Raw genomic sequence first — 57,671 nt, 5'->3', positions numbered from 1 at the left:
AAAATAGACCTTGTAGCTCCTGGGTCAAATATATTAACTACTAATTATAATAACGACTATACAACAGTTAATGGCACTTCTTTTTCAACAGCTTACATTACAGGGGCTGCAGCAGAGATTTGGTCCGCTCATCCTGATTGGACTGCTGAACAAGTAAAGTTATCGCTATTACGTTCTTCAAAAATTATTGGTGAAAAAGAGAAGTACGGATATGGTTTAGTTAACCTTGTAGCTGCTTATGAGCAAAAGTATCTACGTGATGTTTCCATAGATACTACGGGAACGATTACGGGTGATGTATATGGGAACGAGTATGTAAGAATAACTTCCTATGGGAAAAGTCCAAGCCCAGTTACGTATAGCATTGGAAATCTTGTGACGACCTCAATTAATATTGAGCAACAAATTTCAGAAGTATACATAGGTGTGTTTAAGCCAAATAGATATGGCGAGAAGCTAGATCAATTTAGTAGACATCTAGTTCATGGTGAAAATGGTGTGAATTTATCTGCGTATTCTCGAATTCCATTTGAATGGGATACTTCTTCTCAAGAGCCAGGAGAATACGAGATAAAATATGCTTTCTGTTACATGGACCCTATTATGGGACAAGGATGTCATAAAAGCGAATATTGGACAGTAAATCTTATTGATCCAAGTATGATAGACACGCAGAAACCGTTTGCAGTAATCAATATTCCTGCAAATAATCAACCCTTTGAAAAGGGTAAACCAATAAACGTCAATATCTCTGGTTATGATAATAAGTCAATAAAATCACTTAAACTAACAGTTGAAGAACTTAGTGATGACGGTACTGTACTTGGAGAATTAGACTCATGGGAAAGATTGGCTGCCAGTTCAACAATTACGTGGACGCCAAATAAAGCCCTAACCCGATATAAATTTAAATTAATTGCTTGGGATACAGCTGGCAATGTATCTGATCCAACATCTGAATTTTTTCATACTGTAGCTGCTCCGCAACTTGGTATAGTCTTTCAGGATCATGTAAAAGCAGGTCAAGTTACTTCAATTAGATACTATGCTGACAATATTAGTGTGAAAAGTATGAAGCTGACTTGTAATCAGTTAGCTTTTGTTAGGACAAGTGACAGATCAGATGATGAAATTTATACAAGGATCGATAAGCCTAATAATTATACGTTTACTTTAGAAGTAGAAGATATCTACGAGAAAAAATATGAACTTCAAGAAGATGTGCTTGTGTTACCAAAAGGTAATATTATTTTTCTGCCAGGGATTATGGGAAGTAATTTAAAAGAATATGATGATGATGTGTTTAAGATTGATGGGGTTGCCAGTCTTGATTTTTCGCTCAAATTAGATAAGCTTGCTTTGGATGAGGCAGGGCATTCAGTTAGGAATATTCAACCAGGAGTTCCGGGTAAACAGTACTATGGAAAGGCTATAGAAACTTTGCAAAATGAAGGCTACAATGTCATCCCAATGGGATATGATTGGAGATTGGACATTGACACAGCCGCTGATAAGCTTGCTTCCTATGTTGAATATTTATCTGAATCAGATGATGTATCTATTGTGGCCCATAGTATGGGGGGGCTAGTTGCTACAAGATTTATTCAAAAAACGGGTGGTACCAAGATAAAAAAAGCGATCTTTTTGGGAACGCCATTTCTCGGTACTCCTGTAGGATTAGGGGCATTGGAAAATTATAATTCAATTTTTGGATATGCAGGCGATCTTTTTAGATCTAATTACTTCCCTAGAAGTACTAAGGAAGCTGTTCAGTCATTACTTTCGAATGCAATGTCAAGTTATCAACTATTTCCTAGTGAAAGATATTTTGAAGCTATCAAACAATCATCATCAGGGAATCAACCGCTCCCATATGTAACTAGAGAAATGTATCAAGAGGTTGGTGTAGGAACTAACGGAAGATCTATAGTAGATATCAAAAAAGATAACTTTAATACTTTTGATGAAACAATAGATTTCTTAAAGAGGGAACGACCATTTGTAAATAGCAGATTAATTAATCAAATAAAACAGTTTCATAATACTATACAATTTCCTCATCAACTTGTTGACTCCTATTATATAGTAGGGGATCAGAATAAGACTGCTGGTATTGTAAAATATAAAGGCGATCATAGTAATATGTCTGTAAATGATGTTAGTAATATTAATGGTGATGGAACTGTTCCTGTTATTAGTGCTGATATTAGTAGGGGTAATCCAGATAAAACATATTATGTAGACGAAATGCATAGACAGTTGCAAAGTAATAATGATGTTCTAAATCAAGTGCTGAATATTTTAAATGGTCACCCGGAAATTCTGGCTAGCGATAAAATTAGAAGACAACGTAAGGATACTCCAACACTTAAATTAATATATGAATGCCCAGTTGATGTTCATATTTATAGTCAAAGTGGAGCCCATGCAGGACCAAACACGGATGGTACTATTGATAGTAATATTAAAAACGGTGCTTACTATTTGTTAGGGGATAAGAAAGTTGTTCTTCTTAACAAAGACGTTTATGATATGAAGTTAATAGGAACTGATAACGGTTTGATGAATTTTACTATGATTGAATATGATAACGCAAATAATCCTATAAAAACAGTTCGGTTTGAGAATGTACCCCTAAGTCCAACTACTATAATAAAGTCAAATACGGATATTGATCATGCTATAATATTAGACTTAGATGTAAATGGTGATGGCACTACTGATAGCAAAATATTCCCGATATCTATCTTGGACGCGCGGAGTTCCCAAGATGGAGTTCTACCGACGGTTTCTATCGGTATTCATGGGAGTACTGGGGTAAATGATTGGTACTCTACAGATACTTTAGTCGCGATAAATGCAGAAGACATAGATTCCGGCGTGAAAGAAGTAGTTTTTCAATTAGATGGTAATGATATTAATGAATACTTGCAACCGTTTACTGTAAGTTCAGAAGGTCATCACGAGTTAATTGTGCAGGCTATTGATAAGAATGGCAATTTCTCAAAACCAATTAAAAGACAAATAAATATTGATAAGCATGTACCTACTGAACCGACTATTAACTACTCACCATCTACATGGACTAGTGGTGATGCGACGTTTACTATTCTTAGCGGAATGGATGGCATAAGTGGCGTACAAAAAAGCCAGTACAAATTTGGGGCTACCGGAGTATGGACTGATTACAATGCTGAAGTAACCATTTCAAACGAGGGAAAAACCTCAATATTTGCAAGAACTATTGATAACGCAGGTAATATAAGTGCTGAAACAAGTGCTACTGTTTTTATTGATAAAACAAGTCCCACCCAACCCATTATTAATCTAAGCAACAGTAATTGGTCAAATGCTGATGTTTCCTTTAACATTAATGAGGGTACGGATAGCGGTAGTACAGTTGAAAAAACGCAATACAAATACGGTGCCAATGGGACGTGGATTAATTATCCTTCTAATTCTACAATAACAGTTACTACAGAAGGATCAACGGATGTCTTTGCGCGTACAATTGACAAAGTTGGTAACATTAGCAATGATGCTCACGCTATAATTTTAATTGACCGAACCGCTCCAACCAATCCAACAGTAACGGCAAGTGCTGTTGAATGGACAAATTCAAATGTGTCATTAACAGTTTCCCCAGGCATAGATAGTCTTAGTGGTATACAAAGGACTCAGTATATAATTGAACCTAATGGGACTTGGACGGATTACGTGGATCAGTTTACTATTACAAATGAAGGACAAAGAGATGTAAAGGCAAGATCGATTGATAATGCAGGAAATATCAGCAACGAGGTAAAAACAACAGTTAAAATTGATAAGACAGCGCCAGTGTCGCCAACTATAGTTCCAAGGACAAGCAATTGGACAAACCAAACAGTTACAGTAGCTATTTATAGTGGAGTTGATGCTCTGAGTGGTGTGCAGAAGAGCCAGTATCAAGTTGGAAGTAATGGACAATGGGTTGATTATCATGACTCTTACGTAATCAGTAATGAAGGTATAACCCAAATATTTGCACGAACAATTGACAATGTCGGGAACATAAGTAGTATTGCTAGTACCGAAATTAAAATTGATAAAACACCACCTTCCAAACCTCAAAACTTAACGTACGACGCTAAAAATAGCACAAGTATTACTTTAACTTGGGATGCGGCAAGTGATAATTTTGGAGTAGCTGATTACACAATTTACGACGGTACAACGCTGATGACGGTCACTTCATCAACGGCTATTAAGTTATCGAATCTTAAGGAAAATAAAATCTATAAATTTACAGTTAAAGCTAATGATTATGCTAGAAATTCTTCCGAATCAAGTAGTGAAATAAATGTGTTAATTAATGAACCCATTGCTACTGCAGATAGTCATACTTTGGTTCTTAAAAAGGACGGAACCGTGTGGGCATGGGGAGCTAATGATTCCGGACAATTGGGTAATGGCTTTATAAACGGGTTTCAGTCAACATTTATTACAGTACCTAGTTTAAACAACGTGGTCGCAGTTTCGGCTAATGGGAAACATAATTTAGCAATGAAAGCTGACGGTACAGTTTGGGAATGGGGGAATGGTATTAAATCCCCGACACAAATAGTAAACCTAGATTCGGTAATAGCAGTATCTGCAGGATATTACCATAGTGTGGTTTTAAAAAGTGATGGCACTGTATGGGGATGGGGAAATAATGTTGCCTTTCAACTGGGGCAACATAATACTGACTACATCCCCCAACCAACGCAAATACCTCAATTGGATTCGATTGTGGCCATCTCAGCAAACAATAGTAAAACCGTAGCTTTAAAAAACGATGGAACCGTTTGGCTAGTCGGATACGATGGTGCTACTCAAATAACTAGCTTAGGAAATTCAATAAAAGCAATATCAGCTAGTTATAGTTCAAATCTGGTTCTTAAAAATGATGGGACAGTTTGGTTTTGTGAAAGAGACTGTAAAGGAAAGTATGTTCCATACCAGATTTCGATTGATGATGTAGTGTCTATTTCTGCAGGTAATTCAGATCACAATCTTGCGATAAAAAGTGATGGAACAGCTTGGGCATGGGGTACGAATACGCATGGAGAGCTTGGGAACGGAAATAACGTTTATAGCGCTACACCTGTGCAAGTATCAGGGTTGACATCTGTAATAGCGGTATCGGCAAGTAGTGAAGCGCCAACCTCACAACTGTATCCTAATATTTCAAGCTTTAGCGTAGGAATGAAGAACGATGGAAGTATATGGACATGGGGACGTAACGATGTAGGACAACTCGGGGATGGAACGGTTAGCAGTAGGTTCGTACCTGTAACGTTAAAAGCGAATACGGCGCCTCTTGCAACGCTAACTGTACCTTCGGGAACATCCACATCACCCACTTTACTTTCAAGTAAGACTCCATCAATTTCTTGGAGTCTAAGCGATAATGTTGGAACATTGTTCACTGAATACCAGGTGCAAGTGTTAAATGGCTCAACCATTGTGTATGACTCTGGCAATCTAAGTCTGAATAACACAGCTACAGAGGGTGGATGGAGAATCCCAGTGGATATGCCAACGGGGGTCCCCCTTAAGACTAAGATACGAGTATCCGACGGATATATCTGGTCAGGTTGGTCTGAGAGTTGGATGATTATAAAAGCAACTCTGCCAATTATACCGGGAGTATCAACTGGAAATAACCACAGCCTTGCATTAAAAAATGATGGGACAATATTAGCATGGGGATCTAACGACTTGGGGCAATTGGGTACTGGCGTTTCAGGAGGGTTTCAATCAACATATACTAAAGTGCCTGGATTAGATAATATGGTCGCTATTTCTGCGAATGGAAGCCATAGTTTAGCATTAAAGAGCGACGGCACAGCGTGGGAATGGGGGAACGGTATTAAGTCCCCGACACAGATAGTAAACCTAGATTCGGTAATAGCTGTATCTGCAGGATATTATCACAGTGTGGTTTTAAAAAGTGATGGCACTGTATGGGGCTGGGGGAATAATGTTGCCTTTCAACTGGGTCGACATAATACAAACTACATCTCCCAACCAACGCAAATACCTCAATTAGATTCGATTGTTGCTATCTCAGCAAACAATAGTAAAACTGTAGCTTTAAAAAATGATGGCACCGTTTGGCTAGTGGGATACGATGGTGCTACTCAAATAGCGAGCTTTGGATCTTCGATAAAAGCAATATCAGCTGGTTATAGTTTTAATCTGGTTCTTAAAAATGATGGGACAGTTTTGACCTGCGAAAGCGACTGTAAAGGAAGATATGTTCCATACCAGATTCCGATAAGTAATGTGGTGTCTATCTCGGCAGGCAATTCAGATCACAATCTTGCGATAAAAAGTGATGGAACAGCTTGGGCATGGGGTACGAATACGCATGGCGAGCTTGGGAATGGAAGTAACGTTTATAGCGCCACACCGGTGCAAGTATCAGGGTTAACATCTGTAATTGGAGTATCGGCAAGTAGTGAAGCGCCAACCTCACAACTGTATCCTAATATTTCAAGCTTTAGCGTAGGGATGAAGAACGATGGAAGTATATGGACATGGGGACGAAACAATGTAGGACAATTGGGGGACGGAACGGTTAACAGTAGGTCTATACCTGTAACGCTAAAAGCCAATATAGCGCCTCTAGCGACACTAACCGTACCTTCGGGAACATCCACATCACCCACTTTATTTTCAAGTAAGACTCCATCAATTTCTTGGAATCTAAGCGATAATATTGGAACATTGTTCACTGAGTATCAGGTACAAGTCTTAAATGGTTCAACCATTGTGTATGACTCTGGCAATCTAAGTCTGTATAACACAGCTACAGAGGGTGGATGGAGAATTCCAGTGGATATGCCAACGGAGGTCCCCCTTAAGACTAAGATACGAGTATCCGACGGATATATCTGGTCAGGTTGGTCTGAGAGTTGGATGATTATAAAAGCAACTCTGCCAATTATACCGGGAGTATCAACTGGAAATAACCACAGCCTTGCATTAAAAAATGATGGGACAATATTAGCATGGGGATCTAACGACTTGGGGCAATTGGGTACTGGCGTTTCAGGAGGGTTTCAATCAACATATACTAAAGTGCCTGGATTAGATAATATGGTCGCTATTTCTGCGAATGGAAGCCATAGTTTAGCATTAAAGAGCGACGGCACAGCGTGGGAATGGGGGAACGGTATTAAGTCCCCGACACAGATAGTAAACCTAGATTCGGTAATAGCTGTATCTGCAGGATATTATCACAGTGTGGTTTTAAAAAGTGATGGCACTGTATGGGGCTGGGGGAATAATGTTGCCTTTCAACTGGGTCGACATAATACAAACTACATCTCCCAACCAACGCAAATACCTCAATTAGATTCGATTGTTGCTATCTCAGCAAACAATAGTAAAACTGTAGCTTTAAAAAATGATGGCACCGTTTGGCTAGTGGGATACGATGGTGCTACTCAAATAGCGAGCTTTGGATCTTCGATAAAAGCAATATCAGCTGGTTATAGTTTTAATCTGGTTCTTAAAAATGATGGGACAGTTTTGACCTGCGAAAGCGACTGTAAAGGAAGATATGTTCCATACCAGATTCCGATAAGTAATGTGGTGTCTATCTCGGCAGGCAATTCAGATCACAATCTTGCGATAAAAAGTGATGGAACAGCTTGGGCATGGGGTACGAATACGCATGGCGAGCTTGGGAATGGAAGTAACGTTTATAGCGCCACACCGGTGCAAGTATCAGGGTTAACATCTGTAATTGGAGTATCGGCAAGTAGTGAAGCGCCAACCTCACAACTGTATCCTAATATTTCAAGCTTTAGCGTAGGGATGAAGAACGATGGAAGTATATGGACATGGGGACGAAACAATGTAGGACAATTGGGGGATGGAACGCTTATAAACAAGGCAGTTCCAGTGAGAATACAACCAATGCAAGGTCAACAATGATACCCTCCCAATAACAATTAACAGTACATGTCTGAAATAGTCTCACTACAGTAGACAATGTGACTAATGAATTAACATGTTTTAAAAACCAATAAAGGGAACTTACACGTTATATGTGAAGTTCTCTTTATTTTTATGCAAATCTTTTATAGGGGAGCTAGTTTTGATATTCTAGTGTATGCGATAATAACGCTCGAGGGATGGGCTAGAGATAACAACGGCAGAAGGAGGAACAACGATGATCAACATCGGCCTATCCGGCTGGGGCGACCACGAACTAGGCGGCAGCAGAGGCAAGCTGCGCGAGTACGGCGCTCATTTCCCAATCGTGGAGCTAGATAGTTCATTCTACGCGATACAGCCAGAACGAAACTATCTCAAATGGCTGCAGGAAACACCCGATAATTTCAGCTTCATTATCAAAGCCTACCAAGGCATGACGGGGCATCTGCGGGGCGAGAACCCTTTTGAAGGCGGGATCGATCAGATGTTTGAGGTGTTCATGCAGTCTATTCGGCCGGTTCAAGAAGCGGGCAAGCTCAAGGCTGTGCTGTTTCAGTACCCGCCTTGGTTCGATTGCACGAAACCGAATGTGGCTGTTCTGCGCGATGCCAAAGCGAGAATGGGCGATGTTCCTTTAGCACTCGAATTTAGACATCAGAGTTGGTTCACGGATGATATGCGGGAGAAGACTCTGAGCTTTATGCGCAGTGAGGGTTGGATGCACAGCATCTGCGATGAGCCGCAGGCAGGGATTGGCTCGGTGCCGACGGTGCTTGAGGTGACGCATCCGGAGATGACGATGGTTCGTTTCCATGGCCGCAATGTCGGCGGCTGGGTGCAAAATAGCGAGACGAATTGGCGTGAGGTCAGGTATTTGTATAACTACAATCAGCGGGAATTGCAGGAGTGGAAGGGGTGGCTGCTGGAGCTGCACAAGCAAACGCGGGAGGTTTGTGTGATCTTCAATAACAATTCCGGAGGACATGCGGCAGGGAACGCGAAGGAACTCATGGAGATGCTGGGGATTGATTACGAGGGCTTAGCGCCGAGGCAGCTGGATTTGTTTTAAAAGCAGACGACTTACGGGATGAGCTAATTTCCCGCAAGGAGAGCAGCAGAGAGTGCTGCTCCCATTACAGGCTTGATAGTTACCACTCGGCAACGGTGCCATCCGCTTGACGCCAAACGGGATTTTTCCAGTTATGTCCGATTGCGGCCATTTCGCGGACTTTCTCCTCGTTGATTTCGATGCCCAAGCCCGGTGCAGTCAGATTCTTCACGAAGCCTTCTTCATACTGGAACACGGAAGGGTCTTTCAGGTAATCCAGCAAGTCGCTGCCCTGATTATAGTGAATGCCCAGACTTTGCTCCTGAATGAAGGCGTTAGGGGAGCAAATGTCGAGCTGCAAACACGAAGCCAATGCGATAGGACCAAGCGGGCAGTGCGGAGCAATCGCGATATCGTAAGCTTCGGCCATGGCTGCGATTTTACGTGTTTCCAGGATACCTCCGGCATGGGAGAGGTCGGGCTGGATAATGTCGACGATGCCTTGCGCGAGCAGCTCTTTGAAGCCCCAGCGCGTGTACATGCGCTCGCCGGTTGCTATAGGGCATGAGGTATAGCGGGCGATTTCTTTGAGCGCTTCATTATTCTCAGGAAGCACAGGTTCTTCAATAAACATCGGGCGGAAAGGCTCCAACTCTTTGACGATGATTTTGGCCATCGACTTATGGACACGCCCGTGGAAATCAATGCCAATGCCGACATCTTTGCCGACGGCCTCGCGTACGGCTGCGATGCGGGCGATAGCTTCATCGACTTTGCTGATGGAATCGATGTAGTGCATCTCTTCGGTGGCGTTCATTTTCACCGCGGTGAAACCGGCCTCAACCTGCAGCTTAGCGGCTTGCCCGACATCGCTCGGACGATCCCCGCCGATCCAAGAGTAGACACGCGTGCGATCGCGGCACGCCCCGCCTAACAAATCATATACAGGGGCATTGTAGAACTTGCCCTTAATGTCCCACAGCGCCTGCTCGATGCCGGAGATGGCACTCGACAGAATCGGTCCGCCGCGGTAGAATCCCCCGCGGTATAGCACTTGAAACATATCCTCGATCCGCATCGGATCTGTGCCTATGAGATAGTCGCTCATTTCTCTCACGGCAGCAGCTACGGTATCGGCTTTGCCCTCGACGACAGGCTCTCCCCAGCCCGTAATCCCTTCATCGGTTTCGATTTTCAGAAACAACCAACGAGGCGGTACTTTAAACAATTCCAGTTTGGTGATTTTCATCAGATTCTTCCTCTCCTTGTTACGAATAGTGGTCACGATACTCCTGAGGGGTCATTCCATAATGCTTTTTGAAGGCATGGTTAAAAGAGTGCGGTCGCTGATAGCCAAGTTGTGTAGCGATTTCGTATATTTTCTCTTGACCGTTTTTCAGCAGATAAGCTGCTTTGTCCATGCGCACACGACTCACGTAATCGCTTAGATTATCGCCGGTTTCCAGTTTGTAAATCTTCGATACATAGACCGGATGCAGGTAAACATGATCGGCTATGGATTGCAAAGAAACATCACTGGCAAGATGCTGTTCGATAAAGGAACGGATGTCGTTGATCAGGGTAGTCCGGCTGTCCTGCCTTTCTTGATCCATGTCCTCTCGCATGCGCTGCAAGGAGCGGAGAGACCAGTCACGAAGCTGGTTGACGGTGCGAAAAGGGATACCCTCTGTCATTTTCTCGTAGTCGCTGCCGATAAGCTGATGCAGCTGCCGGCCGTTTTTGTGGGCGATATAGGCGAAAGCTGAAGCAATGGAGAAGTAAACCTCCAGCAGATGCTCCTGGGATTCAGAGAACTTCGTACCCATCTCATCGAAAATCTGCGTAAGCTTATCCGCGGTATCCTCCCAACGAGCGGCCTCCAGGAGATGATTGAGCGTAGGGGGTTCGTACAGCCTTTGCAAAGCGGACAGTTCCGTCTGGACAGCCTCGTCACCCAGCCGCATCAACAGTTCATGCTCACTGCCGATCCGTTTGCGGAAGGCGCTCAGAGACGCATGATAAAGGGTTGTAAGATCAGAAGGGAATTCCCCCCAACTGCTTAGCAAAATGGAGATTTTACCCTTCAAATAATTGTTCACGGCCGATTGCAGAACGGCTGCGGTTCGTTCCAACCAGACAGGTTCCTCTTTCTCGGAGATAGCGAGCTTTCGTTTCATAATAAAAACTAAGTAATCATGCGCATCTTTCGTTGACCAGGTGTCGAATTTCTCCGCGAATAATTCCTCCACCATGTTGCTGATAGCATATTCCATTAAGGACAGCCGTCTCATATCGTAGTCGAGGAAGTCGGATTCTAGCCGAATCATCATGCATACACAGGCTTGGCCATGAAAATCAGGGAGCTCAAGCATTTGCATTTTCTCCTGCAAGGAGGTCTCGGTCAGGTTGCGTCCCTGAAGTAAATCATTGAGCAAATTTCCCCGCAGCAGCGGCAGATTTTCCTTGAATGTATAGGCGAGCCGCCGTGTGGAAAAGACTTCCTGCCATTCTTTTTGCAGCTTATCCATCACGCGTTTGACGGTAGCCAGCAGATCCTGCTGTGTTACTGGTTTCAGTAAATAGTCTTCTGTCCCCTGAAGAATCGCTTCTTTGGCATAGTTGAAATCCGAGTAGCCTGACAGAAGGATGCATTTGGTTTTGGGCCACCTGCGGTTGATTTCGGCAATTAATTGCAAGCCTGTTATTCCTGGCATTTGGATATCCGTCAGGACGATATCTATGGAGAATTGCTCGAGCAGCTCCAGTGCCTCTTGGCCAGAGTAAGCCTTGAAAATCTGTTCAATCCCCAGAGACGCCCAGTCGATCGTAGCGTGAAGTCGATCCACGACGTGCGCTTCATCATCGACAATCAGAAGTTGGATCATGGTCTATTCTCCTTTGCCGCCGGGAGGGCTTCCTGCCGAGTTTCCCGTTTCCAAGTCAGATCTGCCCGCAAGCCCCCTTGTTTACTCAAATGGAACGTGAGGCCGGAGCCTTCACCAAATTGATAGAGCAGTCGATGATGCACATTCCACGTCCCGCAGCCAATATCGTCAGACATGGGCGATTGCAACTGCTTTGTTAATTTGGCTAACCCTTCGGGCGTTAAACCTGGGCCGCTATCCTCGACGATAACCCGGTTCCAGCCGTCCTCTTGCTCACCTGTGATGGTGATTCTATTGCTTGTTATGCTGCGTTCGATGCCATGAACGATGGCGTTCTCCACCAAAGGCTGCAGAATGAGCCGGGGAACCTGTTCGTTCAGCATATCATCCGGAATGGCAATATCATACGTCAACCGATGAATGCGAAGCTGCTGAATGTTCAAATAATGCGTGACCAGGTGCAATTCCTCCTGCAAGCGGACGGTCTGCTTTTCGACTCTTGTCGTATACCGGTAAAACTCGGCCAAATTTTGCGCCATCGCCACAACGGATTCCTTATCTTCCATTTCGGCGGAATTGATGATGAAAAACAAAGAATTATACAGAAAATGCGGATGAATCTGCGACTGCAATTGTTTCAGTGTAGCTTCGCGGGAACGTATTTTCTCGACATATACATCCTCGACCAGCACTTGGATTTGCGTCGCCATTTCATTGAAGCGTTGGATAAGGAAATCGAATTCATTCTTGGCTTTGTAGTCGATGCGTGCTGAGAGATCGCCTCTTTTCACTTTCTGTACGCTCTGGATCATTTTGCCGATAGGAATTTGTACATTTCTGTACAACAAAAAAGCTGCCAGCACACTGAGCATGAGCAGAAGCGCAATAGATCCGTAAAATAAGTTGCGTGTCATCGTTATGGGCGCCAATATTTTCTGAACAGGCACATAATCGACCAAATACCAGCCCAGCTGCTCCGATTTCACATAACTAACCAAGTACTCCTGCTTCTGAATGTCGATCTGCAGTTGACCGGATTCCGGCAAGCCCTTCTTCTCGAATTCGGCCCTGATGATGCCCGCGATAGAAGCATTGGACGAACTGTTTAAAATAATGGCCTGCTGTTCACCAAGCAGAAAAGGGTCGCTGCGTTTATCTTTTTTGTATACATCCAGCAGTTGGATCATATTTTGCACGCTAAATCTCACTTGATAAAGCACATTTGCCTGCTCAACGGTTTGCGCGCGAATCGGCTCGCTAATTTCCCGTATAAACGATCCCACGCCTTTGTCGCCTTCGCGCTGCTCATAGGTCCATGTTCGCTGAATCGCTCTTTGCCAAGGCCAAGAATCGGTCCCATTGACGAAAATGCTGGAGGACAGCACTTGCTTCTCCTTGGGTGTCGCTATCGTAAGCTCGTTCACCCAACCGCTGGAAACACTTTGCAAGCTAAGCTTCTGGATGATGCGCGATTGTTCTTTCAGCATGTCATAATCCGGCGCATTGTACCGGTCGATATATTCCCTGACATAAGGATCGCTGCCCAGAATGACAGGGGACATCGCGAGCCGCTCCACATCCGCATCCAGTTGGTGCATGAAGAAAGACAGTTGATTTAAATTGGACGATTGAATCTGGTCCTGGACGACACGATTCGTAATGCGGTTTGTGAAACTATACAGAAGCACAATAGGAATCAGAAGCAGGACCAGCAGAATTAAAATTTTGCTGAAAATATTCAGTTTATACGGCATGCCCAATCACCTTCCACTATCTGCTAAGCTAACCAACTTAGAACTTAATATACGAGAGATGCCCGCCAAAGGAAAGGCAGCAGCTCTCGTAGACAGGAGTTCTGTTATTAACCTTTGACAGCACCGGCGGAAAGTCCGCTAACGACGTAGCGCTGGGAAACCAGAGCGATAATGAGGACTGGAAGCGTGATGATACATGCCGCTGCCATTAATGCGCCCCAGTTGATTTCAGAATAGGACATGAAATTAAATACGGCAATCGGCAGTGTCTTCGTTTTGTCACCGGCCAGAATCACGGAGAACATGAAGTTGTTCCACGAGAAGATGAACGAGAGCAGGGAGGCTGTGATGACACCCGGGCCGGAGATCGGCAGGATGATCCGCAGGAATACTTGATGATGTGTACAGCCGTCGATGAGGCCGGATTCCTCAATCTCTGTTGGCAGCGCCTCGAAGAAGGAGATCATAATCCAGATGATGAAGGGCAGTCCGACAAGCATATGACTGAGAATAAGGGCGGTATACGTATCGACCAAATGAATTTTGGAAAACAGGATGAACCATGGAATCAAGAATGTAATGCCTGGGATAATACGAGCAACCAAGATGAGCAGTCCGAGCTTCTGCAGATGATGGCGAGCGATTGCATAAGCAGCTGGCAGACCCAGCAGAAGTGACATCAGCGTTGAACCGGCAGCGACCAGAAAGCTATTCCAGATGAATTTCATGAAGTCGTATTCTTTGAATACGCTGACATAGTTATGGAACGTCGGCTTGAAGATGAACAGCTGGCCGGTCGACAAGATTTGCGATTGTGTCTTGAAGGAAGCGAGCAGCATCCAGACGAAAGGAAAAGCAAACACGATCAGCACAAGGAAAGTAAGCAGTGTTTGGGCAATTCTTGGACCTTTCTTTTTCCTCATGATGAAGCTCCCTCCAATCTTTTGCGCATCCAAATCATGAATAAGGTCAGGCCCATCACAAGCGCGAAGAAGATCACGAGAAGCGAGGACGCCATGCCCAGTTTGAAGTATTGGAAGCCAAGCACATAGCCGTACAGGTTCAGCGTTTCCGAAGCGAAGTTCGGTCCGCCTTGGGTTGTTGCATAGATGATGTCGAAGGTTTTCAGAACGTCGATCAAGCGCAGCATAGCTGCAACGATAATCGTTGGACGAAGCAAAGGAAGCGTGATAGAGACGAACTTTCTCCAAGTGCTTGCCCCATCTACGTCGGCTGCCTCATAAGGGTCTGACGGCAGCGTGGCTAAACCAGCCATAATAATGAGGGCAATCATGGGCGTCCATTCCCACACATCGACGATGACGAGGGATGGAATAACCTGATTGGGGGAGGCCAGCCAAAGCAGCGGCTGCAAGCCGAGTGATTTCAACATCATGTTGGCAACACCAATCGTAGGCTCATAAATCAACATCCAGACTAAACCCATAGCGACTGGGGTTGCTACCATCGGCAGCAGGAAAACGGTCTTAACGAGATTTTTGCCGCGGAATTCTCTGGACAGCAGCAAAGCGATGGCGATACCGAGAATAACCTCTAGGGTAAGGGCAGCGAAGGTGAAGTAGAACGTAGAACCTGCCGCATGCCAGAAACGTTCGTCTTTGAGTAATGCGATATAGTTGGACAGCCCGACCCACGCGGGCGGCGTAGTGGCGGACATGCTCCACTCATAAAAGCTGATTCGAACGGTATAGATGATTGGAAAGAGCATCATAAGCATAACGAAGATGACGGCTGGCAGCGTGTAGATCCATTTCAAGTTGCGGTTAAACCAACTGTACTGCATGGTGCATACATCCTTTCTGAAGGCGGTAACAGGCTTTGATGAAAGATGAAAGGGGTCATAAGATGACCCCTTCATCGGAACTAACGGTTTATCTGGATTTGTCTTTATCGATGATCGTTTGCAGGGCTTGGTTGGCTTTGTCGGCGACAGGCTGGAGATTCGTCTCGCCCGTCATGATTTTCTGGACGATTTCACCGACAGCATCGCGGGCTTCGCCTACGCTGATGACGGTCGGACGGTCATGATCGACACCGGTTTTGGCGCTTTCTTTGATAACCGGAACGAGTTCTGCCGGGAATCCTGTGGTACCCTCGGCTTTATCCCACACGGAAATACGGGCGCCTGGGTTGCCTTTTTGCTGCGTTTTCAAGACGACATCTTTGCTGGTTGCCCACTGAATGAACGCCCATGTCGCCTCTTTGTTGGCGGATTTGGCATTCATAGCAAGTCCCCAAGAGGTGATGCTGTAAGGCTTGGAACCTGCTTTGCCGCCAGGGAATACAGCGAATCCGACTTGATCAGAAATTTTGGATTTCGTCGGGTCCGTCGCATTCTGGTACAGCGAGTTCGCATCCGTTAGGAAGGCAACCTTGCCTTGGGCGAAGATGGCGAAAGCTTGCGGCCACGACATGTTCAGAACGCCTGGAGGCGCATAATCTTTGAGCAGCGTACCATAGGTGGTGAAAGCTTTCAGCGCTTCAGGCGTATTGATGCTCGCCTTGTCGCCAGTTGTGAAATCAGCGCCCTCTGAGTATAGGAAGGAAGATACCTGGGTCACCAAAGGTGAGCGCTGACCTCTGGCTACGAAGCCGTACATCTCATTTTTGGGATCATGCAATTTCTTCACGGCTGCCGTCAGTTCATCCAGTGTTTTCGGTACAGCAATGCCGGCTTTTTGCAGCAAGTCTTTGCGGTAGTAAAGGATTTCTTGCTCGGTAATAATCGGGATGCCAGCTAACTTGGCGTCAACCGTCGTGGAGCCGATAGCGGATTTGGTGAAATCGCTAAAATCGTAATCTTTGGCTTTTTGCGCAAAATCATCAAGGGGCTGTACCCAGCCGTTTTTGTAGAAAAGCTTGCCTTCCTGAAGTGGACGGTACATGAAGACGTCAGGTGTAGCAGATCCGGATGTGAATTGCACGGTCAGCTTTTGGGTGAGCTGGTCCTCGAAGAAGCTTTCTACATTCACTTTGATGCCGGTTTCTTTTTCGAAATCAGGCAGTAAAGGTTTAATGGCTTCGGCCCAAGGGTGATTGGCTGTGACTAACGAGATCGTTTTGCCTGCATAAGGTTTGGCATTGGCTGTTGCAGATGTGCCTGCCTGCGCAGATGGCTGTGGGGTCTCGCTCGCTGTATTTCCGCATCCTGTTGCCACGGTGGCTGCCATGACGACTGTTGTTCCAACGCCAACCCATTGTTTGAATGATTTTCTCATCTACTATGTGACCTCCCAAGTACTTTGAAATGGTTGTGCTTACATCTCTAAGAGTACCTGATTTCTGTATTGGGTTTATATAACTAAGATTCAACATGGATAACTACGATTGAAGGAAAACGATGCATTGATTGCATTATGTTTCAAATAAACAGGCTTTATGCAAAATAAGGAAAAGGGCTGATTCCTGCCTTGACCCTAACGTTAATGGTATAGCTTATCATTGGAAAGAAGCCAAATTGAAAGGAACGTTGGATGATGAACATATTAGCTATCTCAGGTAGTTTGCGAACCGTGTCGTCGAATACCAAATTAATTCAGGTCTTATCAGCGTTAGCTCCTGTCGGTATTGAGATCAACATCTATGAAGGTATCGGTGAGCTGCCGCATTTCAACCCCGATTTGGACGGAGACGAGCCGCCTCAAGCCGTTCAGGAGTGGCGTAAAGTTCTGCAAGCCGCGGACGGAGTTATCCTGAGTACGCCGGAATACGCGCATGGCGTGCCTGGTGTGCTCAAAAATGCCCTGGACTGGATTGTCTCCTCCGGTGAATTTGTTGATAAGCCAACAGCGGTTATTAGTGCATCGCCGTTAGCTACAGGTGGAGAGAAGGCGCATGATTCGCTGCTGTTGACACTGGGGCTTATGACGGCGTCCCTTATTGGTTCCAGTAAGGTTGCCAATGTGAATATGAAACTAGCTGCGGGTAATTTGGCGGCCAATGAAGAGTTGAAGCGGGAGCTGCAGCGCATTTTAAGCCTCTTCGCTTAGCCAATGCGAACCGAAATTTTTGCGCATTTCTATAGAATTCAGCTATAGTAGAAGTAATAAACAAGACTAACGTGCAGGTTTGTCATAGAGGAGAGTGCGGAATCATGCTAGCTGCCATCATTTTGGGGATTATTGCTCTTGTCATCATTATAGGCGCAACATTCTGGGTGACGAAGAAGGCATACTCCCGGAGATGGGACGAAGAGGATCACGATTAAAAATGCGACCGATATTCGGTTGTCAGGTATATGCTTTCTTGCTATGATTGAAGCAGTTCATTCAAAGGTGGCTGGCCGATGAAACGCATGGAGGCCGAATTCAGTAATCTGGTTAAGGCATATCGCAAGAAGCATATGGGCAAAGGGCCGGAGCGTGTGACAACGACCTTCTGCAAATGTTGGGCGATCTGCGAAATGGCAGGCAACTTGTCCCCGGTGGAGAAGTTTATGGCGAAGACGGGCGATGGCAGACAGATGCTCCGCACGGCGCGCACGGAAATGGTGAAAGAGATTTACAAGGAGCATCCGCCTGTAGAAATGGAAGAGCTGCTGGGCGCGAAGTTCGTCCAGTTGTTCGTAGATATCGATATTGAACAGGATATCGGGATGTCGATCTTCGTTTTCGATCAGGATTTGGAAAAGAAATATAAATCGATATAGCAAGGTGCTTGGCACTTGGTAGCGAACCTGCCTAAGACTAACCACTGTGAAACATGACTTGAGGATTCTTCTTTTGGGAAGAGGGCTGAGGACTGTTTTACGGTGGTTTTTTGCATCAATAAGCCGAAATTTTCAATATAAGGAGCTAATCGTTCATGGGGAAAACAAAGCATACCGGGCCCATCAAGCTGCCCGCCAAGCCGGATCCCAAGTTGTGGGTCAGCAAGGTGCCATTCGGCATGGGTAAAATCAAACCTAAGCATATTCGCGAAACAGCGAAAATTGCTTGGCAGAATCGCGACAATCTGCCGTACGCGTACCGGATTCTAACGCAAGGCGTATGCGATGGCTGTGCCTTGGGGGTGTCTGGACTCTACGACCAAACCCTGGCAGGACCGCATCTGTGCACGACCCGACTGAACGTGCTGAGATTAAACACGATGCCGGCGATTCGCGAGGATATCCTGCATGCGGATATCGAGGAGTTGAGCCGACTGGGCAGCACCGAGCTTAGGCAGCTCGGCCGTATTCCTTATCCGCTCATTCGACGTCAGGGGGAGCGGAGATTTAGCCGAGCGACATGGGACGAGGCGCTCGATCTGGTTGCCGCGAAGATGAGGGCAACGAATCCTAAGCAGACGGCTTTCTATCTCACGGCGCGGGGGATTACGAACGAGTCGTATTATGTGGCAGCGAAGGTGGCCAGGCTGCTCGGCACGAACAACATCGACAACGCCTCGCGCATCTGCCACTCGCCGTCGAAGACGGCCCTCAAGCGCTCCGTGGGTGTCGGCGCTTCGACTTGCAATTACAAGGACTGGATCGGCACGGACGTCCTTGTGTTCTGGGGCAGTGTGGCGGCGAATAATCAGCCCGTCTCCACGAAGTATATGTACGCGGCGAAGCGCAAAGGGACGAAGATCATTGTCATTAACCCGTACTACGAGCCGTCTATGGAGAAGTACTGGATTCCTTCGATTGCCGAATCGGCGCTATTCGGCACGAAGCTGTGCGACGATGTGTACCAAGTGAACATCGGCGGAGACATTGCCTTCATGAACGGCGTCATGAAGGTATGGTTTGAGATGGAGGAGCGGGAGCCGGGCTCCGCCATTGACCATGCGTTCGTGCAGGCGCACACGCACGGACTGGAGCAGCTGCGCGCTCACGTGGCGCAGCAGGACTGGACGACGCTGGAGCAGTCGTCCGGTCTCACCCGCGAACGCATGCGCGAGTTCGCGGAGCTGCTGGCGCGTGCCGCCAGCGCGGTCTTCGTGTGGAGCATGGGGCTCACACAGCACCGCTTCGGCACGGACAACATCTCGCAGGTGGCGAATCTCGCCCTCCTGCGGGGCTTCCTGGGCCGCGAGCACTGCGGGCTGATGCCCATCCGCGGCCATAGCGGCGTGCAGGGCTCCGGCGAGATGGGCGCGGATCCCTTCAGCCTGCCCGGCGGCGAGATCAGCAGCGCCGCCGACCGCAGCCGCATCGAGCAGCTCTGGGGCTTCGAGCTGCCGCGCTGGCAGGGTGACATCGTCGGTGTCACCCTCGAGAACGCGCTCCTGCCCGAGGAGCAGGAGCGCAAGCTCCGGATGTTCTACACATCCGGCGGCAACTTCCTCGAGACGATGCCGGACCCGGCATTCGTCCGAGAAGCCCTGACGAGCATCGATGTCCGTGTTCACCAGGACATCATCCTGAACACCTCCACGCTGCTGGACGCGCGGGAGGCTGTGGTTGTGCTGCCCGCGATGACGCGCTACGAGCAGCCTGGAGGCGGGACGTCCACCTCGACGGAGCGGATGGTGTACTTCTCGCCCGAGATCGCCGGCCCCCGGATCGGCGAAGCGCGCGCGGAATGGGCGATCTATGCCGATCTCGCCCGCCGCGTGAAGCCCGAGGCCGCCGGGCAGCTTGGCTGCGGCAGCGCAGAAGCCATTCGCGCGGAGATCGCCTTGGCCGCGCCAAGCTACAACGGCATTCAGCACCTGCGTGAGCGCGGCGATGTGTTTCAATACGGGGGCGCGTGGCTGTGCGAAGACGGTGTCTGTCCGACACCGGATGGCCGCGCCGCGCTGCTGCCTATCGAGCTTCCGGAACTGCGGAAGCCGGAGGGGCATTTCGCGGTGACGACGCGCCGCGGCAAGCAGTTCAATTCGATGATCTACAGCGACACCGATCCGTTCAATGATGCGGATCGCTACGATGTGCTGATTCATCCTGGCGACGCAGGTGCTCTATCGCTGCACGATGGCGACGCGATTGTCGTCTACAACAGCTACGGGAGTATGCACGGCAGGGTAAAGCGGGCTGATGTCAAATCAGGCAATATCGAGGTGCATTGGCCCGAAGGCAATTCCCTGATTCCCAAGGGGGTTTATGAGCAGTATGCCGGGATTCCGGAATATAACACAGCAGTGATCGTGGAGAAAGCGGAGACTTACCACGCCTACAAGGATACACGCTACATCGAGAAACGGATTGAAGAACTGGAAACAGAAGTGGAGTGATGAGCGAGCATGCAAGACGATCCGCATAGACCATTAGAGGAGCCCTCGCTTACCTCTACGACCACATGGACGGTACACCGCTATAAGAACGCCGCGATCATTCCGGATGAAGATACCATCGCCACAGAAGCTCCCCTCACCATCAAAATCGATGGCGAAGAGTTCGCGACCCTTGTGTATACGCCGACCCACACAGAGGAGCTGGTGACGGGCTTTCTGGCTTCCGAGGGTCTGATTCGCTTCGTGGACCAAATCGAGTCGCTTGCGCTGGAGGAGGAGCGAGGCTTCGCCCATGTGAAGCTGCGCCACCTGCACCAGTTAAGCCAGAAGATGGTGTCCAAGCGCTTCATCGGCTCCTGCTGCGGGAAAAGTCGGCAGTTCTACTTCCATAATGATGCCCGCACAGCCAAGACGGTCCGTACACCACTGCAACTCACGGTCGAGCAATGTTTCCGTCTTATGAATCAGCTGCAGGAGCAATCCATCGACTTTCAAGCCACAGGCGGATTGCATAATGCTGGGTTATGCACAGCAGATGAACTTCTGCTTAGCAGAGCTGATATTGGACGACATAACGCGCTTGATAAAATATATGGCTACCTGCTGAGACAGCGCGTACCGGTCCGGGATAAAGTGATCGCTTTCAGCGGTAGAGTGTCTTCCGAAGTCGCCCTCAAAGCGGCAAAAATCGGCGTGGGCATTCTTTTGTCCAAATCAGCTCCTACCGACTTGGCCCTTCGCTTGGCGCAGGATCTGGGAATTACGGTGGTCGGCTTCATTCGTAAGGAGCAATTGACCGTATACACACATCCTGAGCGAATAATAGGGTGCAATTAGGCAGAATTTTGCGCTATCTCTCTTATATGAAAACTTTATATTGTCTCTCATTCTCAAATATGCTAGATTCTAGCTACTGTCATATTTTGTTAAGAGAGGGAGAACGGCATGGGGAATTGGAATACATATAAGAAAAAAGGGTTCATTGCGCTGCTGTCAGCGTTCTTGCTTGTTTCCCTACTAGGTCCTGCACCTTCTTATGCAGCTGAAGTGAACACGGAAGTTCCTAAGGTTATTGAGAAAACATCGCCTTCGGTCGTTGCCATTATTGGCAAGCCTTCCGACTCGGATAAGTCGCTGGAGAAGAATCGATTTAATCTTGCGCACGGTACCGGTGTCATCGTGGAATCGAACGGAGTTATTGTAACGAACGCGCACGTTGTCAAAGGGATGAGAAATATCGTCGTCGTGACATCCAACGGAACAACCTACAATGGTCGTGCCACGAATATCGATGAGGAAAGCGATTTGGCTTTGGTCAAAATCGACGCAACCGGCTTATCGCCCGCCACATTTGCTTCTTCCTCGGATATTAAAGTCGGCGAAACGGTTGCGGCCATTGGCACGCCGATTTCGTTCGCCCTGAGAAATTCGGTTACGGTGGGCATTGTCAGCGGACTTGACCGCTCGGTGAGCTCGCAATATCAACTGATTCAAACCGATGCCGCGATCAACCCGGGCAACAGCGGGGGCGCCTTAATTAACATGAAAGGCGAAGTCATCGGCATTAACACGATGAAATATGCGGATATCGGTGTGGAGAATCTCGGTTTTGCCATCCCGGTGGATACCGTTAAATATGTATTGAAGCATTTTCAACTGTATGGCAAAGTCAAACGGCCTTATCTGGGCCTTGAACTGGAAGAAAGCTGGGAAGCCGTAGTTGGTTTACCAAGCTCCACGGGACTGCGGGTCGCTTATGTGGATCCGGATTCACCAGCAGCGAGCGCAGGCATTCAGCAGGATGATTTCCTAGTCTCGATCGGCACCAGCAAAGTGAAAACGCTGGTCGATTACAATGAGGCGATCAAGCATTATTTGCCAGGCGAGAAGGTGGATATCACCATTCAATCTGGCAGTTCCCCAGTGACCAAGTCCGTCACCCTGGGCGAAGCGAAGCAGCAAGAGACGAAGTGGAAGCAGGACGCGGAAGGCACTTATCTGGACGCGGATCGCGGTAAAACGAAGATCGGTGACAGCCACTTCGGCTGGTCGATGAAATATCCCGCAGGACTGGTCAAAGGACGGCAGTCCGATGACGGAGATGCGGTTAGCTTCATAGATGCCAAGGGCGAATTCTCTTTATCTATTTCGGTAGAGAGCAAGCTGAGCGACGAACTCTCGCCTACAGCCTTGCTGAATCGCTTGGCGAGTGACGATGAGGATGATTATTCCGGCATGTCGTCAGCCACAATTCTGGAGCGCCAGTATGTGAAGCGCGACACCAATCCGTTTGGTAAAATTGTCAGCCGCTCTGGGGATAGGGGTTATGTCCAAACCCGCGGCTATCTGCACCAAGGCAAGCTGTACAAAGTGCAACTGTTTGTAACGAAAGAGCACTACAACAATGATTTCAAACAAAACAGTTATAACGATCTGCTGGACAGCTTTAAGCTTTCCTTTAATGAGAAGGATGACTCCCTTCGTGATATCTCGGTATTTTCCAATGGGAATACAACCTACACGAATGAGTACGGCTTGTCCTTCGCCCTCCCATCCAGTTGGCAGCAAGGCGGCTATACAGGCGGATCTTCCTTCTTTAATGATGATTACACGCAAGCGATTCATGTTCGGGTTACTTCAGCTTCTTCCGGTGATACACTGGCCGCTTGGGCAGAGCGTCAAACCAAACAGTTCGAAGCCTTATATGCGCCTAAGTACCGCACGGTTGACGAACCCAAAGAGATTACGCTGGCAGGTGTGCCTGCCTTGCAAGTAGGCTATGCCGACACGCTCGGCAATAAGTGGAATGCGGGTTACTCTCTCTTTTTCATTAAGGATAAGTACAAATATGAGGTGGAAGTGAGTTATCCGCGAGATGACAAAGGCAAGGAACTGGACGAACTTCTGGAAACCTTGACTTCAACGATCAAAGTGGATAAAGATAGCATGGACCAAGAGCTTGGTTATATTCAAGATCTGGACGAGCTGATGGACCCGGATCGGACGATTACTTACAAGAATGAGAAATACAAATATACTGTGCATGTTCCTGAGAATTGGACAAGTGCTAATTCCTATGACAACAAGGATCAAGCGAACAAAATCTTCAGTTTCACCGGTGGGGATTTAACCATAGGGGCAGACACCAAATCGTCTTATGAAGACGCAATTAAGAAGGAAGAAGCCGCTCAGAAGAAAAGCCGCGATAACGATAGTGAGTATGTGTACACCAGCTCGGATGTGACCTTGTTTGACGATATCAAAGCGAAAAAGTTCGATATTAGCTATGATAAAGCTAAGGTCCCGTATAAGGAAACCGTCTATATTTTCGTGCAAAATCAGATCACTTATCATGTGTCGCTGAGCATTGACGAGGCGGTTCGTACAGAAGCAAATGAAAATCGATTAATCAAGGCTTTCGAGTCCCTTACCTTTCTAAAATAGGTGCAAAAGCAGGAGACGGTAATGAGTAGGAAAAGGGCCCGGACATTGGCTTGGCTGATTTTTATCGGCTATACAAGCTGTTTGCTGTATTGGATGTTTCTAGGTTTTGGCCGCGGTCTGTATCAGCGAGAAGAATTTGCCTATAATGTGGTGCCTTTTCGGACGATTGGCATGTATGTACTGCATATTCATGCCTTTCCGCTGCGGACGTGGATCATTAATTTATTTGGCAATATTGGCGTATTTATGCCATTTGGTTTCCTGCTGCCCTATCTATTTCCACTTGCGAGGCGGTACAGCTGGTTTCTCTTGTTGTTTGGTTGTCCGCTTGCAGGCTTGGAAGTGCTCCAAATGCTGCTGCGTGTTGGCAGTCTGGATGTGGATGACGTGATATTGAATGTGCTGGGTGCGAGTCTTGCTTTTATGGTATTCAGAGGCTTGTGGCGGGTATTGGAACGAAGGAAAGCGAATCCGATGTATAAAATGTGAGGAAAAACCTCAACATAGCGGTTGTACTACATTCAACGCTAGGAGGTTTTGACGATCATGACTAAGACAGATACGAGTCTTCAAACGCAAAATCCAATTTCTTCCGCGCAAAATGCGGTGGAGAATGTTCATCGGGCTGTTTCCAGTGCGCTGTCACACCCGACATCCCAAACGTTAGATCAGGCGCAGAATGCCATCAACAAAGCGGAGAAAGCCGTAGACCAAGCAACCATGCATTCGGATGCACAACCTGCCCAAGAGGTGGCACAAGCATTAAGCGATGAAGAAGCCAGACTGCAGGATCTTCAGTAGCAGAAAAAGGACTTTCCCAGAATTGAAGAAAACCCAGCCGTATGGTCATACCCCTGTCAAGTAGACAGATGAAAAAAGCTATGCTGCCAATGCGCATCGATACTCAATCGGTGCGCGTTTTTTCAGTTTAGACTGAAAGCGCTGGTAGTTGCAGGGCTCTCCATTTGTAATAACTGGCCGGCTACCGACTTGTTATCCAAGTGGATTGAAGAAGAACACCGCAGGGATGTTTTTTTGTTTCAAATCGAAGTTGTTGGTTCATGGGACCTCCTACCAATGGTTTGTAATGTACTCAATAAAATCTGTTTTAATTGATTGAATAGCATCTTCACGAGGCATTTTTATATATCTAGACATATTTTCAATCTCTTCATCAAAGTAAAATAAGAGCATTTCAATAAACTTTTCTTTATTGTCCTTATCGTGATACTTCATTAATTCAAGTACAAATTGTTCTTCCTGCTCTTTTTCCATTCGCAATCGTCCCCCACTCTTTGATGATGAATAAGTCATCGCATCATTAGCATTTTCTAACTTTATTTCTATTGATCATCATCCAACTTTTACAACTTATAGTAATTAAATAAGAACATAAGTTCGTATTATTAATTCATTTTGTTATTTTATACTAAAAACCCTTGAAATTCAAATCACTGATAAATGCAAATGTTCTTTGGTTTAAAAGTGCATTCACATCTATTCAATTATCGATTAGGTTGTAAGACTGAATACTTTTACTCCTTACATATTGAGAGGTTCGAACCAGGCTCTCAAAAAAAGGAGGAATTATTGATGGCATATCCGTATACATTCACATTACGGGAATTCAATGAATTTGGAGCGATTTATAAGTACGCAGTAATTAAAACAGAGATTGGGAAGGCAAAGCCTGAAATTATCAATACTCAGATGCAGCAAAAGCCGCATATTGGAATTAACGGGGGATTTTTCGCTGCAGATAATGGCTATAGTAGCCCTCCTACCGGAATAAGATCTATCAGTTACTGGAATGGTGATACCACTTCTTATGCCTACAATGGTACCTCTAGTGCTCAATACTCCAGAAAGACCTTTGTTTCGTATAAAGATGGTACGGGCGTCATGAGAGCGACTCATATTTATGCGAGTAATTTAAATGAGGTTCTTGCAAATTATCCAACCGCTCAAGCAGTTATTGGTGGAACAGACTATAATGAGGATAGTTGGACGGGAGGGTTACCAGGACTACCTAGTTACAGTATAGCCAATTGGCGTACTGTGCTTGCATGGGACAGCACCTCTGCCTATATGATTGTAACCGCTAATAGATCAGTAAATATTCCTACCTTGAAACGCCATATGGAAACACTCGGTTACAATCCTACAAATTCAGTTATTCTTGATGGATCTGGATCTACCAGTATGAGGGTTGCTCAAAATGATGTCATCAATTGGTACGGTTCGCCTACACATGACCGATACATTGGAAACATGGTCCGTGTATATGGCATTGACTTCTTCGGCTAAGATTCCCAAGACGACCATTCCCTTGGTCGTCTTTTGATTATTAAAACTTGGTCTGGGGTTCTAAGGAACAATTGAGAAAGTTGACATATCGATTACCAAAAAAGATAATAAAAGGTAAATAAGCCTTAATTAAAGGAGAAGAGATACAATGACATCAAATCGAGCAAGAGAACTATTTTTAAATACAATAATTATTTCATTTTTCGTAAGTGTAATACTTTCTGTCGTTGCCGCTACGATAGATTATCGAACTTCTCTACATAAGGATATGGGGCAGTGGTTCTTTTATTTCTTGTACACTCTACTGATTGCTTACATCTTCAACCTTATTGTAGGTCTAATCAATTACTGGACAGAAAATATAAAAAGCACCCTTTTACTAAAGATATTGGTATTCAATCTAATAGGAGTCGTTATTGTTGTCTTAATATATTTATTTTTTGATAATTTTGCTTTTTATTTTTTATTCTTTTCCTTTCCACTTTTTTCAGTGTTGAAACTTTTATTTAAAAATTCGATCACGACGCGTTAAATAGTCTTTGACTCAACAGCGGTGATCACGGATCGGGAAGGCAGAAACTGAACAGAAAAGAAAAGCCTTCAAGTGTCAGGGAATTGAGTTTCCCTGTTACTTGAAGGCTTGCTTTTGGTTATAGGGTTAAGGGGATATTACCAGCAGGCTGGTTTATATGATGTTAGCCTTATTTGCGATACAGCGTGTAGCCGGGATCTTGGGGCACATCAATAGCAATGATGCGCATGCCTTGCCCGTCATCAGCTTGCAGCTGCAGGGTGTCCCCTTGCTGCTCTGCTTGAGCCACGACGAAGTCCTTGTGAGTCAAGGTCTGCAGCTCGCCTAAGCCCGCGGCGCCCTGCCCGCGAATAACGAGGAACGCCAGCTGACGGCTGGGGTCAAGCGGATAGCTGAATGCAGCGCCTGGCTCCAGCTGCCAGTCGTACATGTTAGCCTGTGTATCCAGTTGAATGGGCGCAGCGCCTCCAATTACGGCTTTCACAGTAACGCCATCGCCGTGGTGGCTTGGGAATGCCTCATGATTGTATTGATGATAAGCCGCTGGTTTTTTCACGGTTTCACTCAGATGAGGCTCGAACCAGATTTGCATGGCTTCGCTGCCCGCTGTGCGGAATGCCTCAGCGTGATAGACGCCGGAACCGGCTTGAATGACCTGGGCGCCACCGTTCGTAACGGTTTCGAGGGAACCGAGAGAGTCGCGGTGTTCGACGAGTCCTTCGATGACATAAGTGACAATTTCGAACGCTTTATGTGGATGCATGCCGATCTCTGCAACATCGGCAGCTTTGCCCCAAGCCCAGTAGAAGAGAGGGCCGACACGATCAAGGGCTGTTTTTTCGCCAGGGAAGCTGATCGCCCGCTGCTCGAGGAATTTACCGCCATCAAATGCGCCAACACCTTGCTGTTCAGCCGAAAAGATTTGAATGCTCATGTGTAACTCCTCCTCAACTAAATAATGTTTAATAACTTACTTTATGTAAGTATTATAATTCTTTTTTTGCTCTTTGTCAAAAGCTTAATGTGCATATAGCCGTTTATTTCTTGACTTCGCAGGCACCCCCTACTACAATTTGTAGTGTAAGGAGTGAGCGCAAATGAAAATGCATAATTTTAAATATGAAGGCAGCGGGTTGAACCGCTTTTTTGGCCCTTTGGAAGCGAAAATCATGGAGATCCTGTGGACGACCACAGCCGCGCTAACGATTAAAGAGGTCCAAGCGAAGCTGGATCAGGATAAAGTGATGAATTTCAATACGGTGATGACCGTGATGAATCGCTTGGTCGACAAAGGGATTCTGCAGAAGAATTCGGTAGCCCGTTCCTTTATGTACAAGCCCGTTGTGACCCGAGATGTATTCATGGAAACGCAATCCAAAGAGCTTACGTTTGATCTTATTGAAGAGTTCGGTTCTTTGGCCGTTACTCATATGGTGGATGCGCTTGATAAAGTAGATCCGGATCTGCTCGACAAGCTGGAGCTCAAAATCAAAGAACTCAAAAAGGATCGATAATGATGAAGGAATCCCGAATACAATGGGTTTATGTCGCTTCTCTCGTCGTCTCAGGAGCTATTTTGGTGCAAATGCTGCTCTATGCCTTCCAACATCTTTTCAGATGGAAACCTTTGTTTACAATCTTTGATCTTTGTATGATCTTATTTAAACATCTGCATGTGCCTCCACCTGTTGCTTTTTTGGTCATCAATGTTCTTATTCTCTATACCTTAGGTACCTTGATCTGGCTGACAATACGTCATACCCTCGATACGTGGAAAGCGCAGAAGATCGTGGAAATGTCGGAAGAGTCATCCCTTACCCAGCAGTACCGCGAACAATTTCAGCTTGCTCCCAGAGACTTGAAGATTATCGCTTACGACGCTCCGATTGCGATGACAGTGGGGTTATGGAAGCCGCGGATTCTTCTTTCTACCGGATTAATTGAGATGCTGGAGCCGAATGAGCTGAAGGCCGTGATTGAACATGAAAAATGCCATATGCAGCACAGAGATCCGCTCGCCAGCTTACTGATTTCCGGGATTTCCAAGGCAATGTGGTATATTCCTATCTTTGCTTGGCTGGCAGAGAAATATCCGATTATGATCGAACTAAGAGCGGACAAATATGCCGTGACCCAGATGAAGCAATCGCTGGACTTGGGCAGTGCTCTTCTCAAATTACTCAAACAAGTACCGAAACCGCATCTGATTTCCTTATCTCATGCCTCCTTCGCAGAAACATCTATGAATGTCAGAATTCAACACATTCTTGATCCTCACATGCAGTTGTCGTTACACTGGCCCCACATTCGGATAGTCGCTTCACTAGTTATTATTATTCTGCTCATGGGTCTGATTTAACAGGTATTCGAATTGTTTTTGTCAGCATTTTCGCAGTTTGATGGTAGTCATGTCAGATAAATAGACAGGATTTGCTATCAGAAAGGGAAAAGGGTTGACATTTTTTACCTTGAAAACTACACTATGTAGTGTTGATTATATCAGATAGATAGAGGAGAGAAGCCAAGTGGATTATATTTTGAAAAACATGCATTTCATCGTGACCCATGTCCCTATCGCCTTGCTTATCTTTAGTTTTATTTTTGATCTGATTGCACTTATTTTCAAAAAACGGGACTGGCACTCTGCGGGGATGCTTTGCATGGTCGTAGGTGCGCTCGGCGCAATTGCAGCGGTCATGACGGGGCCGTCGCCTTGGCGTAATCCGCTAGTGGTTCCGCATGAGATGTATGCGCGAATTACGATGTTCCTCACCATCTTGTTAGCTATCATTCGGGTTGGTTTGTTAATTTGGAAAAAGCTTGAATTAGGCCGCAATCCTATTTACTTGGTCGGAGCGTTAGCCGCGGTGATTCTTGTCAGCTACACGGGTCATCTAGGCGGGCAAATGGTTCATAGACCGATGACCGGTGCTCCGCTGAACGGTGCGGGCCCTGGTGCCGGGCAAGGATCGGGTCAAGGAGCAGGCCAGGGAGCAGGGCAAGGAGCAGGTCAAGGTGCAGGTCCTGGGGCTGGCGCACCATCGGCCGCACCGGCGAAATGAGAAATATCGACCTAAAAGGCATCAAATTGCTTTGTCTCTAGAAATCATATTATTTACCCTGAAATATAGCTTTCAGGAATACTTCCTATTTGCAGACTTTGAATAAATGGGGATCCTTAGATGGATCCCCATTACTTATTTCATATGGAGGACTGTCTTCGTTTGCCTCTGATATTAGCCCTGCGGAAACTATAATACAGATAATCGCTGTACCTAAAATGCTTTTTTTGGCTTTAGTAAGTATCTAATTCCCACCTTTTTAATTCAAATATTAATTTATTGATTTAACTTCTCTATTTCTACGGATACTCCCATTTTAACGGCGATAGCTTGCATAACTTCACCTCCCTCTACCAATTCTCTGAAATATATTCAATAAAATCTGTTTTAATAGATTGAATAGCATCCTCGCGAGGCATCTTTATATATTTAGACATGTTTTTAATTTCTTCATCAAAATAGAATAAGAGCATTTCAATAAATTCTTCTTTATTGTTCCTATTTTGATGCTGCATTAAGCCTTTAATAAATAATTCATCTGTCTTCATTCACAGTCAGTCCCCCACTCTTCCAAACATCCTTTTCCAATTCCATTGTACTCTTCATGTAATCCAAGCTTTTCTTTTTCCATTTACTTACTGCTTGCTGTGAGATTTGGAGTTCATCCGCAACCTCTTTTTCTTTTAACCCGTCTATGTAAATTCTTTGAATAATATAGCGTCCTTTTTCCGAATTAATGCTCTGAATTAATTCATGGAGTTGGATGTCTTTTAACCGTTCTGACACATTATTTTGGTAATTATGGTGATTATGGTAATTATCAAAATCTATTGATAAAACCTCACGATTTATCTGTTTACGAGCATGATACTGAATACGCCATGCAAATCGTTGTAAAACCTGACGGTACTCATCCAAACCTGAAAATTCACTATTTATAATCATCCAATACTCACCCATACCTTTCTTTAATCTTCTACTTAAAAAAGTAAAATAAAACATACATTTACAACCAATATGAACAAAAAATAAGAACATAAGTTCTTGTTTTAAATAGTTTTGGTAATTTTATAATAAAAACCCTGTAATTTCAAATATTAGAAATTAAGAGCCCATGTTATTGGTCAGCAAAGAGTGCTAAACACGTGCCAATTCCCGGTAGATGAGTTAAGTGAAGAAGAGGCCCGAAGTAACGGAGGTTTTTCCATGCACCACAAAAGAGGGCCGTCCGGCGTAGATTCACTACGCTAGGACAGCCCTCTTATTTGTTTTAAACAGGATCATCTGGTTCCAGCTCCAGTTCTTTGCGTGTAAAACGGTACTCCCAGAGAAACTCCATATCATACTGCGTGGAGTCACGACTTACGAAGCGGGCAATGGCATAAATAACACCCCCGATGACAGTCCCAAAGGCAGCAATCCATCCCAGTAAAGCAAAGACTTGATCGACCATGCACACTCACTCCCCTATGCGCTAAGAACTCATATGCTATGGATATGCCGGGGAATTATGAAACATGTGTGACAGTTGGGATGCGCTAAAGGCAAGTAATTTGATGCGAAATAGGTTGTTCAGATAGTTCAATTATAGTTTTTCTCTCCGATTGACAGAGGCTTGAAAAGGGTGGTAAGATCACCTCTGTAAGCTTGAATATACAACTTTTGGAAGGAGGGTTACAGGATGATTGATATGGCTGGAGTGCGATTTATTCATCTAAGCAAGAAGCATGATACCTATATAATTTCATATGATGTAACCCGCTTATCAGTCCGTACGCACGCCTAGTGTCGTATGTGCTGCCACCTCAACATAAACGCTGATCCCAAAGCGCAGGTTACGAGAAGTTCGTGACGTGCGCTTTTCTGGTTCTAGAAGGCATATCGCTGCGTGCGGTGTGTCTTTTTGCGTGGAAAAGTACGTATTCGTTTGCACCATTTGAGAGGAGTGACAAGATAGATGTTTACGGTATTGAAGAAATTAGCTTGGTTTTTCCGAATGAACTGGAAGCGATACACGTTAGCCATCGGGCTATTGATCATCGTGGGAATCATTGATGTCATCCCGCCTAAGCTGATTGGCTATGCGATTGACGGGATTCACATGGGAACTTTGACAGGAAGCAAGTTGGTCCAATTGCTCGCCTTTTGGGGCGTGCTCATCGTTGCGGGCTACGGTTTATCTTACGTCTGGCTGTATCAGTTGTTTGGGGGAGCCTTCGTCCTGGAACGCATACTCCGTTCGCGATTAATGAGACATTTGCTGCGTATGACACCTACATTCTATGAGCGGAACCGTACTGGCGATCTGATGGCGAGAGCTACGAATGATCTGCAAGCGGTGTCCACGACAGCGGGTTTCGGTATTTTGACTTTTGTAGATTCGACGTTGTTTATGTTGACGATTCTGGCTATGATGGGTTTCTTCATTAGCTGGAAGCTCACTTTGGCCGCGATTCTCCCGCTGCCGATTATGGCGATCGCCATCACCGTCTATGGCGGGCGCATTCACGAGAGGTTCATCCGCGCACAAGATGCTTTCGGACAAATGAATGATCGTGTCCTGGAGACGATTGCCGGCGTGCGGGTCATCCGCGCTTTTGTGCAAGAGAAGGCAAGTGAAAGAAGCTTCAAAACTATGACAGACGACGTTTTCCAAAAAAATATCGCAGTGGCTGTCATTGATGCCCTTTTTGAACCAACGGTCAAAATTCTTGTCGGCATTTCCTATCTAATCGGGCTTTGCTACGGCGGTTATATGGTCTTTCATAGCGAGTTGACACTCGGTGAACTGGTATCTTTCAATACGTTCCTGGGGATGCTCATCTGGCCGATGTTCGCCATTGGCGAGTTGATGAACATCATGCAGCGCGGGAATGCGTCCCTCGATCGGGTGAATGAGACACTGGGCTACAAGCCTGATGTGAAAGAGGATCCGCAGGCGACGACACTGCTTTTGCCGAATACGATCAGCTTTCAAAACGTTACATTTCGTTACCCGACTTCATCCATCGATAATTTGGTGAATATTTCGTTCCAGTTGCAGCGCGGACAGACGCTTGGGATTGTAGGCCGTACCGGCAGTGGCAAAACAACACTGCTGAAGCAGTTGTTGAGAGAATATCCAACAGGTCAGGGAGCGATTACGTTGTCGGATACTCCGATTGAGAAGCTGACCATGGATACGGTTCACGGATGGATCGGTTACGTGCCGCAGGAGCCGATACTCTTTTCCAAAACTGTCAAAGAGAACATTATGTTCGGCAAGGGCAAAGGCACGGAGGAACAGCTCGAACAAGCCTTAGAGCTTGCCGCTTTCCGTAAGGACGTGGAATTCCTGCCAGAAGGCTTGCAAACCTTGGTTGGCGAGCGAGGTGTGGCCTTGTCCGGCGGTCAGAAGCAGCGCGTTTCGATTGCCCGGGCGCTTTATGTAGATCCGGAAATCTTGATACTCGATGATGCTCTTTCGGCTGTAGATGCCAAAACAGAAGCGGAGATCATCCGCGGCATTCGCTCGGAACGTGCTGGCAAAACAACGCTCATTACGACGCACCGCCTTTCTGCGGTTCAGCATGCCGATTGGATCCTTGTCCTCGACGAGGGGTATATCGTGGAAGAAGGCACCCATGAGGAGCTTCTTGCCCGCGGCGGATGGTACAAAGAGCAGTATGACAGGCAGCAATTAGAAGAGCAGACGCAGGTTTAGCGTGAAGATAGAAACACAGTGAAGAACAAGGAAAAGAAGGTGAAACCTCTCATGAAACAAACAGGCAAGCGATTATTTCAATACGCGGCTATTTTCAAAAAGCCCCTGCTCATCGCGCTGCTCTTCTTAGCAATCGCGGTGGCAACCGAGTTGGCGGGACCTTTTATCGCGCGGCAGATGATCGATACACATATTCTCGGCATTGAAAAACCGTGGTACCAGACGTTGTCGGCCACACAAACAAACAAAGCGGTTCCCTATGAGGGAACGTATTACCTGCGCGGGGATAATTTCCCGGAAGGGGAAACGAAGGGCAAGGAAGTTCGCATTTTGCAGGTCGGCAGCCAGTTCGTATGGGTCGATCAAGCGATTGCTTTTGATGGTGTGCGTAAGCTTGCAGACAGCGGTATGCTGACAATTACACAAGGCACGGAGAAGGCAGAGTATGCGGTGAAAAAGCTAGGCGCTGGGCAGCTGTACACGTTCTATAAGCCTGAATTTGTAAGCTTGATGAAGCTGGCAGGACTATATTTGGTGTTGATTTTCATAGGGGCCGCCTTCACTTATGGGCAGCGATACTTGCTGCAGTCCGCAGCCAATCGGATCATACAGCGGATGCGAAGCGATGTTTTCGCGCAAATTCAACGGCTGCCGATCAACTATTTCGATAATCAGCCAGCAGGTAAAATTGTCTCCCGAATTACGAATGATACGGAGTCCGTAAAAGATCTGTACATTCAAGTGTTGGCAAACTTTTTTACAGGAACGATCTATATCATTGGTATTATTGCGGCCTTATTCATTCTGGATTATCGCTTAGCGCTGTTCACGCTGCCAGTCATTCCTTTGCTTTACGTGTGGATTGTGGTTTATCGGAAGTATGCGTCCTATTTCAATCACGAGATTCGTGAACGAATTGGCTCCATCAATGGGATTATTAATGAATCCATCCAAGGGATGCCGATCATTCAAGCTTTTCGCCGGCAAAAGGAAACCATTGAAGAGTTCGAACAATTGAATGACGAATATACCTCCTATCAAAACAAATTGCTCAGTCTAAACTCATTCACTTCTCACAATCTGATGAATGTCGTGCGGAATCTCTTCTTTTTCGGACTCATCTGGTATGTAGGGGGAAGTACCTTGAATACGCTGATTACGGTCGGCGTTTTGTATGCTTTCGTCGACTATTTGAATCGGATGTTCCATCCCATGGTCGGGATTGTGAATCAATTGCCGAATCTGGAACGGGCGCTTGTATCGGCTGATCGTGTCTTTGAACTTCTGGATGAGCGAGGCATCGATGTCGTTGATGGGAAAGCGGACCGCTATCTGGGTAACGTGAAGTTCGAGCAGGTACGCTTTGCTTATAAAGAAGGCGAGGATGTGCTCAAGGACATCAACTTTGAAGCGAAACAAGGTCAGACAGTTGCGCTGGTTGGGCACACCGGATCAGGCAAAAGCTCCATCTTGAATCTGCTCTTTCGCTTCTACGATGTGGACGAAGGCCGCATCACGGTGGACGGCCGAGACGTAAGGGAGATGCCCAAACAGATGCTGCGTCAGCATATGGGCATCGTACTGCAGGATCCGTTCCTGTTCACAGGGACGATTGCCTCCAACGTTTCGTTGGATGATCCGTCCATTACCCGGGAACGGGTCGAAGCCGCGCTGCGCGAGGTTGGGGCAGAGGAGATGTTCAAGAGCCTGCCGCACGGCATCGATGAGCCTGTGATTGAGAAGGGCAGCACGCTGTCAGCCGGACAGCGGCAGCTTATATCCTTCGCTCGGGCATTGGCGTTCGACCCGGCGATCCTGATCCTCGATGAGGCAACGGCCTCCATCGACACGGAAACCGAGGCCATTATTCAGGCCGCGCTGGAAGTGCTGTCGAAGGGGCGGACCACCTTCATCATTGCCCACCGTTTGTCGACGATCAAAAGCGCCGACCAAATTCTCGTGCTCGACCATGGCGAAATCGTCGAGCGAGGCAATCACGACGAACTGATGCAGCAGTTCGGGCGTTACTATCAGATGTACCAGCTGCAGGCTGGACATCGGGAGACAGCAGCTGACATCGAGGGCGAAGTGCTTCCGAGTTCGTAGGACGAACCGCACAAAAGGGCTAAAGACGATCGCATATGGCTATGCTACAATGGAAAAGAGACTTCACTTTTTCCTTGAAAGGGAGGAACGATGATGCGTTCTGATACCGTTCGATTGTTGAATTTGCTGCAGCTTTTATCGGAGATTGCCGTTGCTGTCGGCTACTTGATCGGCCTTATTCCATTTGCTTACTTGTGGTCGTATACGTGGGTAATTCCGTTGGTTTTCGTCAACCTGGTTTTTGCCTTCCTTACAAACAATGGCACGACAATAAAGACGATTATCAATATCGTAGTAGCCTTTCTAAGCTTTATTCCTCTACTTGGGATTGTGTTCCGAGTTATTGGGATCGTGATTTCATTGATCAATGTTCGGGAGCTGTCCCGATATCGAGGCAGAGGTTAATCAATTCTACGCTACAATAGCAAAAAGAGGCGCCCCCTCTAGGTTTTCAACCTTTTGGGCGGGCCTCTTTTTGTGTTTGGCGCAGGGCGCTTGACGCTTTGCGGACATCCGCGCTGTTAATAAGCAAGACCCACGCGGCACCCTGCGTACTCATCATCGCAGGCCACGCGATAGGTGAACGCCGCGGTATCGCCTACGGTGATCGACGTCCCCCCGTCCGGCAAAAAGTCCCGCTCAACGCGGTACTGACCTTGCGGCTCGCCGCCCGGCAGATAGGTTGGACATACAACTGTCCAATGTAAATCCGATTCGGCGAGCAGCTCCCACGCGCGGCGATGCTCTTCCGCAGCCCGCGTAGAGGAGCGCCTGGTGTCCGGCGCCTCATAGCGCAGCAGGCCGGGATGCTCCCGGCTCTGCAGGATGCCGGCTGTGCCGACAGTCACGACTCGGCTCACGCCGTGTGTTTGCATCGCCCCGATAAGCAGGGACGTATAGGCAGTCAAGACCGTGCTGCCATCGGTCCCGAGGCAGCTTATGACCACATCGACGCCGCGTACTGCGGCATCGATATCGGCTGCGCAGCAGGCGTCGCCGCGCAGCAGCGTAAGCTGGTCACTGACAGCGGTGACTTTGTCAGGGCTGCGGACCAGCGCCGTGACGGCGTGGTTGTCCTTTAATGCTTGCTGCAGAATTCGTTGGCCGACGCGGCCTGTAGCCCCTAGTAGCAGGATATGCATGATCGTCCTCCTGATGCATTCGTATTTGTACCCAGTATACCAAACCTGGGTGAGGGATGCCTTCTTCGTTCCTGCCTGTCCCAGAACGGGGCAACTGTTGAGACAAGCTCCCTTACGAACTCAACAACCTTTATTTGCTCAAAAATGTTCATTTTGAAAATCTAATGAACTCCCGATGTGTTATTTCAAGAAAATGCTCACCATTCCGCCGATAATTTGCTCGATAACGCCAATTGAGTTCATTAGAACTTCAAAGCAGCCAGTTTTTCGTGTATAAGCATCACACGGTTCATTAGAATGACAGATTGATTGCGTAGGACTCGGGGGTGGGGTCGGCGCGCGGAAAGTGGCTGTCACAAGTCAATATATTTTGAGGTTATCAACCTTAGGAACTCGATACTCTTTATTTGCTCAAAATGGGGCATTTAAAAAATCTAACGAACTCCCCATGTGCTATTCAAGCAAACTGATCACCATTCCGCCTATAATTTGCTCGATAACGCCAAATGAGTTCATTAGATCTTCAAAGTAGCCAGTTTTTCGTGTATAAGCATCATATGGTTCATTAGAATGTTGGATGGATGGTGTGGGGGGCTCGAGGGTGGGGTCGGCGCGCGGAAAGTGGCTGTCGCAAGTCAATAAATTTTGAGGCTATCAACCTTACGAACTCGATACTCTTTATTTGCTCAAAATGGGGCATTTATAAAATCTAACGAACTCCCCATGTGCTATTCAAGCAAACTGATCACCATTCCGCCGATAATTTGCTCGATAACGCCAATTGAGTTCATTAGATCTTCAAAGTAGCCAGTTTTTCGTGTATAAGCACCATGCGGTTCATTAGAATGTTGGATGGATGGTGTGGTGACTCGGGGGTGGGGTCGGCGCGCGGAAAGTGGCTGTCGCAAGTCAATAAATTTTGAGGCTATCAACCTTACGAACTCGATACTCTTTATTTGCTCAAAATGGAGCATTTATAAAATCTAACGAACTCCCAATGTGTTATTCAAGCAAACTGATCACCATTCCGCCGATAATTTGCTCGATAACGCCAATTGAGTTCATTAGATCTTCAAAGTAGCCAGTTTTTCGTGTATAAGCATCACACGGTTCATTAGAATGACAGATTAATTGCGCAGGACTCGGGGGTGGGGTCGGCGCGCGGAAAGTGGCTGTCGCAAGTCAATAAATTTTGAGGCTATCAACCTTACGAACTCGATACTCTTTATTTGCTCAAAATGGAGCATTTATAAAATCTAACGAACTCCTAATGTGTTATTCAAGCAAACTGATCACCATTCCGCCGATAATTTGCTCGATAACGCCAATTGAGTTCATTAGATCTTCAAAGCAGCCAGTTTTTCGTGTATAAGCATCACACGGTTCATTAGAATGTTGGATGGATGGTGTGGGGGCTCGAGGGTGGTGCACGACGGTTCGACGGTGCTTGACTTAGGGCAGCTTCAAGGATGTCCTTGGAGATCGATAAACGCCATAGCAAGAAGGCTGTGCATGAGCGATTCGACTATGATCGGGATGGAGCGAGTGTTGGTGAGATAGAAGAACAACCATGATCTCGAAAGATTCCTGCTTAAAACCTTACGCCAGAGAAAGTCTGGAGCTCGGGGAGTTCTCGCCGAGCTCTCGCCAAGCTCTCGCTGAGCTCTCGCTGAGCTCTCGCCGAGCTCTCGCCGAGCTCTCGCTGAGCTCTTGCCGAGCTCTCGCCGAGCTCTCGCCGAGCTCTCGCTGAGCTCTCGCTGAGCTCTCGCTGAGCTCTCGCTGAGCTCTCGCTGAGCTCTCGCTGAGCTCTCGCTGAGCTCTCGCCGAGCTCTCGCTGAGCTCTCGCTGAGCTCTCGCTGAGCTCTCGCTGAGCTCTCGCTGAGCTCACACCAAGCTCTCACCAAAAAACGGAGCTAAGCCGTAAAACCGCTTAGCTCCGTTTTCATCCAGCTTACTGTTTGGCTACAAATGTAAAGGAAATAGCACGAGTGACAGAGGTAGGATTGAATACTGTTATGATATAGGTGGTATCCGATTGGTTGTAGAAGCTTGTTGCGTAAGCAGGCAAGGAGTTTTGGTTAGCGATGAAGAAGCCGCCACTTATCGGTTTGAGGCTCCCGCCTAGGAAAGTAAAAGTGAAGAACGTGTTAGGCGTAATCGTGCGGTTAAAGAAGAAGCGTTGGAAACCATTGCCCAAATCTGTTTTGCGGTTAGCTTGTTTTGCTGTTGCTGAAGCTTTCTTGTAAGTTGCGCGTGTTTTTTTAATAGGTTTTGAACTCATTTAGCATCCCTCCTGTTCTACTCTTAGTAAATGCTAGATTGCGAGATTTGGCTTGGATGAATCTACTAGTAGATTAGAATCATTTTAGTAGAGAGATTCTCCTCTGGCCTGGCTACTTGAACCGAAAGGACGAATCCAGCATAATAGGAGATACTTGCATGTTCTGATTACGGCATAGAAGGGAATTTCCCAGGTATGAGAATTAATAAGTTTATTAGTGAAACTGGTGTTTGCTCCAGACGGGAAGCCGACAAGTGGGTAGAGGCGAAGCGTGTGACGATCAACGGCGAGCTCGCGGGGCTCGGAAGTGTTGTGAATCCGGGCGATGAGGTTCGCATTGACGGTCGTGTGATTGGCGAGAAGAAGGAGCATGTGTACATAGCGCTCAACAAGCCTGTTGGGATCACAAGTACGACAGAGGCTCATATCAAAGGCAATATTGTTGATTTTGTGGGGCATTCTGAACGCATTTTTCCCATTGGCCGATTGGATAAAGACTCCGAAGGTCTCATTCTTCTGACCAATAACGGCGATATTGTGAATCAGATTCTACGGGCAGAAAACAACCACGACAAAGAGTATATTGTGACGGTAAACCGAGCTATTACACCGATGTTTTTAAAAGGGATGGGGAGCGGGGTCCGTATTCTCGGAACGATGACCAAGCCTTGTGAAATTAATCAGGTCGGCGACCGCGTATTCCGGATTATTTTGACGCAAGGGCTTAACCGGCAGATTCGCCGGATGTGTGAAGCTTTTGGATACCGGGTGGTTCGCTTGCAGCGTGTTCGGATCATGCATATCCATCTGGGGAATCTGAAGGTGGGGAAATGGCGGGATTTAACGCAAGGCGAGATGCAGGATCTCATGCATACACTCGGTCAGGAAAACGCCAAAGCAAATCAATAAATGCGCGTGTCTGAACACTCTTGAAGTGCTCGGGCAGGTGCTTTTTTTATTTTAATAAAAAATGGCAGGTTTTGAGCAACCTTTTCCCAATAAGTTCCGTTAGTGAAAATGTAGATAACTTTTAGGGAAACGCGTGTAAACGCTAAGGAGGAAGATGACTTTGAAAATTGTCAAACAAGCAGGAACATTGGTCCTTGCTTCCACACTGCTGCTAACCGCTGCGCCGGGCGTATGGGCTAATGAAGCCGTGGAGAGCAAAGCGATTTCTTCATTGCCTGTGGCACCGGGGGGCGATAAGATGCTGGATGCCAAAATTACCAAAGAGCAAGCATTAGAGCGGGCTAAGTCATATATTGCGCTGCCGGATGGATTTACTTTACAGTCGATTAGTTTGAATGCGTATTACAGCATGAACGGGCAAAATTTCCCGACGTGGAACATTTCGTATGTGCGCAAAGTGAAGGATCAGATCTACGGGAATCTGAATGTGTCTATTCATGGTTTAGACGGCTCACTGACGTCTTTCTCGATGAATGATAGTGATCCCGCGCATAAAGTGAGCTATCCGCCTAAGGTGGATTTCAAAGCGGCCAAGGAAGTGGCTTCAGCGTTCATTACTAAAGTGAACCCTGAGAAACAGAAGGAACTTGTTTACAATGATGCGGAGGAGAAAGCTTTTCGCACGCCATTGAATGGCAATTATGTCTACAATGTTCGTTATGACCGTTCTGTAGGCGGTGTGCCTTTTGGGATGAACGGAATTAATGTCAGTGTGAATGGGGATGGCGTGGTCACGAGCTACAACTATAATTGGTTGAATGACGTTACGTTCCAAACCAATGTAACCCCGATTGCTGCAGAGAAGGTTGCTCAATTGTTCCACGATAAGGCTAATCTTTCCTTGCAATATCAGATTCCTTATGGGGCCAAAGGCAAAAAGCTGCCGATCATTTCTTATATGTTAGCTCCTTTTTCACTGAATGCAGAGACTGGGGAGATTTGGAGTCCAGTGAAGGCGATGGGTGGCACGCAAGGGACCAAGCCTTTAACTGACAAGCCTCTAGGGGCAGCGCCTGCAGCTAACCTGGATTTGACGAAGGATGAAGCTGTGAAGAAGGCTGCTTCGGTGTTGAATCTGCCAGCGGATTTCATTCTGAGGGATGCTTCCTACAATGAGGGGACCAATCCTGAGACGGGTGAGACAAGTTCGAACTGGAATTTGAGTTGGACGGTGGAAGCGGAGAAAGATTTCGTGAGCAAAGTGGCAGGTAGAGGCGCTTGGGCGAATGTGAACAGCAAGACAGGGGAAATTACCAACTTCAACAGCTACACCCCTTATGATTCGGACAAAGATATCGAAGGTAAAATTGCCTACGAAACTGCCGTGACAACAGCGGTTGATTTCGTGAAAAAGCAGCTTCCGGCCTATACCGACCAATTGGTGCTTCGTGTGCAATCGGCCAAAGATTTTACGACGGAGCAGTTGAAGAAGCAGCGCAATTGGGATATCTACTTCAACCGTGTGATTGATGGAGTCGTTGCGAACAATGAAGATGTATCCGTTAGTATCGATCGGGTGACCGGACAAATTACGAATTATTACTTCTCCATCAGTTCGATGGCGTATCCTAAGCAAAAACCAGAAGTGCTGGCTATTGAGAAAGCTAAGGATCTATGGCTGGGCCAATTCGATATCAAACTTAATTATGTATTGGAAGATAACGGCTATGTAGGCGGAATTCCGATTGAGAAATACAGAGTTATGCTGGCCGCTGGCGAAGTTCCGCCATCTGCTTCTGTGAATGCAGCAGGTGAGAAGAAGACGGCTAAACTCGTCTATTCCCTTATTCCTAAATTTAACCGGGACGCGTACTTGCTTGATGCGCAAACCGGTGTGTGGAGAAACAGCCAAACTGGCGAAACGATTTCGTTGGATAAAGTAACGGTGAGTGACATCGGTAACCACTGGGCTAAGAATGAACTGCAGCTCATGCTTGATTATCAAGCTCTCGACGTAAAGGACGGCAAGGTGAGCCCGGATCAACTGATTAAACGTGGCGAGCTGGTGAAAATGATGGTTATTGCGATGAATGGCGGTAACGGCGGCATTTATTACGGAGCTGAGCGCAAGGCTTCCTTCGCTGATGTGAGCAATGCATCTCCGTATTTCGCTTATGTCGAAAATGCCGTAGATCGCGGCTTGTTGGAAGCGGGTGCTGAGTTTAACCCGGAAGCAACGCTGAACCGGGAAGAAATGGCTCAGATGATCGTGAAGGGGCTTGGCTACAACAGCTTAACGAAGTTCGATGGCGTCTTCAATCAACAGTTTGCGGATGCGGCTAAGCTTAAACAAGTAGGTGTCGCTGCCATCGTGGTCGGCCTGGACATCATGTCCCTGACAGACGGAAAGTTTGCTCCGGAAAAAGAAGTGACGAGAGCTCAGGCAGCCAGTGCGTTCTTCCGCTTCTTGCAGAAGCGCGCGGAGCTTCAAGATCAGCCTCATTACTATTACTAAAAAAGAGGCTGTCTCAAGGTCAAGATGGCCTTGAGGCAGCCTTTTCCCTATTGCATAAGCCCCCTAGCGAACTCAATAACCTTTATTCGGTCAAAATAGTTCATTTGAAAAATCTAACGAATTCCTGATGCGTTATTTCATGTAAAAGGTCACCATTCCGCCCATAAAATGCTCGATAACGCCAATTCAGTTCATTAGATCGCCAAAGTAGCCATTTTCTCGACTATAAGCATCCTACAGTTCATATAGAGTACTGGATTATTGGCGCGAGAGCTCAGGGGTGCTCAGGGACGGGTACTCGGCTCAGGGGTGCTCAGCACCAAACTGCGGTAGAAGTCAAAAAAAAATGAGCTAAGCAAGTGCAAACTGCTTAGCTCATTTCTCCACGTCTAGAACATCGGGAATACATAGTTCACTAGGAAGTACAGAACACCGAAAATAATGACGATATAGGCGGCATATTTGATGAAGGTAGAGGCGACTAGACTGGAATCCGATTTTTTCTCCACATGGCGTTCCTCGATATCAATATTCCGTGGTTGAGTTGACATTGGAATCACTCCTTTGAAGGTTTCTTGTTCATTAGTACCCCGACCAAGTGAATGTGAAACAAGGACAGCTGGGTCTCTTGGATAAAGTTCTTACAGATGGTAGCAGATATGCTACAATATACTTTAAAACTTTATTTAATGAACTGGTGAGAAAGGGAGTAGAAGAGAATGGTTGTTTCCGGAAAAGTAGGTTTGGAAGATATTATTAGGGCCAATCATGTGCTCAGCAAGGTGATTGAACCATCCCCTTTGCAACGCAATGAGCTGCTCTCCAACTTGTATGAATGCAACGTTTATCTCAAACGTGAAGATATGCAGATGGTTCGCTCTTTCAAAATTCGCGGAGCGTACAACGTGATTCAAAGCTTAACGGCGGAGGAACGCGAGGCCGGGGTTGTGTGTGCGAGCGCAGGCAATCACGCGCAAGGCGTGGCGTATTCCTGTAAGCAGCTTGGCATCCAGGGTAAGATCTTCATGCCGACGACAACGCCAAGACAGAAGATTTCTCAGGTTAAGCTATTCGGCGGCTCCTTTGTTGAAGTCATTCTGACAGGGGATTCGTTCGATGATTCTTCCACACAAGCCAAGGCTTACTGCGAACAAGAGAATAAAGTGTTTATTCATCCGTTCGATGATGTGCGTACGATTGCCGGACAAGGCACGGTAGGCTTGGAGATTATGAATCAAATGTCCGATACGCCGGACTATATCTTCGCGACGATTGGCGGAGGCGGCCTTGTAGCGGGCGTAGCCACTTATGTGGACAGTGTGTCCCCACGGACGCGGATTATCGGTGTAGAGCCGGAGGGTGCGGCTAGCATGACGGAATCGCTGCAGCAAGGGAAGGTCGTGACACTGTCCACGATAGAGAAATTTGTGGATGGCGCGGCAGTCAAGCAGGTCGGCCAATTAACGTTTGAGATTTGCAAAGACAAGCTCGAGGATATCGTGATTATCCCTTCTGGCAAGGAGTGCACGACCATTCTGGAGCTGTACAATAACAATGCGATTGTAATTGAGCCGGCAGGAGCGCTGCCTGTTGCAGCTCTGGATGCTTACCGGGATCAAATCCGCGGCAAGCATGTCGTCTGCATCATAAGCGGAGGCAACAATGATATTGACCGCATGCAGCAGATCAAGGAAAGATCATTGATCTACGAGGGCTTGAAGCACTACTTTATTCTGAATTTCCCGCAGCGTGCAGGCGCCTTGCGTGAATTTCTGGAGGAAGTCCTAGGACCTACCGATGATATTACCCGTTTCGAATATACGAAGAAGAACAATCGGGATGATGCACCTGCCTTAGTCGGTATTGAGCTTAAAAATAAGGACGATTATGACGGTTTGATTGAGCGCCTCTCCAGCAAAGATTACGGCTATATTGAGATCAATAAAGATCCTAAGTTATTTAACTTGCTGATCTAAGAAAAATTAGCCAAAGGCAAATGGAATATGATATAGTTATTTAGTCCCATTTATTACCTATACGATGATAAAGGCAAACTTATCGAAAGGTAAGGACGCAAAGTTACAGGTCTAAGGTTGCAGATGCAGCGAGGATGGCTGAACTACCGACAGGTTGAAGTTTACCTAACAGGTACACCTACGGCTATTCCAATTTGGAATAGCCTTTTTTCATATGAGAACGGAGGAATCGCGTGAAAGTCGATCTGGATAAGTGGAAACAGCATGTGAGAGCAAAAGCAGTCGTGTATGTTGGCGTGCTCGGCTTCCTATTGTTGGCGGCCAACGTGCTTGTAACCGCATCCTTCTCCCCAGGGGCTTATATTCTCCTTAGCGTGTTGATTCAATTTGTAATCGGCTTCATGATTGCTCTTTGCCTGCGTCATCTTCGCCTGACGCGTCGTGCACAGGATGAGAAGAGTGAGCAATTGGCTTTTTTGGCTTACCATGATACGTTGACCGGACTGCCTAATCGTCGATTATTCGATGATCGATTGGAGCGGGCTCTTCTGCATGCGAAGCGCAATGAACAGTTGACTGCTGTTATGTTCCTGGATATGGACAGGTTCAAGGAAGTGAATGATTCGTTAGGTCATGCCTATGGCGATCGTCTCATTCGACTTGCCGCTGAGCGCCTGCTGGGCTGCTTGCGGGGATCGGATACGGTATACCGGCAGGGGGGAGACGAATTCGCCATTCTCTTGGAATCCTTTGCGAAACCGGAGGATGTGAGGTTCGTGGCTGCCCGTATTCAATCAGCTCTGGAAGAGCCTTTCATCCTTGGAGGAAAGCCGGTTGTGATTACGGCCAGCATGGGGATTGCTTTATACCCCTTAGATGGAACTGTGGCGGAGCAGTTGCTCGAACATGCGGATGAAGCCATGTACAAGGCCAAGAAGCGAGGAAGCAATCAATTCCAGTTCTACGCATCGGAGATTGATGCCATGGTGAAGAGCAAGGCTCATCTGGAGTCGGAGCTTAGGCAGGCTTTGGAGCATGAGCAATTCGAACTGCTTTATCAGCCGCAATATGCGATTACGAATCAACAATTAATTGGAATGGAAGCGAGCCTTCATTGGAGTAAAGCAGACAGTGCGGCTACGACTTATGGAGGCTGGTCTAAGGCGGCTGAGGAAATGGGTTTCATGGTGCCGATAGGCAAATGGGCTGTTCGCACAGCGTGTCATCAACTGCGCGCATGGCGGGAGAGCGGCTTCCCCTCCTTGCGGATGACAATCGCGATCACGGCCTCGCAGTTTAGAGATGACCACTTCATCGAAGAGATTGCTGGTGTTTTGAAAGAAACGGGCATAGAACCTGATCTGATAGAGCTGGATTTGACCGAAAGTATTACCTCATCTAATGTGCAGGAAGCTAGTGAAAGGCTGATTCAACTTAAGAAAATCGGTGTGCGCATTGCTATGGATGATTTGTGCACGGGGCTGTTCACGAGGAGTGGACTGGAGGGAATGCCGCTGGATAGCGTGAAACTCGACAGCACATTGGTGCGGGATTTGGTCGATGATGATGAGAACCAATTGTTGGCGGCAGCTATTATTCGCATGGCTCACCGTTTGGGACTTAATTTGATTGCCAAAGGTGTAGAAACCAAGGAACAACTGGAATACCTGAAGTTCTTGCAATGTACGGAGGTTCAAGGAGAGCTGTTCAGCAATCCGCTGAATCCCGACCAATTTCTGAGCCTTTTGACCGATAAATTTAAGATGGGGTGATCTAGATTTTATTGACCGGCGGTAGTATAATAAATAATTGGGGCTTGGAGCCTAAGTTGTGGCTGGTTACAAAATAGGACATGTCAACTTGTTTGACATCACGAATTATGCGTATTTTAGGGTGATCTGCTTTCCAGTCTGCTTTCAACATGATACACTCGAATATAGCCAGTCTTACATATTTTGACTAGTTCTGGTCAACCTAACCTACGGGGTCCAAGGTAGAAATTAAAATTTATTTTTTGGGGGTAACATTGATGAAAAAAGTACTTTCCACAGCGCTTATGGCCGTAACTGTCTCCGCGTTGGCTCTATCTGGTTGTGCCAAAAAAGAAGAAACGAAACCCGCAGCATCCGCAACTCCGGCTGCTAGTGCAGCAGCAACAGCATCCGCAGCACCAAGCAACAACAGCGGTAAAGATGTCAAGATCGGAATGGTTACGGATATTGGCGGCGTCAATGATAAATCATTTAACCAAAGCGCTTGGGAAGGTTTGAAAGCTCTTGAGAAACAAACTGGCGCTAAAGTGAAAAACTTGGAAAGTAAAAGCGATGCTGATTACACGCCTAACTTAAACCAGTTCGTGAAAGACGGCTACAACCTGACTTGGGGGATTGGCTTCTTGATGGGTGATGCGCTGAAAACGGTAGCTACTCAAAACCCGAACGCGAAATTAGCGATCATCGATAATGTAGTAGAAGCTCCTAACGTAGAATCCGTTACTTTCTCTGAGCAAGAGGGATCTTACTTGGTAGGTGTAGTTGCAGGTCTTACAACAAAAACGAACAAAATCGGTTTCGTTGGCGGCGTGGACATCCCGGTTATCAAACGTTTTGAAGCTGGTTTCGTTGCTGGTGTTAAAGCTGTTAACCCGAATGCAACAGTGAAAATCAACTACACAGGCGCATTCGATAAGCCTGACCTTGGTAAAGCAGCAGCGGCAACGATCTACAACGACGGCGCTGATATCATTTTCCACGCGTCTGGTTCAACAGGTAACGGTGTATTCAACGAAGCCAAAGACCGTTCCAAAAACGGTAAAAAAGTATGGGTTATCGGTGTCGATAAAGACCAATCCCTTGAATTCGGTGACGAAGTGACATTGACTTCGATGTTGAAACGTGTTGACAACGCGGTAACTCGTGTTTCCAAAGACGTAATCGACAACAAATTCCAAGGTGGTAAAGTCGTTGTATTGGGTCTGAAAGATGATGGCGTAGGCCTTCCTGAAACTTCCAAGAAAAATGTTTCTGCTGATATCTTGAAAAAAGTAGACGAGTACAAAGCGAAAATCATTAGCGGCGAAATCAAAGTTCCTGAGAAACCTTAATAGCTGCCCAGATATTCATGGCGTCGTGGTTACGAACGATAGATGTACTTTTGTTCAAACAAGGCTGGTTATCTTAACTAGCCTTGTTCTTTAGTTTTAAGGAAATACAAAATTGATCCTTAGGGTGATCTCATGAGTGAAGTAGTGCCTGTCGTTGAATTAAGCAACATTACGAAGCGATTTCCGGGTATTGTGGCGAATGACGCCATTAGCTTAAAACTCCAAAAAGGTGAGATTCATGCTCTCCTTGGCGAGAACGGCGCGGGGAAATCCACGCTGATGAATATATTGTTCGGTCTGTATCAGCCGGACGAAGGCTTTATTAAAGTGCAGGGCCAAGAAGTGTTTATTGACAGTCCGAATCGGGCGATCGAGCTCGGGATCGGTATGGTGCATCAGCATTTCAAGCTGGTACAACCTTTTACGGTAACAGAAAACATTATTTTGGGCATGGAGCCTAAAAAAGGGTCGAATATTGACTATAAGACCGCGCAAGATAAAGTTCGCAAGTTATCGGAGCAATATGGATTGCGTGTTGATCCTAAAGCGAGAATCGAAGATATTTCCGTCGGTATGCAGCAGCGCGTCGAAATATTGAAAACGCTGTATCGCGGTGCCGATATTCTCATTTTTGATGAACCAACAGCTGTACTAACGCCGCAAGAAATCAGTGAATTGATGGTTATCATGCGCAATCTGGTCACAGAGGGCAAGTCCATCATTCTCATTACACATAAGCTCAAAGAAATCATGGAGATTGCGGATACCGTGACGATTATTCGTCGGGGCAAGGTGATTGACTCCTTGGTGTGCGCGAATACCAATCCGCAAATTCTCGCTGAGAAGATGGTCGGGCGCGATGTTACCTTCAAGGTGAATAAAGCGGAAGTGAAACTTGGACAGCCTGTGCTTCAAGTGCAGGATTTAGTTTCGCGCAATCAGCAAGGGCTGCCAGCTCTCAAGGGGATTAATTTTGAGGTGAAAGCCGGAGAGATTCTCGGTATTGCTGGCGTTGACGGCAACGGTCAAAGCGAATTGATTGAAGCTCTCACGGGTCTGCGGGCTGTTGATAGCGGACATGTTCTGCTGCTTGGCAGCGATATCACCAACCATACGCCAAGACAAATTTCTGAAGCGGGGTTATCGCATATTCCGGAGGATCGTCACAAGCATGGACTCGTTCTAGATTTTAGCATGAGCGAAAATATGGTCTTGGAAACGTATTTCCACCCGGCCTATAATAAGGCAGGCTTCCTCAATTATGAGGCGATTGATCGCCATGCGGAAGCGTTGATTAAGCAATTCGACGTCAGAACGCCGAGTATTTATAATAAAGCGCGCTCCTTGTCGGGAGGCAACCAACAGAAGGCGATTATTGCTCGGGAAATACACAAGAATCCCAATCTGCTGATTGCCGCTCAGCCGACGCGGGGCTTGGATGTGGGGGCAATTGAATTCGTGCATCAGCAGTTGATCGAGCAGCGGAATAAAGGCAAAGCCGTGCTGCTAATCTCTTTTGAGCTGGATGAAATTATGAATGTCTCCGACCGGATTGCCGTTATCTACGAAGGACAAATTGTGGGAGAAGTGCTGCCGCAAGAGACGAACGACCAAGAAATCGGGTTGCTCATGGCTGGCAGCAAGCGCACAGAGAAAGGGGCTGCTCATGAATAAAGTTGCTCGCATTTTGACAAGTGAATCAGCGGTGAATCCAATCGTGGCGATTATACTGGGGCTAATATTCGGAGCACTCGTAATGCTGGTAGGCGGCTATAATCCAATCGCTGCTTACAGCGCGTTATTTTCACGAATCTTCGGTAATTCGTATGATATTGGCGAATCGATTCGCGCGATTACACCCTTAATTTTAACGGGATTATCCGTGGCATTTGCCTTCCGGACAGGCTTATTTAATATCGGTGCAGAAGGCCAATTCATCATGGGGATGACAGGGGCTACCTTTATCGGCGTGAAAATACATGGACTTCCGTGGATTGTCCACGCACCATTAGCCGTAATCGTCGGTGCTTTAGTCGGCGGACTGTGGGGAGCCATCGCAGGCTATCTGAAAGCCAAACGTGGCGTTAATGAAGTAATTACAACGATCATGTTGAACTGGATTGCGTTGTTTCTATCCAATTACATTATCAACCAGTTTCTGTTGGAGCCAAAGCAGCAGCGCTCTTATATGATTCAAGATTCCGCGTCGCTGAGTCTTGCCGGGTTGTCGGATCTTATGAATCATGCGAGAATGCACTGGGGTACTGTGATTGCGATACTCGCAGCCGTAGCGTTCTATATTATCCTCTGGAAGACGAAGCAAGGTTATGAGCTTCGCGCTGTTGGTCATAATATGGATGCGGCGAAATATGCGGGCATGAACGTGAACCGTAACATTATTAAAGCGATGTTTATTTCCGGTATTTTTGCCGGTTTAGGCGGCGTATTCGAGGTTCTCGGCGTGTTCCACTATCAAGTCATTGCTGCGGGTTCGCCGGGGTATGGCTTTGATGGTATTGCGGTATCCTTGTTAGGAGCCAACAATCCGCTTGGGATTGTTCTAGGAGCAGCCTTATTCGGCGGATTGTCCTATGGCTCGGCAGGGATGAGCTTCGGTGCCGATGTTCCGCCGGAAATTATCCGGATCGTCATCGGTTCGGTCATTTTCTTCGTAGCCACACAAGGGATTGTGAAATGGGTACTGATCCCGTTCTATAGCAAACGCAAGAAAGAGAGGGCTTCGTAATATGGACCTGCTCACGATGCTTAACGCGTTTTTCTCGAAATTTAGTGAACTGATCAACACGACGCTTGTCTACTCGACCGCACTCATTTTCGGAGCCTTGGGTGGTATCTTCTCGGAACGTTCAGGGGTTGTCAATATTGGGATCGAAGGCCTTATGGTCTCAGGGGCTTTCGCTTCAGCGGTGGGTGCCTACTATGCGGAAGAAGCCAACATGGGGATTTGGTCACCATGGATCGGTTTGCTGACAGCCATGCTGTTTGCGCTGATTTTTGCGCTCATTCATGCGGTCGCGACGATTACTTTTAAAGCTAACCAAGTGATCAGCGGTGTCGTTATCAACTTCTTGGCTGCTGGCGTAACGTTGTACCTGGTCAAAGTATTGTTCAATGGCGCGGGTCAAACCGAAACGTTGAATGATGTATTCTCCAAATGGGAAGTTCCGCTTCTATCCAAAATACCGTACATTGGTCCTGCATTTTTCAATGCGTATCCAACGACGTATATCGCCTTAATTCTCGTAGGCTTAACCTACTATATCTTGTTCAAAACCCCGTTCGGTCTGCGTCTGCGCTCCGTTGGCGAGCATCCAAGCGCCGCGGATACCGTCGGGATCAAAGTGAAGCGAATTCGTTATATCGCAGTACTGATCAGCGGTTTGCTGGGCGGTCTTGGCGGGGCAACCATCACGTTAACTACGACAAGCACCTTCTCGCACAATACGATCTCTGGGCAAGGCTTTATTGCCATGGCCGCCATGATCTTCGGCAAATGGCATCCAGTCGGCGCGCTCGGAGCCGCTGTATTCTTCGGTATGGCGCAAGCACTTAACAACTTCATGCGGTTGTTTGATTTCTCAAAGAACATCCCGCAGGAATTCCTGTACATGCTGCCTTATGTCTTGACGATTCTGGTCTTGGCGGGCGCTGTAGGCAGGGCTAAAGCCCCGTCTGCTCTGGGTGAGCCTTACGATCCAGGTAAAAGATAAATGAAAAGGAGCTAAGCGGTACGCGCTTAGCTCCTTTTTTTGCATCCAGTGCTGCTTGTTTGAGCAGATTGTGGGTAAAGGAAAATTACCGACGACCTCTAGACTAACTTTTACTTTTTGCCTTCTGATAAGAGTCTCCAAGGACTGCTATTCGTGTGAAACGGCCCCTTTTTGCACAAATAAGAGCTCTTAGAGACTCTTACTGCTTCGAGTGTGGGTAGTTTTTGCATGTTTCACCAGAGATAAGAGTCTTTCTGTATCTGAGTCAATAGAGTGGACACAAAAAAAAGAGCTAAGAAATCAGTTTTATTTGCTTGTAGTACTGGGATTCAAACTTGTCTGGAGACAAATAGCCAAGCTTGCTGTGCGTACGTTTCCTGTTGTAGAAAAACTCAATGTACCAGTAGATTCGTTGGTGTGCTTCTTGGCGGCTTTGAAATTTATATCTGTACACCAATTCCCGCTTGAGAATGCTGTGAAAAGCCTCTATACAAGCGTTATCGTAGCAATTGCCTTTACGGCTCATACTACGAATCATATGGTATTCTTTCAGTTGTTTACGGTACTCATTAGATGCATACTGCGATCCTCGGTCTGAATGATGGATAAGGCCTTTAGGCGGCCTTTTGGCTTCGTATGCTTGATTTAAGGCGTCTAGCGTCAGTTCCACGGTCATGCGATTGCCCAGCTGCCAGCCAACGATTTTGCGGGTAAACAAGTCAAGAACGCTTGCTAAATAAAGGTTTCCTTGACGTGTATGGATGTACGTGATGTCGGTAACCCATACTTGATTCGGTCTTGTACACACATCAAAATGCTGATTTAACCAATTTGGCGCAATCGGGTGGCTGTGATTGGAATCCGTTGTTTGCACCTTGAATTTCCCTATAGCTTGTGAGCGTAAACCCTTCTTTTTCATGATACGCCCAACCGTTTTGACAGCGACTTTGAAACCTTTCTTTCTCAGTTCCTTTGTAATTTTCGGACTCCCGTAATTCCGATCCGATTCCAAGTACTCCTTTTCCACCTCTTTAGCCAACGCTTCGCGGTACTTTTTCCGCTCACTTGGGGGTGTGGTTCGCCATTTATAATAGCCGCTCTTGGATACACCTAGTACGCTGCACATCTTCTCAACTCGAAATGTTGAACGGTGGTCATCAATGAACTTGAATCTCACTTCGGGTCTTTGCTGAAGATGTGCAGCGCCTTTTTTAAGATAGCTAGTTCTTCCTCTAGGTCTTTGTTGCGTTGTTCCAAGTCTTTCATGATCTGGTCATGGCTACGTAGATTGCCACTTCCTACGAAGGGCTCATCTGGAAATTGGCGATATTTACTGACCCAACTGCTCAATGTTTTCGCTGGAATGTTCAGTTCGTTTGCAATATCCGGAATCGATTTACTATGTTGTTGAATGTACTTAACCGTTTCTTCTTTGAACTTTTGATTGTACCGTTGGCGGAATTCACTCATCTCGGACACCTCGTCATTTAGATAGGTCTATTATCTAATTTCCCAATTCGCTGTGTCCACTGTTAAGTCTAAATGCATTCAGAACCTCTATTCATGAAAGGCCCCCCTTTTTTGTACGAATAAGAGCTGCTAAAGACTCTTATTTGCATAAAAGGGGGAGCAGCTCACTACCTCAAGGCCATGTACCCTCTGGGGTAGCCTATTTTTGTCCAAGCATCATTCAGCAGCCAGCGATATTGCGGGAAGCGGTATAGTAAACGAAACTGTCGTGCCTTGGCTAACTGTGCTTTGGATATGAAGTCCTGTGCCGTAGAGCTGCTTCAGACGACTGTGCGTGTTATACAGGCCGATGCCTCTTCACAGTTGCGAAGCCGGTCGAAGAGGCCGAGTTAACGCTGAAATGCAGCCTTAACTGCTCGGAAAGCGCGTCCGGCGCGCGCATCCCCGAAAGTTAAGGCTGTTTCACAGCGTTACAGTTGCGAAGCCGGTCGAAGAGGCCGAGTTAACGCTGAAATGCAGCCTTAACTGCTCGGAAAGCGCGGCTGGCGCGCGCATCCCCGAAAGTTAAGGCTGTTTCACAGCGTTACAGGGGCGAAGCCGGCCGAAGAGGCCGACAGTAACGCTGAAATACAGCCTTAACTGCTCGGAAAGCGCGGCAGGCGCGCGTTTCCCTCAGGGTTTTTTCACTAATGTCGTATTATGCAGGAATTTGTCGAAATTACTAGGAATAGGTTACTTGTTTGAATTTATTAGTGAAGGGGAGAAGAGATAATGAGTTTACAGAAACCAGCTAATGTAAGAGGGTGGACAAGAATCATATCGCTGAAGTCGTTCAAGGCTAGAATGACAGTCATGTTTCTTTTTATCGCGCTGGTTCCGATGCTATTTAGTACGATTTTTTCTTCTTATTATTTGAATAAAGTCGTCACGGATGAAGTTCACTCCAAGGAAGAGAGTGTCCTTAAAACAAATGTAACGGCGATAGATTACTCAATTCAACGGCAAATTTCGATTTTAAATGAATTACTCAAGTTCGATGAGATCAAAAGCGGGAATGAGCAGGAAATCGTTAAGACGCTCAAAAAATTTGAGCAAGCCAACAAGGACGTTGAACAGTATATTTATGTGAACAAAGATGATATGGCGTTGACGTCAACAGGTCAAAAAATTTCAGTAGCTGACCGTGACTATGTCAAGCAAGCGAAGCAAACGAAAAAACCAGTAAGTACGGACCTGCTCGTTAGTAAATCAACGGGAAATCATATTGTCGTTTTATTTGTCCCGCTGTTGGATGATAAGCAAAATTATATTGGAGGCGTTTCCAGCCCCATTTCCACGGATAACCTTACGATTTATACAAAGACGATACAGATCGGAGAGTCCGGCTATGGGTATCTAATGTCACCGTCTGGAGCTTTCTTAACTCATCCAGACGCAGACAAGATGGGGAAGACTATAGAGAATGTGTTTACTCCAACGGAAGCTGCCAAATACAAAGAGACTGTCTTGAAAGAAGCGCGCGGCAGGTTTGAATTTACAGGCGACGACGGGGTTGTCAAAGAGATCAGCTTTGAAACGATTCCGTCAACAGGCTGGCGGTTGGTTACGGATGTGGTTGATTCTGAAGTGTACAGTTCAGTAAAAACTGCCAATAAAGTATCAATATGGATGGCGGTGATTACGGCTATTCTTGTAGCAGCTATCTCCTTGATGGTCTCCACAACCATAACAAAACCGATTCTTGCCATTACCAAAGCTGTAAAAAAGATGGCACAGGGAGACTTAACGGAGCGCCTTGCCATCAAGCGTAGTGATGAACTTGGAGAGCTTGGCGGGAATATGAATCAGATGCTGGATTCCTTCGCAGATATCGTTGGCAAAGCCAGCTATACGGCTGAGCAGTTAGGGGCTTCGTCAGAGGAACTAACGGCTGTAGCTACCGAATCAGTAGGCATCTCCAATCGAATTGCTGAATCCATACACGAAGTATTCAATGCAAGTAAAAGCCAGTTGCAGGGAGCTGAGCAAACGTCTATTGCGATGGGGGAAATGGCCGTTGGCGTGCAACGTATTGCTGAGTCCTCATCCGTTGTGACGGAAGCATCGCAAACTTCCCTGCAAGAAGTACAACAAGGACGTGATGCCATTAATCAGGCAGTCCAGCAGATGAAGTTCATTCATGAATCAGTTGGGAAATCGGCAGAAGATATGAGAGATCTGGAGCAGTACTCTCATAGAATCGGAGAAATTGTATCGGTAATAAGTGAAATCACCAACCAAACTCAGCTGCTTTCACTTAATGCTTCGATCGAAGCCGCGAGAGCGGGCGAGCAAGGGCGCGGGTTTGCGGTAGTAGCTAATGAGGTGAAGAAGCTGGCAGAGCAGTCTTCTGCTTCAGCAGCTCATATTTCAACGTTGATCCGAGAGGTGCAGACTTCAACGATAAGAGCTGTTCAAGCGATGAATAAAGGTGTTATGGACGTAGGGAAAGGTTCCGAGTTGATTGATACTGCAGGTCAGGTCTTTAATCGCATTATTGTGGCGTTCCAAGAGATTTCCAATCAAATTCAGGAGGTATCGGCGGCTTCCGAGGAAATGTCAGCTGGCACACAAGAGGTCACAGCATCTATGAATGAAATTGTCCACATGACGAAAGCTTCTCATGATCATGGACAAGGTATTTCTGAAGGGTCGAAGAAACAACTCTCGTCGATGGAGGAAATTTCTGCTTCAGCGGAGGATTTAAGTACCATGGCACAAGAACTGCAAGAATCGTTGGCTAGATTTAAAACGTGTTAGAGCGTAAGTCGCGATCTGCCTTAAGAACTGCCTTAGGAGCTGCATACAGCAAAGCAATAGAAATAAGGTCAACCGGACGTCCGGTTGGCCTTATTTATTGACTGCAAATATGGAATGAATGTTACCCTCAGGATCTGCAAAAAATCCTGTTGTGTGCCCCCAATGCTTCATAATTGGCGCTGCAATTGCCGTTGCTCCTTTTGCAACGAATTCATCATACTTCTGAATCGCCTCTTCCGGAGAATCACATTGAAAATTAAGCTCAAATGCTTGTCCTTTGCGCTCTTCGCTAAAGGAATAATGCCCGTTTGTATTATCAGCCATCAAAGGCTTAGAACAAATCGACAGGCGCACGCCGCTATTTTCCAATTCAACATAGTCCGCTTCCTCAACTACCGTAGGAAATCCCAGAACATCTCGATAGAAGCTGGCTAGACGGGAAACTTCATTGGTCAGAAGGGTTAGGCCTTCCAAGCGCATTCTCATGAGTAGTATCCTCCTTATTCGCTAGTAACAATTCAATTGAGTATAACATCGAATCAAATTAAGAACAAGTGTTCTTTGTTCTTCAAAAGCACATCATAAAGACTTCATCTGATTCCGATACTCACTGGGCGAGACGCCGTACCACCGGCGGAATTGCTTAGAGAAGTAAAGCGGATCATAGAACCCAACGGAGGAGGCAATTTGCTCAATGGTAAGCTCCAGCCGTTCACGCAACAGCAGTTTTGCTTTATCTACTCTTAGCTTGAGGAGAAAGGTGACAGGTGTTACTTTGGTATGGCGCTTGAACATGCGCGAAAGGTAGGCCCGATTATAGCCCAAACTCTCGGCCATTAGCTCAATGGTGATAGGTTCAGCATATTGCGTGGATAAGTAATGAATCGCTTGCTGCACGATCCGGTCGCTCTCTGCTTCTGTGATTAGACCGGCAGTTGTAGAGGAGGCTAGAGCTTCGCAATATTCACCTAATAATAGATGAAGATATCCGACTGATTTCAGCTGCGCATTGGTTTTCTTAGCTTTCAAGGCTTGCTGGATATGCCGAAACAGGACGGGAATATGCCGATTCCGCGTAGTATGGATGATGGGCAGCAAAGGGTTTAATCCAGTTGCTGATACGCTTGCAGCCGCTTGTTCCCCTGTGAATGCAATCCAACAATAATGCCAAGGATCGGACTCGTCGGAGACGTAGCTGATCAGCTGCTCAGGCTCGATGATGAAGCTATCGCCAGCTCCGAGTGCGTGCTCTTCGCCTTGGGAGGAGAACACGCCTTTTCCCGAAACAACGTAGTGAATCAAATAGTAGTCATATACCTTGGGGCCCAAACGGTGCTCCGGCTTCGTCTGACTTTCTCCGGCGAACAGCACGGTGAGCCTCTTTTCCTCTGCTGGGAGTGGATTCGAAACGACATAATAACTTTCAGGCTTGGACATAGCGAATATCCTCTCCGATCGATGGAAATCATCTAACTATACATTACCATAGAAGGAAGAAGTTACGAAATCCTAAGATCACATTTTTCCATGTGAAAATAACATGCCTCCATAGCCAACCTCAGCTTCTTCTCGTATACTGAAGTTACAAAGTTACTTCTCCTATTGATTCTAAACCTACTAAAGGCGGTGCCAAAATGGCAGATTTGCAGGCTTTAAAAGACACGTTTATTGAGATTTATGGGACTTCAGCGACGGCAATTTCAGCTTTTCATGCTCCAGGTCGTGTAAATTTGATTGGTGAGCATACGGATTAT

42 protein-coding genes, 1 pseudogene and 1 riboswitch (2 of these 44 only partly in view) are annotated in these 57,671 nt (G+C 46.6%); of the genes and pseudogenes, 26 read left to right on the top strand and 17 right to left on the bottom strand.

The features are described 5' to 3' along the window. Positions 1 to 7,968 carry the 3' portion of an RCC1 domain-containing protein gene (locus LOZ80_RS30025; protein ID WP_238168040.1) on the top strand. It extends 1,059 nt beyond the left edge of the window, so 7,968 of the gene's 9,027 nt are visible here — the last part of the coding sequence; the start codon falls outside the window, past its left edge; it ends in the stop codon at positions 7,966 to 7,968. Positions 7,969 to 8,206: 238 nt separating this feature from the next. Further along, on the top strand, positions 8,207 to 9,040 hold the full coding sequence (locus tag LOZ80_RS30020) for a DUF72 domain-containing protein (protein ID WP_238168039.1): 834 nt from the start codon (positions 8,207 to 8,209) through the stop codon (positions 9,038 to 9,040). A gap of 79 nt (positions 9,041 to 9,119) precedes the next feature. On the opposite strand, the gene dgoD is transcribed toward LOZ80_RS30020, so the two are convergent. The 6 genes from dgoD to LOZ80_RS29990 form a co-directional block, all read right to left on the bottom strand. After that, a complete protein-coding gene (gene dgoD, locus LOZ80_RS30015; RefSeq protein ID WP_238168038.1) occupies positions 9,120 to 10,268 on the bottom strand; it encodes a galactonate dehydratase in 1,149 nt (382 codons plus the stop codon). 19 nt (positions 10,269 to 10,287) lie between these two features. Further along, positions 10,288 to 11,904 (bottom strand): response regulator, encoded by a 1,617-nt coding sequence (locus tag LOZ80_RS30010; protein ID WP_238168037.1) that lies wholly within the window; start codon positions 11,902 to 11,904, stop codon positions 10,288 to 10,290. Further along, a complete protein-coding gene (locus LOZ80_RS30005; RefSeq protein ID WP_238168036.1) occupies positions 11,901 to 13,658 on the bottom strand; it encodes a sensor histidine kinase in 1,758 nt (585 codons plus the stop codon). Before LOZ80_RS30005 ends, LOZ80_RS30010 begins: the two co-directional genes overlap by 4 nt. Positions 13,659 to 13,765: 107 nt before the next feature. Beyond that, complete coding sequence (locus tag LOZ80_RS30000) at positions 13,766 to 14,581, bottom strand: carbohydrate ABC transporter permease (protein WP_238168035.1); 816 nt, start codon at positions 14,579 to 14,581, stop codon at positions 13,766 to 13,768. Beyond that, on the bottom strand, positions 14,578 to 15,462 hold the full coding sequence (locus tag LOZ80_RS29995) for a carbohydrate ABC transporter permease (RefSeq protein ID WP_238168034.1): 885 nt from the start codon (positions 15,460 to 15,462) through the stop codon (positions 14,578 to 14,580). The genes LOZ80_RS30000 and LOZ80_RS29995 overlap by 4 nt, the downstream gene beginning before the upstream one ends. Before the next feature lie 88 nt (positions 15,463 to 15,550). Further along, positions 15,551 to 16,897, bottom strand: coding sequence for an ABC transporter substrate-binding protein (locus LOZ80_RS29990; RefSeq protein WP_238168033.1), 1,347 nt, complete (start codon positions 16,895 to 16,897; stop codon positions 15,551 to 15,553). A 255-nt stretch (positions 16,898 to 17,152) separates the two neighbouring features. Here LOZ80_RS29990 and LOZ80_RS29985 point away from each other — a divergent pair, with 255 nt between their 5' ends. The 7 genes from LOZ80_RS29985 (at position 17,153) to LOZ80_RS29955 (ending at position 25,082) form a co-directional block, all read left to right on the top strand. Further along, positions 17,153 to 17,668: an NADPH-dependent FMN reductase gene (locus tag LOZ80_RS29985; protein ID WP_238168032.1), complete on the top strand. Its 516-nt coding sequence runs from the start codon at positions 17,153 to 17,155 to the stop codon at positions 17,666 to 17,668. 296 nt (positions 17,669 to 17,964) lie between these two features. Then, positions 17,965 to 18,327, top strand: a complete 363-nt coding sequence (locus LOZ80_RS29980; RefSeq protein ID WP_189013221.1) for a Na-translocating system protein MpsC family protein — start codon at positions 17,965 to 17,967, stop codon at positions 18,325 to 18,327. A 155-nt stretch (positions 18,328 to 18,482) separates the two neighbouring features. After that, positions 18,483 to 20,837: an FdhF/YdeP family oxidoreductase gene (locus tag LOZ80_RS29975; protein ID WP_238168031.1), complete on the top strand. Its 2,355-nt coding sequence runs from the start codon at positions 18,483 to 18,485 to the stop codon at positions 20,835 to 20,837. A gap of 9 nt (positions 20,838 to 20,846) precedes the next feature. Next, on the top strand, positions 20,847 to 21,674 hold the full coding sequence (gene fdhD, locus LOZ80_RS29970) for a formate dehydrogenase accessory sulfurtransferase FdhD (RefSeq protein ID WP_238168030.1): 828 nt from the start codon (positions 20,847 to 20,849) through the stop codon (positions 21,672 to 21,674). A gap of 108 nt (positions 21,675 to 21,782) precedes the next feature. Beyond that, positions 21,783 to 24,281 (top strand): S1C family serine protease, encoded by a 2,499-nt coding sequence (locus tag LOZ80_RS29965; RefSeq protein ID WP_238168029.1) that lies wholly within the window; start codon positions 21,783 to 21,785, stop codon positions 24,279 to 24,281. A 21-nt stretch (positions 24,282 to 24,302) separates the two neighbouring features. Further along, positions 24,303 to 24,770 carry a VanZ family protein gene (locus LOZ80_RS29960; protein ID WP_238168028.1) on the top strand — a complete coding sequence of 156 codons (468 nt, stop codon included), beginning with the start codon at positions 24,303 to 24,305 and terminating at the stop codon, positions 24,768 to 24,770. Positions 24,771 to 24,827: 57 nt separating this feature from the next. Continuing rightward, positions 24,828 to 25,082 (top strand): hypothetical protein, encoded by a 255-nt coding sequence (locus tag LOZ80_RS29955; RefSeq protein ID WP_189013230.1) that lies wholly within the window; start codon positions 24,828 to 24,830, stop codon positions 25,080 to 25,082. Positions 25,083 to 25,352: 270 nt separating this feature from the next. Here LOZ80_RS29955 and LOZ80_RS29950 read toward each other — a convergent pair whose 3' ends face one another. Further along, the gene (locus LOZ80_RS29950; protein WP_238168027.1) at positions 25,353 to 25,556 is read right to left on the bottom strand and encodes a hypothetical protein; all 204 of its coding nucleotides are present in this window, start codon (positions 25,554 to 25,556) and stop codon (positions 25,353 to 25,355) included. 318 nt (positions 25,557 to 25,874) lie between these two features. On the opposite strand from LOZ80_RS29950, the gene LOZ80_RS29945 reads away from it, so the two are divergent. Continuing rightward, positions 25,875 to 26,588 (top strand): phosphodiester glycosidase family protein, encoded by a 714-nt coding sequence (locus tag LOZ80_RS29945; protein WP_238168026.1) that lies wholly within the window; start codon positions 25,875 to 25,877, stop codon positions 26,586 to 26,588. Positions 26,589 to 27,289: 701 nt separating this feature from the next. On the opposite strand, the gene LOZ80_RS29940 is transcribed toward LOZ80_RS29945, so the two are convergent. Further along, on the bottom strand, positions 27,290 to 28,054 hold the full coding sequence (locus LOZ80_RS29940; RefSeq protein WP_238168025.1) for a pirin family protein: 765 nt from the start codon (positions 28,052 to 28,054) through the stop codon (positions 27,290 to 27,292). A gap of 163 nt (positions 28,055 to 28,217) precedes the next feature. On the opposite strand from LOZ80_RS29940, the gene LOZ80_RS29935 reads away from it, so the two are divergent. The 3 genes from LOZ80_RS29935 (at position 28,218) to LOZ80_RS29925 (ending at position 30,182) form a co-directional block, all read left to right on the top strand. Then, complete coding sequence (locus LOZ80_RS29935; RefSeq protein WP_189013238.1) at positions 28,218 to 28,634, top strand: BlaI/MecI/CopY family transcriptional regulator; 417 nt, start codon at positions 28,218 to 28,220, stop codon at positions 28,632 to 28,634. After that, positions 28,634 to 29,479, top strand: a complete 846-nt coding sequence (locus tag LOZ80_RS29930) for a M56 family metallopeptidase (protein WP_238168024.1) — start codon at positions 28,634 to 28,636, stop codon at positions 29,477 to 29,479. Before LOZ80_RS29935 ends, LOZ80_RS29930 begins: the two co-directional genes overlap by 1 nt. Positions 29,480 to 29,645: 166 nt before the next feature. After that, entirely contained in the window at positions 29,646 to 30,182 is a 537-nt protein-coding gene (locus LOZ80_RS29925) for a DUF2231 domain-containing protein (protein ID WP_238168023.1), read from the top strand. A 350-nt stretch (positions 30,183 to 30,532) separates the two neighbouring features. On the opposite strand, the gene LOZ80_RS29920 is transcribed toward LOZ80_RS29925, so the two are convergent. The 3 genes from LOZ80_RS29920 to LOZ80_RS29910 form a co-directional block, all read right to left on the bottom strand. Further along, positions 30,533 to 30,730 (bottom strand): hypothetical protein, encoded by a 198-nt coding sequence (locus LOZ80_RS29920; protein ID WP_238168022.1) that lies wholly within the window; start codon positions 30,728 to 30,730, stop codon positions 30,533 to 30,535. Further along, positions 30,717 to 31,184, bottom strand: a complete 468-nt coding sequence (locus LOZ80_RS29915) for a DUF1492 domain-containing protein (protein WP_238168021.1) — start codon at positions 31,182 to 31,184, stop codon at positions 30,717 to 30,719. The genes LOZ80_RS29920 and LOZ80_RS29915 overlap by 14 nt, the downstream gene beginning before the upstream one ends. A gap of 268 nt (positions 31,185 to 31,452) precedes the next feature. Next, positions 31,453 to 31,635, bottom strand: coding sequence for a hypothetical protein (locus LOZ80_RS29910; RefSeq protein WP_189013241.1), 183 nt, complete (start codon positions 31,633 to 31,635; stop codon positions 31,453 to 31,455). A 504-nt stretch (positions 31,636 to 32,139) separates the two neighbouring features. Here LOZ80_RS29910 and LOZ80_RS29905 point away from each other — a divergent pair. The 3 genes from LOZ80_RS29905 (at position 32,140) to LOZ80_RS29895 (ending at position 36,396) form a co-directional block, all read left to right on the top strand. Beyond that, positions 32,140 to 33,885, top strand: coding sequence for an ABC transporter ATP-binding protein (locus LOZ80_RS29905; RefSeq protein ID WP_238168020.1), 1,746 nt, complete (start codon positions 32,140 to 32,142; stop codon positions 33,883 to 33,885). Positions 33,886 to 33,936: 51 nt separating this feature from the next. Further along, the gene (locus LOZ80_RS29900; RefSeq protein ID WP_238168019.1) at positions 33,937 to 35,991 is read left to right on the top strand and encodes an ABC transporter ATP-binding protein; all 2,055 of its coding nucleotides are present in this window, start codon (positions 33,937 to 33,939) and stop codon (positions 35,989 to 35,991) included. A 90-nt stretch (positions 35,992 to 36,081) separates the two neighbouring features. Continuing rightward, positions 36,082 to 36,396: a hypothetical protein gene (locus LOZ80_RS29895; protein WP_238168018.1), complete on the top strand. Its 315-nt coding sequence runs from the start codon at positions 36,082 to 36,084 to the stop codon at positions 36,394 to 36,396. Positions 36,397 to 36,512: 116 nt separating this feature from the next. Here the strand turns inward: LOZ80_RS29895 and LOZ80_RS29890 are convergent, their stop codons facing one another. Next, the gene (locus LOZ80_RS29890) at positions 36,513 to 37,133 is read right to left on the bottom strand and encodes an NAD(P)-dependent oxidoreductase (protein WP_238168017.1); all 621 of its coding nucleotides are present in this window, start codon (positions 37,131 to 37,133) and stop codon (positions 36,513 to 36,515) included. Positions 37,134 to 39,084: 1,951 nt separating this feature from the next. Then, the gene (locus LOZ80_RS29885) at positions 39,085 to 39,414 is read right to left on the bottom strand and encodes a hypothetical protein (RefSeq protein ID WP_238168016.1); all 330 of its coding nucleotides are present in this window, start codon (positions 39,412 to 39,414) and stop codon (positions 39,085 to 39,087) included. 195 nt (positions 39,415 to 39,609) lie between these two features. Between LOZ80_RS29885 and rluF the strand changes: the two genes are divergently transcribed. Together rluF and LOZ80_RS29875 are read left to right on the top strand one after the other, a co-directional pair. Then, entirely contained in the window at positions 39,610 to 40,323 is a 714-nt protein-coding gene (gene rluF / locus LOZ80_RS29880) for a 23S rRNA pseudouridine(2604) synthase RluF (RefSeq protein WP_238168015.1), read from the top strand. A gap of 160 nt (positions 40,324 to 40,483) precedes the next feature. Next, entirely contained in the window at positions 40,484 to 42,838 is a 2,355-nt protein-coding gene (locus tag LOZ80_RS29875; protein WP_238168014.1) for an S-layer homology domain-containing protein, read from the top strand. Between the two features lie 389 nt (positions 42,839 to 43,227). Here LOZ80_RS29875 and LOZ80_RS29870 read toward each other — a convergent pair whose 3' ends face one another. Next, entirely contained in the window at positions 43,228 to 43,389 is a 162-nt protein-coding gene (locus tag LOZ80_RS29870) for a hypothetical protein (protein ID WP_189013259.1), read from the bottom strand. Positions 43,390 to 43,557: 168 nt separating this feature from the next. Here LOZ80_RS29870 and ilvA point away from each other — a divergent pair, with 168 nt between their 5' ends. The 6 genes from ilvA to LOZ80_RS29840 all read left to right on the top strand — a co-directional run bounded on the left by ilvA (position 43,558) and on the right by LOZ80_RS29840 (position 51,648). Further along, positions 43,558 to 44,814, top strand: coding sequence for a threonine ammonia-lyase IlvA (ilvA, locus tag LOZ80_RS29865; protein WP_238168013.1), 1,257 nt, complete (start codon positions 43,558 to 43,560; stop codon positions 44,812 to 44,814). Between the two features lie 62 nt (positions 44,815 to 44,876). Next, positions 44,877 to 44,965, top strand: a riboswitch (cyclic di-GMP riboswitch). An 82-nt stretch (positions 44,966 to 45,047) separates the two neighbouring features. Then, positions 45,048 to 46,586, top strand: a complete 1,539-nt coding sequence (locus tag LOZ80_RS29860; protein ID WP_238168012.1) for a putative bifunctional diguanylate cyclase/phosphodiesterase — start codon at positions 45,048 to 45,050, stop codon at positions 46,584 to 46,586. A gap of 257 nt (positions 46,587 to 46,843) precedes the next feature. Further along, positions 46,844 to 47,917: a BMP family lipoprotein gene (locus tag LOZ80_RS29855; RefSeq protein WP_238168011.1), complete on the top strand. Its 1,074-nt coding sequence runs from the start codon at positions 46,844 to 46,846 to the stop codon at positions 47,915 to 47,917. Between the two features lie 132 nt (positions 47,918 to 48,049). Further along, positions 48,050 to 49,591, top strand: a complete 1,542-nt coding sequence (locus LOZ80_RS29850; RefSeq protein ID WP_238168010.1) for an ABC transporter ATP-binding protein — start codon at positions 48,050 to 48,052, stop codon at positions 49,589 to 49,591. Then, positions 49,584 to 50,663: an ABC transporter permease gene (locus LOZ80_RS29845; protein WP_238168009.1), complete on the top strand. Its 1,080-nt coding sequence runs from the start codon at positions 49,584 to 49,586 to the stop codon at positions 50,661 to 50,663. Before LOZ80_RS29850 ends, LOZ80_RS29845 begins: the two co-directional genes overlap by 8 nt. 1 nt (position 50,664) lies before the next feature. Further along, entirely contained in the window at positions 50,665 to 51,648 is a 984-nt protein-coding gene (locus LOZ80_RS29840) for an ABC transporter permease (protein WP_238168008.1), read from the top strand. Between the two features lie 292 nt (positions 51,649 to 51,940). On the opposite strand, the pseudogene LOZ80_RS29835 reads toward LOZ80_RS29840, so the two are convergent. Beyond that, positions 51,941 to 53,118: pseudogene (locus tag LOZ80_RS29835) on the bottom strand (IS3 family transposase). Positions 53,119 to 53,889: 771 nt separating this feature from the next. On the opposite strand from LOZ80_RS29835, the gene LOZ80_RS29825 reads away from it, so the two are divergent. Continuing rightward, on the top strand, positions 53,890 to 55,917 hold the full coding sequence (locus tag LOZ80_RS29825; RefSeq protein WP_238168005.1) for a methyl-accepting chemotaxis protein: 2,028 nt from the start codon (positions 53,890 to 53,892) through the stop codon (positions 55,915 to 55,917). Between the two features lie 90 nt (positions 55,918 to 56,007). Here the strand turns inward: LOZ80_RS29825 and LOZ80_RS29820 are convergent, their stop codons facing one another. Together LOZ80_RS29820 and LOZ80_RS29815 are read right to left on the bottom strand one after the other, a co-directional pair. After that, positions 56,008 to 56,403, bottom strand: a complete 396-nt coding sequence (locus tag LOZ80_RS29820; RefSeq protein WP_238168004.1) for a VOC family protein — start codon at positions 56,401 to 56,403, stop codon at positions 56,008 to 56,010. A gap of 93 nt (positions 56,404 to 56,496) precedes the next feature. Continuing rightward, positions 56,497 to 57,354 carry an AraC family transcriptional regulator gene (locus LOZ80_RS29815; RefSeq protein ID WP_238168003.1) on the bottom strand — a complete coding sequence of 286 codons (858 nt, stop codon included), beginning with the start codon at positions 57,352 to 57,354 and terminating at the stop codon, positions 56,497 to 56,499. A gap of 197 nt (positions 57,355 to 57,551) precedes the next feature. Between LOZ80_RS29815 and LOZ80_RS29810 the strand changes: the two genes are divergently transcribed. Then, positions 57,552 to 57,671, top strand: partial view of a galactokinase gene (locus LOZ80_RS29810; protein ID WP_238168002.1) — the 5' portion only. It continues 1,062 nt past the right edge of the window; only the first 120 of its 1,182 coding nucleotides appear in the window; the start codon lies at positions 57,552 to 57,554; the stop codon falls past the right edge of the window.

This window comes from Paenibacillus sp. HWE-109, assembly GCF_022163125.1.
In the GTDB taxonomy this organism is placed as follows: Bacteria; Bacillota; Bacilli; order Paenibacillales; family NBRC-103111; genus Paenibacillus_E.
The sequence above is the reverse complement of the archived record's forward strand: the minus strand, read 5'-3'. Positions and strand labels throughout refer to the sequence as shown.

Coding starts and splice junctions, on each gene's coding strand:
- LOZ80_RS30020 (WP_238168039.1), top strand. CDS start 8,207: ATGATCAACATCGGCCTATCCGGCTGGGGCGACCACGAACTAGGCGGC.
- dgoD (WP_238168038.1), bottom strand. CDS start 10,268: ATGAAAATCACCAAACTGGAATTGTTTAAAGTACCGCCTCGTTGGTTG.
- LOZ80_RS30010 (WP_238168037.1), bottom strand. CDS start 11,904: ATGATCCAACTTCTGATTGTCGATGATGAAGCGCACGTCGTGGATCGA.
- LOZ80_RS30005 (WP_238168036.1), bottom strand. CDS start 13,658: ATGCCGTATAAACTGAATATTTTCAGCAAAATTTTAATTCTGCTGGTC.
- LOZ80_RS30000 (WP_238168035.1), bottom strand. CDS start 14,581: ATGAGGAAAAAGAAAGGTCCAAGAATTGCCCAAACACTGCTTACTTTC.
- LOZ80_RS29995 (WP_238168034.1), bottom strand. CDS start 15,462: ATGCAGTACAGTTGGTTTAACCGCAACTTGAAATGGATCTACACGCTG.
- LOZ80_RS29990 (WP_238168033.1), bottom strand. CDS start 16,897: ATGAGAAAATCATTCAAACAATGGGTTGGCGTTGGAACAACAGTCGTC.
- LOZ80_RS29985 (WP_238168032.1), top strand. CDS start 17,153: ATGATGAACATATTAGCTATCTCAGGTAGTTTGCGAACCGTGTCGTCG.
- LOZ80_RS29980 (WP_189013221.1), top strand. CDS start 17,965: ATGAAACGCATGGAGGCCGAATTCAGTAATCTGGTTAAGGCATATCGC.
- LOZ80_RS29975 (WP_238168031.1), top strand. CDS start 18,483: ATGGGGAAAACAAAGCATACCGGGCCCATCAAGCTGCCCGCCAAGCCG.
- fdhD (WP_238168030.1), top strand. CDS start 20,847: ATGCAAGACGATCCGCATAGACCATTAGAGGAGCCCTCGCTTACCTCT.
- LOZ80_RS29965 (WP_238168029.1), top strand. CDS start 21,783: ATGGGGAATTGGAATACATATAAGAAAAAAGGGTTCATTGCGCTGCTG.
- LOZ80_RS29960 (WP_238168028.1), top strand. CDS start 24,303: ATGAGTAGGAAAAGGGCCCGGACATTGGCTTGGCTGATTTTTATCGGC.
- LOZ80_RS29955 (WP_189013230.1), top strand. CDS start 24,828: ATGACTAAGACAGATACGAGTCTTCAAACGCAAAATCCAATTTCTTCC.
- LOZ80_RS29950 (WP_238168027.1), bottom strand. CDS start 25,556: ATGGAAAAAGAGCAGGAAGAACAATTTGTACTTGAATTAATGAAGTAT.
- LOZ80_RS29945 (WP_238168026.1), top strand. CDS start 25,875: ATGGCATATCCGTATACATTCACATTACGGGAATTCAATGAATTTGGA.
- LOZ80_RS29940 (WP_238168025.1), bottom strand. CDS start 28,054: ATGAGCATTCAAATCTTTTCGGCTGAACAGCAAGGTGTTGGCGCATTT.
- LOZ80_RS29935 (WP_189013238.1), top strand. CDS start 28,218: ATGAAAATGCATAATTTTAAATATGAAGGCAGCGGGTTGAACCGCTTT.
- LOZ80_RS29930 (WP_238168024.1), top strand. CDS start 28,634: ATGATGAAGGAATCCCGAATACAATGGGTTTATGTCGCTTCTCTCGTC.
- LOZ80_RS29920 (WP_238168022.1), bottom strand. CDS start 30,730: ATGAAGACAGATGAATTATTTATTAAAGGCTTAATGCAGCATCAAAAT.
- LOZ80_RS29915 (WP_238168021.1), bottom strand. CDS start 31,184: ATGTTTTATTTTACTTTTTTAAGTAGAAGATTAAAGAAAGGTATGGGT.
- LOZ80_RS29910 (WP_189013241.1), bottom strand. CDS start 31,635: ATGGTCGATCAAGTCTTTGCTTTACTGGGATGGATTGCTGCCTTTGGG.
- LOZ80_RS29905 (WP_238168020.1), top strand. CDS start 32,140: ATGTTTACGGTATTGAAGAAATTAGCTTGGTTTTTCCGAATGAACTGG.
- LOZ80_RS29900 (WP_238168019.1), top strand. CDS start 33,937: ATGAAACAAACAGGCAAGCGATTATTTCAATACGCGGCTATTTTCAAA.
- LOZ80_RS29895 (WP_238168018.1), top strand. CDS start 36,082: ATGATGCGTTCTGATACCGTTCGATTGTTGAATTTGCTGCAGCTTTTA.
- LOZ80_RS29890 (WP_238168017.1), bottom strand. CDS start 37,133: ATGCATATCCTGCTACTAGGGGCTACAGGCCGCGTCGGCCAACGAATT.
- LOZ80_RS29885 (WP_238168016.1), bottom strand. CDS start 39,414: ATGAGTTCAAAACCTATTAAAAAAACACGCGCAACTTACAAGAAAGCT.
- rluF (WP_238168015.1), top strand. CDS start 39,610: ATGAGAATTAATAAGTTTATTAGTGAAACTGGTGTTTGCTCCAGACGG.
- LOZ80_RS29870 (WP_189013259.1), bottom strand. CDS start 43,389: ATGTCAACTCAACCACGGAATATTGATATCGAGGAACGCCATGTGGAG.
- ilvA (WP_238168013.1), top strand. CDS start 43,558: ATGGTTGTTTCCGGAAAAGTAGGTTTGGAAGATATTATTAGGGCCAAT.
- LOZ80_RS29855 (WP_238168011.1), top strand. CDS start 46,844: ATGAAAAAAGTACTTTCCACAGCGCTTATGGCCGTAACTGTCTCCGCG.
- LOZ80_RS29850 (WP_238168010.1), top strand. CDS start 48,050: ATGAGTGAAGTAGTGCCTGTCGTTGAATTAAGCAACATTACGAAGCGA.
- LOZ80_RS29845 (WP_238168009.1), top strand. CDS start 49,584: ATGAATAAAGTTGCTCGCATTTTGACAAGTGAATCAGCGGTGAATCCA.
- LOZ80_RS29840 (WP_238168008.1), top strand. CDS start 50,665: ATGGACCTGCTCACGATGCTTAACGCGTTTTTCTCGAAATTTAGTGAA.
- LOZ80_RS29825 (WP_238168005.1), top strand. CDS start 53,890: ATGAGTTTACAGAAACCAGCTAATGTAAGAGGGTGGACAAGAATCATA.
- LOZ80_RS29820 (WP_238168004.1), bottom strand. CDS start 56,403: ATGAGAATGCGCTTGGAAGGCCTAACCCTTCTGACCAATGAAGTTTCC.
- LOZ80_RS29815 (WP_238168003.1), bottom strand. CDS start 57,354: ATGTCCAAGCCTGAAAGTTATTATGTCGTTTCGAATCCACTCCCAGCA.